Origin of the sequence: Erwinia sp. CGal63, assembly GCF_037026505.1 — a bacterium.
Taxonomy (GTDB): Bacteria; Pseudomonadota; Gammaproteobacteria; order Enterobacterales; family Enterobacteriaceae; genus Erwinia.
The window spans coordinates 1-57,671 of the sequence record NZ_JAKUMN010000002.1 but is presented as its reverse complement, the minus strand read 5'-3'; the positions used below and the strand labels follow the sequence as shown (position 1 = coordinate 57,671).

48 protein-coding genes and 2 rRNA genes (1 of these 50 running past the window's edge) are annotated in these 57,671 nt (G+C 56.8%); 26 read left to right on the top strand and 24 right to left on the bottom strand.

Annotated features, from left to right (window positions below; all coding sequences use genetic code 11):
* Positions 1-2,301, bottom strand: the 5' portion of a protein-coding gene (gene arcB, locus MKZ79_RS08990) for an aerobic respiration two-component sensor histidine kinase ArcB (protein ID WP_336141432.1). It extends 33 nt beyond the left edge of the window; only the first 2,301 of its 2,334 coding nucleotides appear in the window; its start codon is at positions 2,299-2,301; the stop codon falls past the left edge of the window.
* 873 nt (positions 2,302-3,174) lie between these two features.
* Between arcB and MKZ79_RS08985 the strand changes: the two genes are divergently transcribed.
* Positions 3,175-8,700, top strand: coding sequence for a glutamate synthase-related protein (locus MKZ79_RS08985; protein WP_336141431.1), 5,526 nt, complete (start codon positions 3,175-3,177; stop codon positions 8,698-8,700).
* Positions 8,701-8,743: 43 nt separating this feature from the next.
* The gene (locus MKZ79_RS08980; RefSeq protein ID WP_336141430.1) at positions 8,744-10,501 is read left to right on the top strand and encodes a sulfite reductase subunit alpha; all 1,758 of its coding nucleotides are present in this window, start codon (positions 8,744-8,746) and stop codon (positions 10,499-10,501) included.
* 34 nt (positions 10,502-10,535) lie between these two features.
* On the opposite strand, the gene MKZ79_RS08975 is transcribed toward MKZ79_RS08980, so the two are convergent.
* From MKZ79_RS08975 to zapE, 7 genes are all read right to left on the bottom strand, one after another.
* On the bottom strand, positions 10,536-11,186 hold the full coding sequence (locus MKZ79_RS08975) for an acyltransferase (RefSeq protein ID WP_336141429.1): 651 nt from the start codon (positions 11,184-11,186) through the stop codon (positions 10,536-10,538).
* Complete coding sequence (locus MKZ79_RS08970) at positions 11,152-12,069, bottom strand: glycosyltransferase (RefSeq protein WP_336141428.1); 918 nt, start codon at positions 12,067-12,069, stop codon at positions 11,152-11,154. Before MKZ79_RS08970 ends, MKZ79_RS08975 begins: the two co-directional genes overlap by 35 nt.
* 393 nt (positions 12,070-12,462) lie before the next feature.
* The gene (gene sspB / locus MKZ79_RS08965) at positions 12,463-12,957 is read right to left on the bottom strand and encodes a ClpXP protease specificity-enhancing factor (protein ID WP_336141427.1); all 495 of its coding nucleotides are present in this window, start codon (positions 12,955-12,957) and stop codon (positions 12,463-12,465) included.
* Position 12,958: 1 nt separating this feature from the next.
* Complete coding sequence (gene sspA, locus MKZ79_RS08960) at positions 12,959-13,600, bottom strand: stringent starvation protein SspA (protein WP_336141426.1); 642 nt, start codon at positions 13,598-13,600, stop codon at positions 12,959-12,961.
* Positions 13,601-13,898: 298 nt separating this feature from the next.
* Positions 13,899-14,291, bottom strand: coding sequence for a 30S ribosomal protein S9 (gene rpsI / locus MKZ79_RS08955; RefSeq protein WP_125287074.1), 393 nt, complete (start codon positions 14,289-14,291; stop codon positions 13,899-13,901).
* A gap of 15 nt (positions 14,292-14,306) precedes the next feature.
* The gene (rplM, locus tag MKZ79_RS08950; RefSeq protein ID WP_125287073.1) at positions 14,307-14,735 is read right to left on the bottom strand and encodes a 50S ribosomal protein L13; all 429 of its coding nucleotides are present in this window, start codon (positions 14,733-14,735) and stop codon (positions 14,307-14,309) included.
* Between the two features lie 244 nt (positions 14,736-14,979).
* Positions 14,980-16,107, bottom strand: coding sequence for a cell division protein ZapE (zapE, locus tag MKZ79_RS08945; RefSeq protein WP_336141425.1), 1,128 nt, complete (start codon positions 16,105-16,107; stop codon positions 14,980-14,982).
* Between the two features lie 186 nt (positions 16,108-16,293).
* Between zapE and zapG the strand changes: the two genes are divergently transcribed.
* The 3 genes from zapG to degS all read left to right on the top strand — a co-directional run bounded on the left by zapG (position 16,294) and on the right by degS (position 19,359).
* Positions 16,294-16,698 carry a Z-ring associated protein ZapG gene (gene zapG, locus MKZ79_RS08940; protein WP_336142163.1) on the top strand — a complete coding sequence of 135 codons (405 nt, stop codon included), beginning with the start codon at positions 16,294-16,296 and terminating at the stop codon, positions 16,696-16,698.
* A gap of 172 nt (positions 16,699-16,870) precedes the next feature.
* A complete protein-coding gene (degQ, locus tag MKZ79_RS08935) occupies positions 16,871-18,223 on the top strand; it encodes a serine endoprotease DegQ (RefSeq protein ID WP_336141424.1) in 1,353 nt (450 codons plus the stop codon).
* Between the two features lie 77 nt (positions 18,224-18,300).
* Positions 18,301-19,359, top strand: coding sequence for an outer membrane-stress sensor serine endopeptidase DegS (gene degS / locus MKZ79_RS08930; protein WP_336141423.1), 1,059 nt, complete (start codon positions 18,301-18,303; stop codon positions 19,357-19,359).
* 33 nt (positions 19,360-19,392) lie between these two features.
* On the opposite strand, the gene mdh is transcribed toward degS, so the two are convergent.
* Positions 19,393-20,328 carry a malate dehydrogenase gene (gene mdh / locus MKZ79_RS08925; RefSeq protein ID WP_336141422.1) on the bottom strand — a complete coding sequence of 312 codons (936 nt, stop codon included), beginning with the start codon at positions 20,326-20,328 and terminating at the stop codon, positions 19,393-19,395.
* A 405-nt stretch (positions 20,329-20,733) separates the two neighbouring features.
* On the opposite strand from mdh, the gene argR reads away from it, so the two are divergent.
* The 3 genes from argR to yhcN (MKZ79_RS08910) all read left to right on the top strand — a co-directional run bounded on the left by argR (position 20,734) and on the right by yhcN (MKZ79_RS08910) (position 22,250).
* The gene (gene argR / locus MKZ79_RS08920) at positions 20,734-21,204 is read left to right on the top strand and encodes a transcriptional regulator ArgR (protein ID WP_336141421.1); all 471 of its coding nucleotides are present in this window, start codon (positions 20,734-20,736) and stop codon (positions 21,202-21,204) included.
* Positions 21,205-21,614: 410 nt separating this feature from the next.
* A complete protein-coding gene (gene yhcN, locus MKZ79_RS08915) occupies positions 21,615-21,878 on the top strand; it encodes a peroxide/acid stress response protein YhcN (protein ID WP_336141420.1) in 264 nt (87 codons plus the stop codon).
* A 102-nt stretch (positions 21,879-21,980) separates the two neighbouring features.
* Positions 21,981-22,250, top strand: a complete 270-nt coding sequence (gene yhcN / locus MKZ79_RS08910; RefSeq protein WP_336141419.1) for a peroxide/acid stress response protein YhcN — start codon at positions 21,981-21,983, stop codon at positions 22,248-22,250.
* A gap of 70 nt (positions 22,251-22,320) precedes the next feature.
* Here the strand turns inward: yhcN (MKZ79_RS08910) and MKZ79_RS08905 are convergent, their stop codons facing one another.
* From MKZ79_RS08905 to aaeX, 5 genes are all read right to left on the bottom strand, one after another.
* Positions 22,321-22,590: a barstar family protein gene (locus MKZ79_RS08905; protein ID WP_336141418.1), complete on the bottom strand. Its 270-nt coding sequence runs from the start codon at positions 22,588-22,590 to the stop codon at positions 22,321-22,323.
* Between the two features lie 48 nt (positions 22,591-22,638).
* Positions 22,639-24,090 carry an NAD-dependent succinate-semialdehyde dehydrogenase gene (locus MKZ79_RS08900; protein WP_336141417.1) on the bottom strand — a complete coding sequence of 484 codons (1,452 nt, stop codon included), beginning with the start codon at positions 24,088-24,090 and terminating at the stop codon, positions 22,639-22,641.
* Positions 24,091-24,178: 88 nt separating this feature from the next.
* Positions 24,179-26,134: a p-hydroxybenzoic acid efflux pump subunit AaeB gene (aaeB, locus tag MKZ79_RS08895; RefSeq protein ID WP_336141416.1), complete on the bottom strand. Its 1,956-nt coding sequence runs from the start codon at positions 26,132-26,134 to the stop codon at positions 24,179-24,181.
* Positions 26,135-26,139: 5 nt separating this feature from the next.
* Positions 26,140-27,072 (bottom strand): p-hydroxybenzoic acid efflux pump subunit AaeA, encoded by a 933-nt coding sequence (gene aaeA, locus MKZ79_RS08890; RefSeq protein WP_336141415.1) that lies wholly within the window; start codon positions 27,070-27,072, stop codon positions 26,140-26,142.
* A 7-nt stretch (positions 27,073-27,079) separates the two neighbouring features.
* The gene (gene aaeX / locus MKZ79_RS08885; RefSeq protein ID WP_034890367.1) at positions 27,080-27,283 is read right to left on the bottom strand and encodes a p-hydroxybenzoic acid efflux pump operon protein AaeX; all 204 of its coding nucleotides are present in this window, start codon (positions 27,281-27,283) and stop codon (positions 27,080-27,082) included.
* 270 nt (positions 27,284-27,553) lie between these two features.
* On the opposite strand from aaeX, the gene aaeR reads away from it, so the two are divergent.
* Positions 27,554-28,471 (top strand): HTH-type transcriptional activator AaeR, encoded by a 918-nt coding sequence (gene aaeR, locus MKZ79_RS08880; protein ID WP_336141414.1) that lies wholly within the window; start codon positions 27,554-27,556, stop codon positions 28,469-28,471.
* 47 nt (positions 28,472-28,518) lie between these two features.
* On the opposite strand, the gene tldD is transcribed toward aaeR, so the two are convergent.
* The 8 genes from tldD to csrD all read right to left on the bottom strand — a co-directional run bounded on the left by tldD (position 28,519) and on the right by csrD (position 40,853).
* A complete protein-coding gene (gene tldD / locus MKZ79_RS08875; RefSeq protein WP_336141412.1) occupies positions 28,519-29,964 on the bottom strand; it encodes a metalloprotease TldD in 1,446 nt (481 codons plus the stop codon).
* 82 nt (positions 29,965-30,046) lie between these two features.
* The gene (gene yhdP / locus MKZ79_RS08870) at positions 30,047-33,823 is read right to left on the bottom strand and encodes an AsmA2 domain-containing protein YhdP (RefSeq protein ID WP_336141410.1); all 3,777 of its coding nucleotides are present in this window, start codon (positions 33,821-33,823) and stop codon (positions 30,047-30,049) included.
* 94 nt (positions 33,824-33,917) lie between these two features.
* Positions 33,918-35,387 (bottom strand): ribonuclease G, encoded by a 1,470-nt coding sequence (rng, locus tag MKZ79_RS08865; protein WP_336141409.1) that lies wholly within the window; start codon positions 35,385-35,387, stop codon positions 33,918-33,920.
* Complete coding sequence (locus tag MKZ79_RS08860; RefSeq protein WP_336141408.1) at positions 35,377-35,970, bottom strand: Maf family protein; 594 nt, start codon at positions 35,968-35,970, stop codon at positions 35,377-35,379. The genes rng and MKZ79_RS08860 overlap by 11 nt, the downstream gene beginning before the upstream one ends.
* 8 nt (positions 35,971-35,978) lie before the next feature.
* Positions 35,979-36,467, bottom strand: coding sequence for a rod shape-determining protein MreD (gene mreD, locus MKZ79_RS08855; RefSeq protein WP_336141407.1), 489 nt, complete (start codon positions 36,465-36,467; stop codon positions 35,979-35,981).
* Positions 36,464-37,483 carry a rod shape-determining protein MreC gene (mreC, locus tag MKZ79_RS08850; RefSeq protein WP_336141406.1) on the bottom strand — a complete coding sequence of 340 codons (1,020 nt, stop codon included), beginning with the start codon at positions 37,481-37,483 and terminating at the stop codon, positions 36,464-36,466. Before mreC ends, mreD begins: the two co-directional genes overlap by 4 nt.
* A 63-nt stretch (positions 37,484-37,546) precedes the next feature.
* Entirely contained in the window at positions 37,547-38,590 is a 1,044-nt protein-coding gene (gene mreB, locus MKZ79_RS08845) for a rod shape-determining protein MreB (protein ID WP_003855260.1), read from the bottom strand.
* 313 nt (positions 38,591-38,903) lie between these two features.
* A complete protein-coding gene (gene csrD / locus MKZ79_RS08840) occupies positions 38,904-40,853 on the bottom strand; it encodes an RNase E specificity factor CsrD (protein WP_336141404.1) in 1,950 nt (649 codons plus the stop codon).
* A gap of 166 nt (positions 40,854-41,019) precedes the next feature.
* On the opposite strand from csrD, the gene acuI reads away from it, so the two are divergent.
* The 17 genes from acuI to MKZ79_RS08755 all read left to right on the top strand — a co-directional run bounded on the left by acuI (position 41,020) and on the right by MKZ79_RS08755 (position 57,068).
* The gene (acuI, locus tag MKZ79_RS08835) at positions 41,020-41,997 is read left to right on the top strand and encodes an acrylyl-CoA reductase (NADPH) (protein ID WP_336141403.1); all 978 of its coding nucleotides are present in this window, start codon (positions 41,020-41,022) and stop codon (positions 41,995-41,997) included.
* 229 nt (positions 41,998-42,226) lie between these two features.
* Positions 42,227-43,234 carry a protein-methionine-sulfoxide reductase catalytic subunit MsrP gene (gene msrP / locus MKZ79_RS08830; RefSeq protein ID WP_336141402.1) on the top strand — a complete coding sequence of 336 codons (1,008 nt, stop codon included), beginning with the start codon at positions 42,227-42,229 and terminating at the stop codon, positions 43,232-43,234.
* Positions 43,234-43,833, top strand: coding sequence for a protein-methionine-sulfoxide reductase heme-binding subunit MsrQ (msrQ, locus tag MKZ79_RS08825; RefSeq protein WP_336141401.1), 600 nt, complete (start codon positions 43,234-43,236; stop codon positions 43,831-43,833). Before msrP ends, msrQ begins: the two co-directional genes overlap by 1 nt.
* Positions 43,834-44,027: 194 nt before the next feature.
* On the top strand, positions 44,028-44,480 hold the full coding sequence (aroQ, locus tag MKZ79_RS08820; RefSeq protein ID WP_336141400.1) for a type II 3-dehydroquinate dehydratase: 453 nt from the start codon (positions 44,028-44,030) through the stop codon (positions 44,478-44,480).
* A gap of 21 nt (positions 44,481-44,501) precedes the next feature.
* The gene (gene accB / locus MKZ79_RS08815) at positions 44,502-44,981 is read left to right on the top strand and encodes an acetyl-CoA carboxylase biotin carboxyl carrier protein (protein WP_336141399.1); all 480 of its coding nucleotides are present in this window, start codon (positions 44,502-44,504) and stop codon (positions 44,979-44,981) included.
* Between the two features lie 11 nt (positions 44,982-44,992).
* Entirely contained in the window at positions 44,993-46,342 is a 1,350-nt protein-coding gene (accC, locus tag MKZ79_RS08810) for an acetyl-CoA carboxylase biotin carboxylase subunit (protein WP_336141398.1), read from the top strand.
* 71 nt (positions 46,343-46,413) lie between these two features.
* Positions 46,414-46,650, top strand: coding sequence for a YhdT family protein (locus MKZ79_RS08805; RefSeq protein WP_336141397.1), 237 nt, complete (start codon positions 46,414-46,416; stop codon positions 46,648-46,650).
* Positions 46,647-48,089, top strand: coding sequence for a sodium/pantothenate symporter (panF, locus tag MKZ79_RS08800; protein WP_336141396.1), 1,443 nt, complete (start codon positions 46,647-46,649; stop codon positions 48,087-48,089). The genes MKZ79_RS08805 and panF overlap by 4 nt, the downstream gene beginning before the upstream one ends.
* 15 nt (positions 48,090-48,104) lie before the next feature.
* Positions 48,105-48,986, top strand: a complete 882-nt coding sequence (prmA, locus tag MKZ79_RS08795; RefSeq protein WP_336141395.1) for a 50S ribosomal protein L11 methyltransferase — start codon at positions 48,105-48,107, stop codon at positions 48,984-48,986.
* Between the two features lie 111 nt (positions 48,987-49,097).
* Positions 49,098-49,829, top strand: a complete 732-nt coding sequence (locus MKZ79_RS08790; protein WP_336141394.1) for a carbonic anhydrase — start codon at positions 49,098-49,100, stop codon at positions 49,827-49,829.
* A gap of 295 nt (positions 49,830-50,124) precedes the next feature.
* Entirely contained in the window at positions 50,125-51,090 is a 966-nt protein-coding gene (gene dusB, locus MKZ79_RS08785) for a tRNA dihydrouridine synthase DusB (RefSeq protein WP_442897141.1), read from the top strand.
* 24 nt (positions 51,091-51,114) lie between these two features.
* On the top strand, positions 51,115-51,411 hold the full coding sequence (gene fis / locus MKZ79_RS08780; RefSeq protein ID WP_000462905.1) for a DNA-binding transcriptional regulator Fis: 297 nt from the start codon (positions 51,115-51,117) through the stop codon (positions 51,409-51,411).
* Between the two features lie 200 nt (positions 51,412-51,611).
* A complete protein-coding gene (gene lpxP, locus MKZ79_RS08775) occupies positions 51,612-52,532 on the top strand; it encodes a kdo(2)-lipid IV(A) palmitoleoyltransferase (RefSeq protein ID WP_336141393.1) in 921 nt (306 codons plus the stop codon).
* Positions 52,533-52,920: 388 nt separating this feature from the next.
* Positions 52,921-53,940: an amino acid ABC transporter substrate-binding protein gene (locus MKZ79_RS08770; protein ID WP_336141392.1), complete on the top strand. Its 1,020-nt coding sequence runs from the start codon at positions 52,921-52,923 to the stop codon at positions 53,938-53,940.
* A gap of 63 nt (positions 53,941-54,003) precedes the next feature.
* Positions 54,004-55,182 carry an amino acid ABC transporter permease gene (locus MKZ79_RS08765; RefSeq protein WP_336141391.1) on the top strand — a complete coding sequence of 393 codons (1,179 nt, stop codon included), beginning with the start codon at positions 54,004-54,006 and terminating at the stop codon, positions 55,180-55,182.
* 15 nt (positions 55,183-55,197) lie between these two features.
* Positions 55,198-56,298 carry an amino acid ABC transporter permease gene (locus MKZ79_RS08760; RefSeq protein ID WP_336141390.1) on the top strand — a complete coding sequence of 367 codons (1,101 nt, stop codon included), beginning with the start codon at positions 55,198-55,200 and terminating at the stop codon, positions 56,296-56,298.
* 8 nt (positions 56,299-56,306) lie between these two features.
* The gene (locus MKZ79_RS08755) at positions 56,307-57,068 is read left to right on the top strand and encodes an amino acid ABC transporter ATP-binding protein (protein WP_336141389.1); all 762 of its coding nucleotides are present in this window, start codon (positions 56,307-56,309) and stop codon (positions 57,066-57,068) included.
* 190 nt (positions 57,069-57,258) lie between these two features.
* Here MKZ79_RS08755 and rrf read toward each other — a convergent pair.
* Both rrf and MKZ79_RS08745 read right to left on the bottom strand, forming a co-directional pair.
* Positions 57,259-57,374: ribosomal RNA gene (rrf, locus tag MKZ79_RS08750) — 5S ribosomal RNA — on the bottom strand.
* A 107-nt stretch (positions 57,375-57,481) separates the two neighbouring features.
* Positions 57,482-57,671 (bottom strand): 23S ribosomal RNA (locus MKZ79_RS08745); the annotation flags it as partial.

The following is a 57,671-nucleotide window of genomic DNA, read 5'->3' as shown; positions in this document are numbered from 1 at the left end:
CAGTACAGCCACGTCGTTGCGCCACTCCTGTTTCAGTTCGTCTATCCATTCCTGTACGTTGTCCCACCATGCCGGTAGCTCAGGGCTTTGAATCTGCTTCGCCAGCTGCTGTAGATGCAGCAGACCGACCGAACCCGCCGCGCCTTTGATCTTATGCCCCTCTTCCGCGATGCCTTTTTGATCGCGCGCGGTCATATTAAGATCCAACACTTCCAGATAGCCCGGCATCATTTGTTCAAACATTTCCAGGCTCTGGACAATCAGCTGCGGCCCGACCAGATCGATATACTGCTCCAGCATGGCTATATCCAACAGCACGGGCGCATCGGGGTTTGATGCCTGTGTCTCTTCGCACTCCTGCGGCTGATAGTCCCAATACTTCTGGATGATGGCGGTCAGCGCCGGCACCGCCAGCGGTTTGCTCAGCACGTCGTCCATGCCCGCCTCCAGGTACTCTTTTTTGTCCTTGAGCACGTTAGCGGTCAGCGCCACCAGCGGCGGCAATTGCTGATTTTCGTAGCGCTGATGAATTTCCCGCGCCACGTCCAGACCGGTCATATCCGGCAGCTGAATATCCAGCAGCACCAGATCGAACTCCTCGGGATCGAACATCGCCAGCGCTTCCGCGCCCGTCATCGCCACTTCCACGCTGTTGCCCAGCTTCTCCAGCACCGAGCGCGCGACCACCACGTTCAGTTCGATATCCTCTACCAGCAGCACATGCAGCGCCGGCAGCGGCATATCGTCCGCTGGCTGCTCCTCATCGTGCTGCATGGCGACGCGTGGCGCATTGACGGTCAGCGTAAAGCAGGAGCCTTTACCCGGCGCGCTGCTGACGGTGATATCGCCGCCCATGCTCTGCGCCAGCCGACGTGAAACCGCCAGTCCGATGCCGGTGCCGGTGGCCGGTTTGCCGCCGTGCTGATCTTTCACCTGATAATACATGGCGAAAATTTTGTCCTGCTCATCCTGCGGAATGCCCATACCGGAATCTTCCACTTCAAAGCGCAGACAATCCTCGCCCTGATAAGCCACGCGTACGATGATGCTGCCCTGCTGGGTAAACTTCACCGCATTGCCGATCAGATTCCACAGGATCTGACGAAGGCGCGTGCCGTCGGTAATGATTTTATGGGGTAGCGGCGGATGGGCTTCCAGCACGAACTTCAGCCCTTTCGGCTGAGCCAACAGCCCGGAGAGGTTTTCCAGATCGGCGAGGAAGCCGGTAAAGTCGACCGGCTGATTATCAAGCTGCACCTTGCGCCGCTCGATTTTGTCCATCTCGATCACGTCGTTGAAAATGTTGCCCAGCGTGATCGCGGAGACATGAATGGTTTTCAGGTATTTTAGCTGCTCCTGGTTCAGCTCGGTATCCAGCAGGATGCGGCTCAGCCCTACGATGCCGTTAAGCGGCGTACGAAGCTCATGGCTGATAGTAGAGATAAAAGTGGTCTTCTCCCTGCTGGCGTTCTCTAAAGCGTCCTGATAGCGCTTACGCTCCGTTATATCGCGCCCAAAGCCCATCAGGCCGCTGCGTTTGCCTACGCGGTCATAATAGGGCACTTTACGGATCTCAAAGCAGGCCTTGCGGCCATCCGGATATTGCAGCCACTGCTCGTAGGTCAGGGAGACATTGTGGCGAAACACTTTTTCGTCGGTTTCCAGCACTTTGGTCGCGGCATCGCGATCGTAAACGTCGTAAGGCGTAAGGCCGATCAGCTGCTTTTCGCTCTTGCCCGTTAACAGCTCCATCGCACGGTTGCAGCCCGAAAACTGCTGGTCGATATTGCGGTAAAACACCAGGTCGGGCGAAGCATCCAGAAACGAGCGCAGGAAAGAGGATTGCTGCTCCAGCTCAATTTGCGCCTGTTCGCGCCTTGTCATCTCTTCCGTCAGCTTATCCATTACCTGCAGACGCGCTTTTTCCGCCTTGATACGATCGGCAATCTCCTGGTTAAGCTGGGTGATGTTTTCTTTCATCTGCTGATTGAGTTCAAGATCGCGATGGCGCATCTCTTCCAGCTTATCCACCAGCCGCGCCAGCCGCTGTCGCGACTCTTCAAGCTGCTCTACCACCACTGAGAGAAAATAAACGGCCCAGGGCGTAATCAGCAGACCGAAGAAGACCGAACGAACCATATCGATGCTTTCCACATGCCCGCGCAACACCATAGTGACCGCCATCTGCACGATCATCGCCAGCACCACCAGCGCGGAAGCCAACAGCAGAGAAAAGCGCACCAGCCCCAGTTTCACCATCAAATCGACGTAATACTGGGCTAACAGACGAATTTGTTTCATAAAAGATCCCTTCGAGAGCGGTATTGGCAATCATACCGCAAAAGCGTAAAAGATTAACTTTGCCGCTCCCTGGCTGCGCTGCACCGATTCAGTGCGGAAAGGATGGCGGCACGCTGCAGCGGCCGCGCACTCTTGCCGAAGAAATCCTCTTCTTCGAGCCGTGCATAACCTTTCCCTCTGTTTTTGCCTGAAGTGCATCATCCACTTTTGCAATTCATAGCGATAAGCGCCTGCCACCGCGCTTTATAACAAAACTCAATGAATAATCATTCATATTGATCGACAGAAAAATCAAAGTTTGCCTGATTAATTTTACTAATGATGCAGGGGGAATTAATGCAAATAAGCATCACCCCAAAAAACAGTCGCTTTCAATAATCAACATGGTTTTAACAGCATTTTCTACTGGCAATCCGCCCGGCACCAGCATGGTGCAGAGATTTGCGGCCTGCACTACAGTGAGACAGCTCACAATTCGCAGGGTTTATGTGACGAAAGTTCAGGCAGAAAAAACTGTCACAAAAATATAATAATCAATAAGTTAATGGGTATATAAGGTGATAAAACCTCCCTAAGCGCACCATTTGACCTGAGTTCGCTTTCCCGATAAGTTGGAATTTCGCTGGAAGCGTTCCTGACGGGCCAGTGTCTCGGCATATCTATGCAGCAAGAAGACTCCCCAGGCTATCTCCTCTCAGAGACCCGGAAACTCACGAGCAGCCCCCTTCGGCAGGCCTGAAGAGATAATGCCCGGCGCACAGTCGCCCATTTACAAGCAGTCAGGAAAAAGATGATACAGAGCCGGGGAGTCCTCTCCATTGCATTCTGTGCTTGAAACAACCAGGTAATGTCAAAGAAGTCAGGAGGTCTGCCATGTCCAATCCACAAGCGTTTCCCTATGGTCTGTATGATCCATCGAAAGAAAACGACAGCTGCGGCGTCGGTTTCATTACCCGTAAGGACGGCGAGCAGACCCATGAGATTCTTCAGATGGCGCATAGCGCGCTCTGCACCGTGCCGCACCGTGGCGGTATGTCGGCCGAAGGCGTGGGCGACGGCGCGGGCGTCAACGTCGATATCTCACTGCACTTTTTCCGTAAAATTACCGGCGCGCCGCTGCAGGCCGGCCGTTTCGGCGTCGGCAACTTTTTCGTGCCGAAAGACGGCGCGCTGCGCGCCAACGCAGAAGGTCTGGTAGAAGAGACGCTGGCCGCTCACGGGCTGGAAATCATTCTGAAGCGCGATATGCCGCTGGATACCAGCGTACTGCGTCCGGCGGCCCTTCAGTTTCAGCTGCCGATCGTGCAGTGGATTTTCAACGCTCCAGCCGATGTTGCCGACCAGCTTGCCTTTGAAAAGCGCATCTACCGCGCTCTGCTGGATATCGAAGCACGCGCCTTTACCGAAAGCGAATTTGGCGGCCTCTATCCGCTCTCTCTTTCGTCGCGCACGCAGGTTTTCAAAGCCCGCCTGAACTCAAACGAGGTGATCCCTTACTTTAAGGATCTGACCGATCCGGATCATCAGGTTCGCGGGCTGTTTTTCCATACCCGTTTTTCCACCAATACCGATCCGCATACCACTATGGCGCAGCCGTTCCGCCTGATGGCACACAACGGCGAGCTGAATACCGATCGTAAAAACCGTATCGCGGAAGCGGCGCTGGCGCTGGCGCGCGGCAAGAAGATCGTGCGGCCAAAGGGCCAGTCCGACAGCTCGCGTCTGGATCAGAGTATCCACAGCCGCCTGATGGAAGATAATCTCGATTTAATCAACGCCGTGGTGTCAATGATGCCGCCAGCGTGGGAAAACGACGATACCCTGTCGCCGCAGGTACGCGCGATGCTGGAGTACTTCTCGCTGTATGAAGAGAAAAACGACGGCCCGGCCGCGCTGATTTTTGGCAACGGCGAAGTGATCGGCGCGCGTCTGGATCGTCTGGGGCTGCGTCCGCTGCGTTCGGTTGAGACGGCGGACTATATCGGCGCTATGTCGGAAGCTGGCCAGATCGCCTTCCCGCCGGAAAGCGTGCTGCGCCGCGGCCGCATCGAAGCGGGCGGTATGCTCTATTACGATCACAGTGAAAAACGCAGCTATACCACGCTTGAGGCGCTGGAAAAACTGGCGGCAGAAAAAGATTATCCGGCGCTGCTGGCGCAGTCGCGCGTAATGCTGAACGAGCTGCCGGTGGTGCCCGCCGAGAAACAGGGCTCGCCTCTGCGTTACGGCGGCGACCTGAAAACTTACCAGCGCTTCGTGGCTTACTACTATAACCAGGAAAGCTTTAAGTTCATGATGGACCCGATGCTGACGACCGGCGCGGAGAAGATTTCCGCTATGGGCTACGGCAACGCCATCAACGGGCTTTCCGATCATGAAGGCGGCATGGCGCACTATTTCTCACAGCGCTTTGCCCAGGTCACCAACCCGCCGCTGGACTCTATCCGTGAAGCGGACGGCATGACGCTGCGCGTCGCGCTGGGCGCCAAGCCGCATCTGGGCCGCAGCAAAGGCCGCCAGATCATCGTGCCGACGCCGATTCTGACGCATCTGGATATGCTGCAGCTGCGCGAGCAGAACGTAGCGCCCTACGCACGCTTCGATATGCTCTATCGTCCGGTGGTGGGCAGCGACGCGCAGAGCCGCGTCGCCAACGCCGCTGCGCTGGAGCAGGCCATTGACGATCTGGCGCAGCAGGTAGTGGATTTCGCCCGCGAACAGGGCGGCATCGCGGTGCTCACCGACCGTCATATTTCAAGCGAACGCGCCGCTATCCCAATGCTGCTGGTGGTTTCCGCCATTAACCAGCGTCTGGTGCAGGAAGGCTTGCGCCTGGACGTCTCGCTGGTGGTGGAGAGCGGCCAGAGCATCTCTTCGCACCATATCGCCGCCGCGCTGGGCTTTGGCGCTTCCGCTATCTATCCGCTGGGCGTGCAGATGCGCGCCGAAGAGAAGTATGGCGAAGGCGAGGAAGGCAACAAAGCCTTTAAGCGTTACGCTAAAGCGGCAGAAAAAGCGCTGATGAAAACCATGGGTAAAGTGGGCCTCTGCACCGTTGAGAGCTATAGCTGCGGCGAATTCTTCGAGCCGAACTTCCTGGATACGGAAGATCGCGTGCTGAAGAAGTATTTCCCGAATATCAAAACGCCTGTAGGCGGCGCGGGCTTCGCCACCATCGCGCAGATGGCCGTGGACTGGCACCAGAGCGCGCTGAAAATTCAGGGCGAATCAGAGGTGCCGTTGCTGGGCCTGTTTAAAGAGCGTGCCGAAGGCGCAGGCCACTCCTACGGCACCATCGCGGTGCGTACTTTTATCGATATGACGGAGCAGCCGTTGCGCTTCGCCGACAAGCCGCGCGAAGAAGATGAGTTTATTCGCCTGCTGACGCTGGCCAAACTGGATAACGCCTTCAATATCAAAGCGGACTCTTTTGCCGACAGCAGCTTCGAACGCATCCCGGATGCGGTTATCGACAGCTTTACCATCACGCCGGACTACCGCGAGTTCTCCAGCCAGATGCAGGCGGAGCGTAAGCGCCGTCCGGCGGCGCTGCGCGATATTCTGACTTTCCCGGCGGATCTGACCCACGTGGACAGCGAAGCGGAGTTTTCCCGCAAGCTGGGCCGCTATTCGCTAATTAACAACGGTTTCGCCGTGCGTGGCCTGCTGTGCGAAGCTACCGACGGTAGCGCAGGCCGCTTTACGCTGCGCCTGTCCGACACCATCGCAGGACTGAAAACGGAAATCGAACGCCTTTCTGCCCTGCTTGGCGCGCTGAAAGGCCGCTTTGGTGATGAGATTACCAGCGGTGAAGTCACGGCGGACGGCTTGCAAATCGTCGCCAACGGCAAGGCGGCGGACTATCTGTCGCGCATGTTCACTACTTCGCCTTCGCTGCCGTTGAGCGAGGTACAGCCAGCCAGCGAGATTACCCGCACCTTCGCTTCCGGCGCGATGAGCCACGGTGCGCTGGTAGCGCCCGCCCATGAGGCAGTAGCGCACGGCACCAACATGGTCGGCGGCATGAGCAACTGCGGCGAAGGCGGCGAGCACTATTCGCGCCATGGCACCATCCGCGCCTCGCGCATTAAGCAGCTCGCTTCCGGCCGCTTCGGCGTTTGGGCGGCTTATCTGGCCGATCCGATGCTGGAAGAGCTGGAGATAAAAATCGGCCAGGGCGCGAAGCCCGGCGAAGGCGGCCAGCTGCCCGCGGCTAAAGTGACCGTAGAGATAGCGGCGGCGCGTGGCGGCACGCCTGGCGTAGAACTGGTTTCCCCGCCGCCGCACCACGACACCTACTCGATCGAAGATCTGGCCCAGCTGATCCACGACTGTAAAGCGGCGCGCGTACGCGTGATCGTTAAGCTGGTTTCGTCCGAAGGCATCGGCACCATCGCCGTCGGCGTGGCGAAAGCGGGCGCGGACGTGATCAACGTGGCCGGCAATACCGGCGGCACCGGCGCGGCTTCGGTCACCAGCCTGAAATATACCGGCCGCGTGGCGGAAATCGGCATCGCGGAAGTGCATCAGGCGCTGTGCGCCAACGGCCTGCGCGAAAAAGTGCAGCTGCGTAGCTCCGGCGCGCAGCAGACCGGCAGCGATGTAGTGAAATCCGCGCTGCTGGGCAGCGACAGCTTCGAGTTCGGCACCACCGCGCTGATGATGCTGAAATGCGTAATGGCGAAAAACTGCAACGTGAAGTGCCCGGCCGGTCTGACTACCAATGCCGAAGCCTTTGACGGCGATCCGCGCCAGCTGGCACAGTACTTTATCAACGTGGCGCACGAGGTACGCGAGATCCTCGCACGTTTGGGCCTGCGTTCACTGCGCGAGGCGCGCGGCCGCTCCGATCTACTGCACCTGATGGATCATCCGCTGGAAGTGGGCAAGCTGGATCTGCGCGCCATGCTGACCGTAGTGCCGGAAATTAAAATCGCCAGGCCAGTTTATCTGGAAAAAGATTTCGAGCTGGACGATAGCTGGATCGCGCAGGTCGAGCGCGTGCTGGCGACGGAAAGCGTTATCGGACTGGGCGACGGCGTGACGCTGAACAACCGCAACAAAAGCGTCGGCGGACAGCTGGCTATCGATATCGAACGCCTGCTCAACCACAAGCTGAGCAAAGCGGAGCTGGACGCGATGCCTGCCGTACTGGTGGACGATCGGGGCCGCCATTACCTGGCGCCGGAAACGGTGAAAATCACCACTTCCGGCTCGGCGGGCCAGTCCTTTGGCGTTTTCTGCAATGACGGTATGCAGCTGAAGCATCGCGGCACCTGTAACGACGGCGTAGGCAAAGGCCAGTGCGGCGGCGAAATCGCGGTGACGTCGCCAGGCGGCGGTTCGCAGGACGCAGAAGGCAACGTGCTGATCGGCAACTTCGCGCTGTTCGGCGCTACCGGCGGACGCCTGTTTGTGCAGGGTCAGGCGGGCGACCGCTTCGCCGTGCGTAACTCGGGCGCGACGGCGGTAGTGGAAGGCGTAGGCGATTTCTGCTGCGAATATATGACCAATGGCGCAGTGCTGAACCTCGGCACCTTCGGCACCGGTTTCGGCAACGGCATGAGCGGCGGCTTCGCTTATCAGTATGACCCCTACCGCAAGCTGGCCAGCCATGCCGCGGGCGACTCGGTGCTGTTCGGTTCCATCGCCGATAACGATGAGATGGCCAGAACGCACAAGGAAGCGGTGCTGACCCTGCTGCGCTGGCATCTTGAGGCGACCGGTTCGCCGCGCGCCGCCTGGCTGCTGGAGCACTGGGAAAGCGAATGTCAGCATTTTGTCTACGTGATGCCGCGCTCGCTGCTGCTTTATCAGGACGGCAAAGAGATCCTGAAAGCGAAAACGCGCAAGGATCTGCTGGAAGAGCTTTCTACCGCGATGGCGGCTCATCAGGTCGCGAAGTTTAAAGCGGCCTGGCGCAACAAGACCACCATCGCTAACGGCGCGGTGCCCGCTTACGGCGCGACCGACACGCCGGAAATGTTTGTGCTGCTGAACAACTATACGGTGCTCAGCTTCGCGCAGCAGCTGGCGCTCTCACGCCTGCCTAAAGGCACTTCCGTGGACAGCGAGGCGGTGCAAAAAGCGGTGCGCAATCTGCTGATGACGGAAGATTTCTCGCTGGTCAGCAAACTGCAGCGTCACGCGCGCTCGGCGATTGAGAACTACAGCGACGATCAGCTTGCCTGCCTGATCGCGGCGAAACGTATGGCGGACTATAAAGCGGCGCTGACGCAGCGCAACGTTCGCTCAATGGACAGCCTGGCAACCTATGGCTGGATTATTTATCAGGACGCGCGCAACCGCGAAGTGCTGGGAGGACTGCCGGATTTCGAAGAGCTGTTCGCCCGTGCCGCGCTGCCGGAGATCGCTGCTGCCGTCGGAAAACTTTCCTGATGGCCGGCTCATGTTTAGATGACGGATCGAGTACAGAAAACTGATGAAAATTCCTTACATTCCTGAAGACGCGCCGTTTAACGGCGAGCAGAAATACTGGCTGGCGGGTTTTCTCGCCGGACTGCACTCGCGCCTGCTGGTGCTGGATGAGCGCCCCCAGGCCGAGAACGGCACCGGCGCGGCCACCACCACACAGCTGCATATCCTGTTCGGCTCGCAGACCGGCAACGCCGAAGCGCTGGCGCAGAGCGCGGCGAAAGCTGCCCGCGATAGCGGACTGGTGCCGGTAGTGCAGGCGCTAGGCGAAGTGGATATTGAAGTGTTCGCCTCCATGCGCCACGTGCTGGTGATCACCTCGACCTATGGCGAAGGCGAAATGCCGGACAACGCGCAGCTGTTCTGGCAGGCGATCTCCGCCAGCACTGCGCCACGTCTGGAGCAGATGAACTTCGCCGTGCTGGCGATCGGCGACACCGGTTACGACGGCTTCTGCCAGGCCGGTAAATTTATCGATATGCGTCTGGAGCAGCTGGGCGCGAAACGTCTGGTCGATCGTGTCGACTGCGATATCGACTATGAAGAGCCTTCTCAGCAGTGGCTGAACGCCTCTATGCCGCAGTTCGCCGCCAGCGCGGGCAGCAGCGGCAAGGCGCTGGAGAACCGGCCCGAAGCGCCGGTTATTCCCGGCAGCAACAAGCAGAATCCTTACGCCGCGGCACTGGTCACCAACCGACGCCTTTCCGGCCCGGATTCAGAGAAAGATATTCGTCACTATGAGTTCGATCTCACCGACAGCGGCCTGAAATATGAAGCGGGCGACGCGCTGGGCGTTATCCCCGTTAACGATCCAACGCTGGTTAAGCTGCTGCTGACGCAGTTGAAAGCGGACTACGATACGCCGGTTTCCGGCTACGATCGCAGCCTCGGCGATCTGCTGACTTACCAGTTCGAAATATCCGAACCATCGCGCAAGCTGATTGAGTGGGTAGGCCAGAACACCACCAACCAGGAGCTGCGCCACGTGCTGCAGCACGACGACAAAGACGCGATGGGCGTCTGGCTGTGGGGCAAGGATTCGCTGGATCTGCTGCAGCTGGAGCTGGCGCGCACGCTGAGCGTCGCCGAATTTGTTGCGCTGCTGCGTCCTTTGCAGCACCGCGCTTATTCCATCTCCTCCAGTTCAAAAGCGCATCCGAATCAGGTGCATTTGACTATCGCTTCCGTGCGCTATCACAGCGCAGGACGCGCGCGCAACGGCGTCTGTTCGACCTATCTGGCGGAACGCGTAGGCCGCGGTGAGAAACCGGCTATTTTCATTTCGCCCAACAAAGCCTTCCGCGTACCGGCCGACAGCAACGCGCCGCTGATTATGGTTGGCCCGGGCACCGGCATCGCGCCTTTCCGCGCCTTTTTGCAGGAGCGTGAAGCAACCGGCGCGAAGGGTAAAAACTGGCTGTTCTTCGGCGATCAGCGTCTTGAGCACGATTTTATCTACCGCGACGAGCTGCTGGGCTGGCAGGAAAGCGGCCTGCTGAACCGCCTGGATCTGGCTTTCTCGCGCGATCAGGCGAAAAAGATCTATGTGCAGAGCCGAATGATGGAACAGGGCGCGGAACTTTACGCCTGGCTACAGGAAGGCGCTTACTTCTACGTCTGCGGCGACGCTTCGCGCATGGCTAAAGATGTGGATAAGGCGCTGTATGAAGTTATCGCCCAGTTTGGCGGTCTTTCGGCAGAACGCGCGGCGGACTATGTCGATCAGCTGAAGAAAGAGAAGCGCTACCTGCGCGACGTCTATTAATGACGGCTCCGCTGACGCAAGCCAGCGGAGTGTATTACCCCTTTTCCTGTTTCGTGCCCAACGGCGCGTCACAATATCGGATAACCACGGCGGGATTTCCCGCCGCTATCGCATAGTCCGGCACATCCGATCTCACTACGCTTCCCGCGCCAACAACGGCATGTTTACCAATCGTTACGCCCGGAAGAACAATCGCGTTCATGCCAACCCAGCTATGTTCTTTGATCAACACTGGCCTGACGGAAATCCTTGCTGCCTCGTCGTCCGCGCCCCTGTCCAGCAGCGGATGACCGCCGCTGTCCATAATGGTCACGTTAGGGCCGAACACCACGCTGTCCTCAATGGTGACGTTTGCATAAGCCACGATGGCGGTGCCCTGCAATACGCACTGCCTGCCTATCACAATTTTGCCCGCCTCAAAGCCATTGCGTTTTACCACCGTCAGCTTGACGCGGCCGCAGTGAAAAGCCAGCCTGTCCAGCGATTCAAGGAAAGTGCCTTCGCCAATAGTAATACAGCCGGGGAAATCGGTCAGATCGATATATTCATGTTGGTAAGCGACATCTTTCGCCCAGGTCAGGGTAATATCCGGCTCGCCGGAAAAGTTGACGCGTTCGCCGAGCCTGGCGCAGTGTCCGAACGCTGCCTGCTCAGGAGCGATAGAGATATTTTCGTATAAAGGCATCGTTCTCACTCCTGTTTTGATCGGCGCAGCAGCGGATAACTTTATTCAGCGAGAATTTGCTCTCGCCTAAATCGCAGCCGTAAAAAGCGGTTTGCCACAGCTGATATTTTTGATGGATTTTCTTACCGGCGTTTTCCGATTCCTGTTTATGATCGGCGATAAGTTTCTGATGCGGGAAATGAATGGAACAGATCGAAGTATTGACCACAAAGCGGTTATTTTGCAGAAACAGCCGCACGCCCAGGTCGACATCTTCACCGCCCCAGCCGTTAAAGGTTTCATCAAACAGGCCGGCTTCCAGCAGCGCCGTTTTTTCCGCAGAGACATGACAGGTCCAGAAAATATCGAAAGGCGCAGGCCAGGCGGAAATATTATAGCCAAATTCATCATACTGGCTCTGCCGGATATCGCCCGCTCTGTTTTTCTGGAAATAACTTACCGACGCAGCAACATCGTCAGCATTAATAGCATTGCAGAGGTTATCCAGCAGGGCATCCGGCATTTCAAATCCGTAAACATAACCGATGCAAACCACCGGATAGCTGCTGTGACAATGCGTATTGAGATGCCTTTCGAGCGCCTGCTGATGGAGCAACACGCCGGTATCGATTAGCACGATATAGTCGCCGTCCGCCGCCGTAATACCGATATTGCGCGCTTTCCCTGCCCGAAAACCCTGGTCGCGCTGCCAGTAGTAACGGATATTCAGCCTGTTTTGATAACGCTGACAAAGCGCCTCTGAGTCATCGCTGCCGCCGTCGTCCACCACGATAACTTCGAAATGCTCTTTTGCCAGCGTCTGCCGCGTCAGCGCCTGCAGCGTCTTATCGAGCAGCGCTTTGCGATTATAAGTCGGGATCACTACGCTTATCGCTATATCCATGAGCCTGTCCTTGCGATCTTTCCGCCTTGCGGTCAGAATTGATGCCACAATAAAGAGACAAACCTTAATTATTTTTATTTTTTCGTTCAATTAAATTAATGAGCTTTTTCGCTTCTTGCTTAATTTTATTGATCGACATCAACTATTTTCAGCTGGCAGAAAATAAAGCATCAAAACAATTAATAGAGAAAGTTAAAATAAACTGCTGCATTTGTAGAGTAACTAAAACACATCGGGAATTTTTTGGCTAATTAGCGCCATATTTAAAATCGAAGAAATATAATTTCCTACTCTATTTATTAACAGAGATAACAAACCTTCAGCAAAATATGATCTTTACAGGACGAAAAAAAACCGGCTCCACAAGGGAACCGGCTTATTATTCTGCAGCGGTTATTTCACGACGCGTAGCGCCGGACGTCCACCGCGCGGCGGCGGATCGTCGTTGCCGTCGTCATCCTGACCGCTATCGTCAGGACGATCGCCGTCGATAACCGACATCACCGTTTCCGGCTGCTCGTCCTGCTCCGCAGCGGGATTGTATTCGCCCGCCTCTTCATAGGCCGGTTCCGGTTCGAACATCGTTCCCGCACCGTTCTCACGCGCGTAGATCGCCATCACTGCCGCCAGCGGCACCGAAACCTGACGAGGCACGCCGCCGAAACGCGCGTTGAAGGTGACCTCGTCATTGCCCAGCTCGAGATTGCCTACGGCGCGCGGCGCGATATTCAACACGATTTGGCCGTCGCGGGCATACTCAAGCGGCACCATCACGCCGGGAAGATTAATATCCACCACCAGATGAGGCGTCAGCTGATTGTCCAGCAGCCAGTCGTAGAAGGCTCGCAGCAGATAAGGACGACGTGCGGTAAGTTGCGACATTTCCATATCAGCCCCGCGTATGCAGGCGCATTTCGCGTTCCGCTTCCGTCAGGGAAGCCAGGAAGGAATCACGTTCAAATACGCGCGTCATGTAGCCCTTCAGCTCCTTCGAACCGGCACCAATCAGCTCAATGCCCAGCTGCGGCAGACGCCACAGCAGCGGCGCCAGGTAGCAATCCACCAGGCTGAACTCTTCGCTCATAAAGAAAGGCGTGCGGGAGAAAAGCGGCGCGATCGCCAGCAGCTCTTCACGCAGCTGTTTACGTGCGGCCTCTGCTTCCTGCGCCGTGCCGTTTTCCACTTTACGCATCAGGCTGTACCAGTCCTGCTCGACGCGATGCATCATCAGACGGCTTTCGCCGCGTGCGACCGGGTAGACAGGCATCAGCGGCGGATGCGGGAAACGCTCATCCAGATACTCCATGATGATGCGGGATTCATACAGCGTCAGTTCACGATCGACTAACGTAGGAACGGTACGGTACGGATTGAGGTCAATCAGATCCTGCGGCAGGCTATCCATTTCTACCTGCTCGATCTCTACGCTGACACCTTTCTCCGCCAGTACAATACGCACCTGATGGCTAAAAATGTCAGTCGGACCAGAAAACAGCGTCATTACCGAACGTTTGTTGGCAGCGACAGCCATGTAAACCTCCAAGTTTATCCAGAAAATTACTGCGCAAGCCCGCCACGCGGCGACCAGCTGCTAAATTTGCTACCGGCTAACCCGGACAACTCCCCGCCAGCTTAGCCGCCCTGCTCATGGGCACAAAGTGACACTCAGTTTACCAGATTTTAGCCAGCTTGTGGGGCAGGAAAACGGATTTGACGGGAAAATGACAAAGCCCGCGGCGTTTTTACGAGCCAGCCCGAAATTCAGACAAGAAAAAACCCGACGCAAGCGCCGGGTTTTTCGATAATCCATTCTGCCGAAGCAGAATAAATTAACGCTTGGAGAACTGTGGACGACGACGTGCTTTACGCAGGCCGACTTTCTTACGTTCAACCTGACGGGCATCACGGGTAACGAAGCCTGCTTTACGCAGTTCGCCACGCAGTGACTCGTCGTATTCCATCAGCGCGCGGGTGATACCGTGACGGATCGCACCAGCCTGACCAGAAATACCACCACCTTTAACGGTGACGTACAGATCGAATTTACCCACCAGGTCCAGCAGCTCCAGCGGCTGACGAACTACCATGCGGGCAGTTTCGCGACCGAAGTACTGTTCCAGAGAACGCTGGTTGATAACGATGTTACCACTGCCCGGCTTGATAAATACGCGAGCGGTAGAGCTTTTGCGGCGACCAGTGCCGTAGTTTTGATTCTCAGCCATTGCCTGTAATCCCGATTAAATGTCAAGAACTTGCGGTTGCTGTGCCGCATGGTTGTGCTCGTTGCCCGCGTAAACTTTCAGTTTACGGTACATAGCACGACCCAGCGGGCCCTTTGGCAGCATGCCTTTAACCGCGATTTCAATCACACGCTCAGGACGGCGAGCAATCATCTCTTCGAAAGTCGCTTGCTTGATACCACCGATGTGGCCAGTGTGATGATAGTAAATCTTATCGGTACGCTTGTTGCCGGTTACAGCAACTTTGTCAGCGTTCAGCACGATAATGTAATCACCGGTATCAACGTGCGGAGTGTATTCCGCTTTATGCTTACCGCGCAGACGACGAGCCAGTTCAGTCGCTAAACGACCTAAAGTTTTGCCCGTTGCGTCAACAACATACCAGTCACGTTGGACGGATTCTGGTTTAGCTGTAAAAGTTTTCATCTAAAAGCTTACCCAAATTAAGTTACACGTTGGTGAAATCCCAAACGCTTGAATAAACGGTTGAGGCTCACACGACCATCTCGACCAGCAAGCCACCCCCTCGGATAGCGTTACTGGTACACAAAGATCTTTGGGAAAAAAATCCTTGCTGTAACGTGGGGTCGCAAGATTATAGAGAAGTCGCCTGCAAAGCGCGACCCCTTTTTACAATTAAATGCGACCCGACGTCCGGAAATTTAACGCCTCAGGGCAGATGCGGCAGGCGAAGGTACTCTTCGCTCTGCATCTCCTGCAGACGCGATACGCAGCGCTGATATTCAAACTTCAGCCGCGCGCCCTGGTAGATCTCGTACAGCGTTGCTTCTGCCGAGACCACCAGCTTAACATGCCGCTCGTAAAACTCATCTACCAGCGCCAGAAAACGTCGCGCCTGGTCTTCCGTTTTGTAGATCATCACCGGCACGTTATAGAGCAGCACGCTGTGGAAGCGACGCGACAGCTCAATATAATCGTGCTGGCTGCGCCCTTCCCCGCACAGCGTCAGGAAATCCATCGCCACCACGCCGTCCGCTACGCCCAGCGTCGGCATCTGACGACGATTGATCTCCAGCACGGGCTTGTCGTCGCGCGCCTTGCCGGCCAGCGCGACGAACATCCGATCCATCTCTTTGCTGGTCGTCTCATTCAGCGGCATCATCCACAGATGCGCGGAAGTCAGCGTACGCAGGCGATAGTCGATGCCGGCGTCCACGTTCATGATGTCGCAATGTTGCTTAATCATCTCGATCGCGGGCAGAAAGCGCGCGCGCTGCAGGCCATTACGGTAAAGCTCGTCCGGCGGGATGTTGGAGGTGGCGACCAGCGTGATGCCACGGGCGAACAGGGCTTCCATCAGCGTGCCCAGCAGCATGGCGTCGGTAATGTCGGAAACAAAGAACTCGTCGAAACAGAGCAGATCCGTTTCGCTTTTAAAGCGGTCAGCCACGATTTGCAGCGGATCGCTCTGGCCCTGCAAACCGGTCAGCTCCTCGTGCACCCGCAGCATAAAACGGTGGAAGTGCAGCCGCTGTTTGCGTTCGCCAGGAATTGCCTGAAAAAACAGATCCATCAGCCAGGTTTTACCCCGACCCACGCCGCCCCACATGTAAAGGCCGCGCACGGGCGTCTGCGGCTCGCTTTTGCCTTTTCCTGTCAGCTTCTTCAGGCGGCCAAACAGCCCTTTTGCTGAAGGTTCGGCGACGGCGTCGCGCTGCGAGAGCGCCTGCCAGATGCCATTCAGCCGGGTAACGGCTTCGCGCTGGACATCATCGGGACGATACTCGCCATTTTCCAGTGCCTGTTGATAAAGCGCGAGAGGAGACTTCGTTTGCATAGATTCCTGTTCCCTGAAATATTCGGTGACGCCTGCATTAATTGCCGAAAAAAAGGCCGTTCTACACTAAGCGATGCAGCCGCAGGATTCCACTTCCATGAGATTAGCGGTTATAGTGGCTGTATCGGACTGGCACAGAGTCAGATGTCCATACGGAACGATGAAGACGACAACACGGGAGTTATTATGACCTGGGAATATGGGCTGATTGGCCTGGTAGCGGGATTGATTATTGGTGCGCTGGTGATGCGTTTTGGCAACAAAAAGCTGCGTGAGCAGCGCAGCCAGCAGTATGAACTGGAAAAAACCAAAGCGGAGCTGGCTGATTATCGTGAAGAGTTGACCAGCCACTTCGCGCAAAGCGCCGAGCTGCTGGACAATATGGCGCGCGACTACCGCCAGCTTTATCAGCATATGGCGAAAGGCTCGAACAGCCTGCTGCCGAACCTGCCGGGCGAAAAAAATCCATTCGCTTATCAGCTGACCGAATCGGAAGCGGATAACGATCAGGCGCCGGTGCAGATGCCGCGCGATTATCCAGACAGCGCTACCGGCCTGCTGCGCGGCGAGCGTGCGACGCACGAAAAATAGTCAGGCGAAGCCGCGCTGGCGTTACGCGTGAGCATAACGCCTGGCTTCCGGCCTGTCGCTTCAGCCTGGTCTGCGGTGTAAAGGGGCGTTTATCGCCCCTTTTTACTATTCTGAAATTTGTGTCCTGGCTTGTCCCGGATGACTTCCCCCACTTTTTGCGAGTCCTATAGCGATGAAGAAATCATTACTGTTGAGCGCATTAGCCCTGAGTATCAGCGTTGGTTTAGCGCCTGCGGCGCAGGCTACGCTGCCGGCGCAGATTCAGGGAGAGGCGCTGCCCAGCCTGGCGCCGATGCTGGAAAAAGTGCTGCCCGCGGTGGTCAGCGTCCACGTGGCGGGAACGCAGCCGACGCAAACGCAGGAGATCCCCGAGCAGCTGAAGCGTTTTTTCGGCCAGGAAGGCGAGGATAGCGATCAACCTTTTGAAGGGCTCGCCTCCGGCGTGGTGATTAATGCCGAAAAAGGCTACATCCTGACCAACAATCACGTGGTGAACGGCGCGGACAAAATCAGCATTCAGCTGAGCGATGGCCGTGAACTCGACGCGAAGCTAATCGGTCATGACGAGCAGACCGATATCGCGCTGCTTCAGGTCAGCGGCGCTAAAGGCCTGACGCAAATTAAAGTGGCCGATTCCGACCAGCTGAAAGTGGGCGACTTCGCCGTTGCTATCGGCAACCCGTTCGGCCTGGGCCAGACGGCCACTTCCGGCATCGTCTCGGCGCTGGGCCGTAGCGGCCTGAATCTGGAAGGCCTGGAGAACTTTATCCAGACCGATGCGGCGATTAACCGCGGCAACTCCGGCGGCGCGCTGGTCAATCTCAACGGCGAGCTGATTGGCATCAACACCGCTATTCTCTCCTCCGCCGGCGGCAATATCGGCATCGGTTTCGCTATTCCGGGCAATATGGCGATGAATCTGGCGCAACAGCTGATCGAGTTCGGCGAAGTGAAGCGCGGCCAGCTCGGTATCAAGGGCACCGAAATGACGGCGGAGATGGCGAAAGCCTTTAACGTCGACGCTCAGCGCGGCGCTTTCGTTAACGAAGTGCTGCCGGGATCGGCGGCGGCCAAAGCGGGCATTAAAGCGGGCGATATCATCACCACGCTGGATGACAAGGCGGTAGAAAGCTTTGCGGCGCTGCGGGTTAAAATCGGCACGACCGCGCCAGGCAAAGAGGTAAAAGTGGGCCTGCTGCGCGACGGTAAACCGCAAACCCTTACCGTGAAGCTGGATAACAGCACGCAAACGGCCAGCACGGAGCTGCTGAACCCGGCGCTGCAGGGCGCCACCTTGAGCGACGGCGCGGCGAAAGACGGCACCAAAGGCGTGATGGTAGAGAGCGTGGATAAAGGGACGCCAGCCGCGCAGTTCGGCCTGCAGAAAGATGATGTGATTGTCGGCCTGAACCGGACGCGCGTGGAAAATCTGGCCGATCTGCGCAAGCAGCTGGCAGCCAAACCTTCGCTGTTAGCGCTGAACGTCATCCGCAACGGCGAAAGTCTTTATCTACTTTTGCGTTAAAACTGTGGGCGGACACCTGCGCGTCCGCCCGACTCATGTTATCCTGCCCGTCGTCGATTCACTCATCAGTTAAAGCCATGTTTCCTAAACTTTTGCGTTCAGTGCTTCTTGGCCTGGTTGTGGCGGGCCTGCTGCTGCTCGCGCTGCCCGCGCTGCGCATCGGCAACAGCTTCTTTGCTTTAAAAGATGACAGCGCCAGCGAGACGCCGGTCAGCTACAACGCCGCCGTTCGCCGCGCCGCGCCTGCGGTAGTCAACGTCTATAACCGCAGCGCCAACGCTTCGGCGCATAATCTGGAGATCCGTACGCTGGGTTCCGGCGTGATCATGGACAGCCGCGGCTATATTCTGACCAACAAGCACGTGATCAACGATGCCGATCAGATTATCGTCGCCCTGCAGGATGGCCGGATTTTTGAAGCCATGCTGGTAGGCTCGGACAGCCTGACCGATCTGGCGGTGCTGAAGATCACGGCGTCCAGCCTGCCGGTTATTCCGGTAAACCCTAAACGCGTGGCGCATATCGGCGATCTGGTGATGGCGATAGGCAATCCCTACAACATCGGCCAGACCGTCACCCAGGGCATTATCAGCGCTACCGGACGCGTCGGCCTTAGCCCTTCCCGTTATCAGAACTTCCTGCAAACCGACGCCTCTATCAATAAAGGCAACTCTGGCGGCGCGCTGATTAACTCGCTGGGCGAGCTGATGGGTATCAATACGCTTTCTTTTGATAAAAGCAACGACGGCGAAACGCCGGAAGGGATAGGCTTTGCCATTCCTACGCCGCTGGCGGCTAAAATCATGGATAAGCTGATCCGCGACGGGCGCGTTATCCGCGGTTTTATCGGTATTAGCGGACGCGAAATTCCTCAGATGCACGGGCAAAACGGCAGTATCGACCATATCCAGGGCATAGTGGTGACCAATGTGGCGCAGGGCGGCCCGGCGGCTAAAGCGGGATTACAGGTCAACGACGTCATCACCAGCGTGAACCACAAGCCTGCGGTGTCGGCGCTGGAAACCATGGATCAGGTGGCGGAGATAAGGCCGGGAACGGTGATTGAGATGGATATTTTGCGCAACGATCGCAAAATGACGCTGCCGATTACCGTGCTTGAATATCCGGGCAGCTAAAGACAGGGCCAGCATCGGCTGGCCCGGTATGGCTTACTTCACGAACTCTTCGCCCTGGGCGATATCTTTTTTCAGCGTCTCCAGCATGTTTTGCAGCGCCTGCTCTTCAAAGGCGCTCAGGCTGCCGATTGGCTTACGCTCTTCGATGCCATTTTTCCCCAGCAGCAGCGGCTGCGCGAAAAAGCGGGCATGGGCGCCGTCGCCTTCAACGTAGGCGCACTCCACCACATTGCTGTCGCCCTGCAGCGCGCGCACCAGCGACAGGCCGAATTTCGCCGCGGCCTGGCCCATCGACAGCGTAGCGGAGCCGCCGCCGGCTTTGGCTTCGACCACTTCCGTACCCGCATTCTGAATACGTTTGGTCAGGTCGGCCACTTCCTGCTCCGTAAAGCTTACACCCGGAACCTGCGACAGCAGCGGCAGGATAGTAACGCCAGAGTGGCCGCCGATCACCGGCACGTTCAGCGCCGTTGGATCTTTGCCTTTCAGCTCGGCGACAAAGGTGTTGGAGCGGATAATATCCAGCGTGGTCACGCCGAACAGTTTGTTCTTGTCGTAAACGCCCGCTTTTTTCAGCACCTCGGCGGCGATGGCCACCGTGGTATTAACGGGATTGGTGATAATACCGATCAGCGCTTTTGGACAGGTCGCGGCTACCTGCTCAATCAGGTTGCGTACGATGCCGGCATTGACGTTAAACAGGTCAGCGCGATCCATACCGGGTTTACGCGCCACACCCGCGGAGATCAGGACAACATTGGCGTCCTGCAGCGCCGGCGTCGCGTCTTCGCCGCTAAAGCCTTTGATTTTTACTGCCGTAGGAATATGGCTTAGATCCACAGCCACGCCGGGCGTAACAGGAGCAATATCGTACAGTGAGAGTTCTGAACCTGCCGGAAGCTGGGTCTTGAGCAGAAGAGCAAGGGCCTGGCCAATGCCGCCAGCCGCGCCGAGAACTGCAACTTTCATCCTAAACTCCTTATTATTTTGCCAGGGAAGTACCGGGAAATCATTTAGTTAACACCATAACCGAGCCGTGAAGCCTGAGCGACAGCATTTACCCTCTTTTGCACGACCGCGCATCATACAGGATAAAATCGCATTATGCCGGATGAAGCCGCTAAGGCGGCCAGGCAGCATAGCTGGCGTTAAGTCATAACAGTAAATCTTATCTAAAGAACATCAATTTTATAACATTCTGTTCACTTATTGTGCGCGACACCGCGCAATATGGCGAATTTTTCCGGCAGATTTTCTGTCAGCCAGCTGTAAACGAACCTGAAAAAGCGGCCATGTTTGCATAAAAATGCAGAAAATTGCATAATACTCCCCTTACCCCATTGGGCATTCTCTGGCGACTTTTAGTGAAAAACCATGCGTAATCCGGCAAAACAAGAAGATTTGATCAAGGCGTTTAAGGCCTTATTAAAAGAAGAAAAATTCAGCTCGCAGGGCGAAATTGTCACGGCGCTGCAGGAGCAGGGCTTCGATAATATCAACCAGTCCAAAGTGTCGCGTATGTTGACCCGCTTTGGCGCCGTGCGGACGCGCAACGCCAAAATGGAGATGGTTTATTGCCTGCCCGCCGAGCTGGGCGTACCGACCACCAGCAGCCCGCTAAAAAATCTGGTGCTGGATATCGACCACAACGATGCGCTGATCGTGATCCATACCAGCCCGGGCGCGGCGCAGCTGATTGCCAGGATGCTGGATTCGTTGGGCAAACCGGAAGGGATTCTCGGAACGATTGCCGGCGACGACACCATTTTTATTACCCCGGCGCGGCATGTCACTATCAGGGATCTTCGTGATTCCGTTCTGAAATTGTTCGATCAGGAACTGTAAACCGCCGGTTTTTCCGCGCGCAAACGTAGCTTTTCCTCGGCGTCGCCCCTGTCGGCGCCCTATTTTGTCTCACCGCACCCTTTCATAAACAGCATAATCCACTACCCTGACCATTTTGATATTGTCGTTTCATTTTGCAGACTCCTGTCTCGCAGCGTGATCTGCCGCAAATAAGCGCACAAATGGTTAAATTCGCCTATCCCAATGTTTTTACGGATATTTAACACAGCCGGCATAAATTATAAGCGTTTTTTATAACCGAACGTTATTAAAAGGTGGTTAAGTGTTTAAGTATCGCAACAAAACATTATTAGCATGCTATTAATTTTTTACGTTATCAGATCTATAATCCTTTTCGTGATGTGAATCACACTAACGACAAGATAAAAACAATGACGAGGAAAACGACCATGAACGTAAAAATGACCATCGCTGCCGCAAGCTTGCTTTCCGTGCTCTCTTTTGGTGCTTTTGCAGCTGATTCCGTTAATGCGGATCAGGCGCAAAACATGCAATCGATCGGCACCGTTAGCGTCAGCGGCGTCAGCGCTTCACCAATGGATATCAAGGCGCAGCTGAATGAAAAAGCTGACGCTCAGGGCGCTAAAGCCTATCGCGTTGTAGAGGCCTACATGAATGGCAACTATCACGCTACGGCTGAGCTGTATAAATAAGTTAAACGTACGCAACAACGAACTCGTAACCCGACGGTAACCCCAAGAATAATAAACGTTTTTTAGCCCTTTCGGTTATCGCCCTACTCTGGAGCATCTGTTATGAAAACTACATTCGCTATCGCCGCACTAAGCCTGGCTTCCGTTCTCTCCTTCGGCGCCAGCGCCGCTAACCTGGTCACCGATCAGCAGGTCGCCAGTGAAAATCTTCAGTCCGTCGGCACCATCAGCGTCAGCGGCATCGACGGCGCGCCAACGACTATTCGCGAGCAGCTGTCGCAAAAAGCCGATCAGCAGGGGGCTACGGCCTATCGGGTGATTGAGGCCTATAACAACGGCAACTATCACGCGACCGCAGAACTCTATAAGTAATTCCTCGTCGCCGTACCCTAACGGTTTATGACGAACCTTTTGGCCCCGTTCGCCGGGGGCCTTTTTTCGCTCAACGCACGTTAAAACGCAACTCGCCTTCCAGCTCCTCTTCCGCTTCGTCAAACAGCAGGATCAGCGCGCCATAGCGTCGTTTCTGGCCGCTACCAAGATGCACAAAGACGATTTCCAACGGCAGCGGCAGCATCCGCCCTTCGATCACTTCCCACAAGCTGTCCAGGTCAACGATCGGCCGATCGCCCAGCGCAAAGCGATCGCTGAACTGCCGGAAAAAATGCGCCTGATCCACGATCTCGTTAAAATCAAAAATTTCTGTTCTCATAGGCCGCTCCACAGGAAAACGGTGGGCGACGCCTGGCCGCCCGGTGAGTTACAGTCCCCCGATATGCAGGGCTTTGACTTCTAAAAACTCTTCCAGTCCCAGCACCGAGCCCTCGCGGCCCAGCCCGGACTCTTTGACGCCGCCAAAAGGCGCCAGCTCGGTAGAAACCGCGCACTCGTTAATGCCGACCATTCCGCTCTCCAGCGCTGCCGCCACGCGGAAAATACGCTGCACGTCGCGAGTATAGAAGTAGGCGGCCAGACCAAATTCGGTATCATTGGCGCGGCGGATAACCTCCTCTTCACTGTCAAAACGGAAGCAAGCGGCGACCGGGCCGAAGGTTTCTTCTTTGGCCAGCTTCATGGTTTCATTGGCTTCCGCAATCACGGTTGGCTGCCAGAAGTTCCCGCCCAGCTCGTGCCTGTCGCCACCCGCAACGATTTTACCGCCGTTGGCTTTGGCATCTTTAACGTGCTCTTCCACTTTATCCACGGCGGAAGCTTCGATCAGCGGCCCGACGATGACGCCTTCCTCCATGCCGTTCCCCACTTTCAGCTTGCTGACTTCTTCCGCCAGCTGGCTGACAAAGCGATCGTACACGCTGTTATGGATATAGAAGCGGTTAACGCTGACGCAAACCTGGCCCGCGTTGCGGAATTTGTTGGCGATCGCGCCTTTGACCGCCGCGTCGATGTCCGCGTCGTCAAAAACGATATAAGGCGCGTTGCCGCCCAGCTCCATAGAGACTTTTTTCATGGTTTCGGCAGCGTTGCGCATCAGCAGCTTGCCAACTTCCGTCGAGCCGGTGAAGGAGATTTTCCGCACGGCTTTACTGGCCATAATGGCTTCGCTGATCGCTTTGGTTTCACCTGCGACAGCGTTAAGCACGCCGTCCGGCACGCCCGCTTTTTTCGCCAGCGCCACCAGCGCGAAAGCCGACAGCGGCGTGTTGTTGGCGGGCTTGATGATGCCGGTACAGCCTGCGGCCAACGCCGGGCCAAGCTTGCGCGTCAGCATCGCCATCGGGAAGTTCCACGGCGTAATCGCGGCGACCACGCCGACAGGTTCACGGGTAGCGAGAATGCGCGAGCCCGCTTTGGCTGGCGGAATGATTTCGCCATTGGCGCGTTTGGCCTGCTCAGCAAACCATTGAATAAAGCTGGCGGCGTAATCGACCTCGCCTTCCGCCTCTTTCACCGGTTTCCCCTGCTCCGCCGTCATCAATTTGCCCAGCCAGGCTTTGTTCTCGATAATCAGCTGATACCAGCGGTAGAGAATTTCACTGCGCTCTTTAGCGGTTTTCGCCCGCCACGCGGGAAAAGCTTTTTCAGCAGCGGCGATAGCCCGTTCCGTTTCTGTTTTACCGGCGCGCGCCACCTGGGCAATCACCTCGCCGGTTGCCGGATTAAGCACGTCAAAGGTCGCGTCGCTCTGCTGCCACTGGCCGTCGATAAAAAAGCCGGTCTGAAATAAGTCGTTGTCCTGAAGCGAATTACTCATGCTGTTCTCCCATTGGATTGCCGTTGGGATAAGTATAGATGGCGGCCTGCGTGACAGGCCGTGAGAAAGGGTAAGAAGCGGAGATCCGTCAGATTTGCAGCAGCGTGGTTTGATATTTCTTCAGCATAAAGACCAGCCGCTGTACCGGATCCGTCACGTTCAACGGCGCATCATAATGCACCAGCTTCTCCTGATAGATAGCCAGCTCGGCCAGCAGCCGCTCGAAATAGTGGCGGCGCTTAGCGTCGCTGCCCGCTGAAATAACCCGATCCGCCGTGTGGCGCAGCTGCTTGTGAAACGCGGAGAGATCGCTGTTAATCGGAATATCGGCATCGCGCAGGCGTTGATGGCCGATAATCAGCGTCAGGGCGATACGGAATTTATCGATGTCGCCAGGGAAGATATTCAGCAGCATAAACAGCTGCTGGTAGAGCGCCGGAAGATGGTTCTCACGACGACGGGCCTGATTGGTGGTCATCGCCGCCACGGCGGAATACATAAAGCGGTTCAGCAGCGTGCGGCCGGTACGCGCTTTGGAAGTGTCGCGGATCAGCAGAATCACGAGCAGCGCCAGGAAGCAGCCGATGGCCTGACCAAGCGCGTTGTCCAGAAAGGCGCTAACGTTAAAGGTCATCGGGTTATCCAGCGTCAGGATATTGATGGTGCCGACCAGCGCGCCCAGCGTGCCGATCTGGCGGCGCTGGATAAGGATACCGCCGATAAAGGCCATCACGCCCAGGCAGATACAGAGCAGCAGCATACTTTGCTGCGTGGCGGGCATCAGCACCATGTAGTAGAAGGCGCCCAGCGGAATAGCTACCAGCATGCCGTAAAGGAAGTCTTTCGCCATCATCAGCGGATTAGGCATCCGCATCGCCAGCGCGGTAATCACTGCCAGCATCACCATCGCGCCGCTGCCGGAAGTCCAGCCGCTCCAGAGCCAGAACAGCGAACCGACCGCCGTAGCCACAAAGGTGCGAACGCCGTTAATCAACGCGTGACGGGTTTCCGCCGAGCGCATCTTCACTACCGGCTCGCCGTCCAGCACCTCTTCTTCCATACCGCTGATGCTGCTGTTGGTTTTGATGCCTTTCAGCAGCAGCAGATAGCGCGACGCCGCGCCAACCCAGTTGCTGACGGTAACCGGCGTATTTTTACTGCCGCTGGCGGTGATCACGCGACGCATGATTTTCATGCGCTTATGGATATCGGCCACGTTCTCTACCGGCTTTTCAAAAAAGAGGTGGAACTGCGGCGGCACGTATTCCTGACGGCTGTTCTGGATCAGAAAGGTTTCACAGGCCTGGGTGATCAGCGTCAGTGACAGCGTGTTCAGCGCCTTTAATCGCCGCTCGGCTTTCTGCCAGTGGCCCGATTCCATCATCAAATGGGTACGCATACCGTTTAGCGCAGTGGTGCGGCGCACCAGATCGGTCCAGGCCTTATCGACCTCTTCCTTGTCGCCGTGCGCGACGCAGAGCTGCATCAGCTTATACTGGTCGACCAGCAGAGCGTCAATGGCGCGATCGATGTCCTGCTTGATGGAGCGCGGCGAAAAGAGCATGTCCGCCAGAATCGCGCAGACGATGCCGATAATAATTTCGCTACAGCGCTCCACGGCGAACTGCGGTGCCAGCAGCACCGACCCGTTGGCATCCAGGCTGACCACGATAATCAGCGCCGTGTAGCCTGCCAGGCCCAGCGCATAGGAGTTTTCAACGCGAATCAGCGACGAAAGCCAGACGCAAAAACCGGCCCACAGGCAGCAAAGCAGCAGCATCACTACCGGCGCGCGAATGGTGGCGATCATAATCGTCAGCGCGGCCAGGCAGCCGATAAAAGTGCCGATAATACGCAGCATGCCGCGATGGCGCAGCGCGCCGGAGAAGGGATCGCCGCCGGCGGCGAATGCGGTGCCGCCCGCCACGATACAGGCGGTCATCACCGCCCAGCGCGGCGTTTCCAGATTGAAGTGAAAGCCGATCAGCAGCGCCAGCAGAATAGCGAAGGTGAGCTTGATCGGAAACTGCAATTGATACCACATAGCGCTTAGCCGAACTCGCGCAGACGATGCATCAGTTTCATCATCGGCGACATCTCATGCGGCTGGCGATCCTGCGCGCCGGTGACGATCACGGTCGCCGTGGTGCCGGAAGGATAGAGATTGCCCTGCTGCTGATCCAGGTGAATACGCACCGGCACGCGCTGCGCGAGGCGCACCCATTCCAGGTTGGAGTCGATGGTCGCCATGCCTTTGCTGTCGCTGCTGCTGCTGCTGTTGGTGACGCCGGCGGCGACGCTGTCTACGGTGCCGTGCAGCACGCGGTTGCTGCCCAGCGGCGTGATTTCCACGCGATAGCCCGGACGCACGCCTTCCAGCTTGGTTTCTTCCATATAGGCCAGCACATAGAAAGTATGCTGCTGCACCAGCGCTACGGCGGTCGAGCCGCGCGTAATAAATTCGCCGCGGTAGACGTTAAGGTTGGTCACCCAGCCGTCCGCAGGCGCTTTCACCACGGTACGCTCCAGATCCAGCTTCGCGGTGTCGCGGGTGGCGATGGCTTTCGCCAGCTGATGTTCCGAGGTCTGGTAGTCGTTGTTGGCCTGCTCGATGGCTTCGCGCGACATGGCGGAAACGCCCAGCTGGTTACGGCGGCTAGCTTCACGGCGTTTCTCGTTGACCAGCGCCTGATAGTAAGCCACGTCCGCTTCCGCTTCGTTCAGCGCCTGCTGATAGCGCGGCTGATCGACCACAAACAGCACCTGATCTTTCTTCACCAGCTGGTTGTCACGCACGCGCACGTCGGTAATCAGGCCGCTGACGTCCGGCGCGATAGCGACCACGTCCGCCGTGAATTTCGCGTCGCGCGTCCAGGGTGATTCGGTGTAGTAGACCCACACGTGAAAAATGCCGACAACAGCAATCACGACCAGGATAAGGGTAATGGCGAACCGGGAGATTTTTCTTGTTAACGCTTTCACTATGACCTCAGACAAACAATCGGGAAACCAGATAGAACAGGCAGCAGTAGAGTGCTGTATTAAATAAAGCCGGATGCCAGACCAGGTCATAGATTCCAGTCGGCGTCAGCAGGCGACGCACCAGCCAGAACAGCATCAATGACACAATAATTTCAAAGAATATGGGCGGGAAGGAGAGCCCAAATATCACAATAACCGGAAGCACACTCATCTCTTATCCTTGTCGGGTTTACCGGGCGTTCCTTTCGCCACACAAAACTACCGCCCTGTACAGGGAGGCTGCTGCTCTACGGGTGATGATGTCAGACTGACCGCGAGCGGTCTTATCAAAACCGGCGCTCTATGAATAATAGCCTATTCAGGAGCCAGCACTTTGGCGAGTTGAGTTACGGAACCGTAACCCGGCGATGCTATAGTAACGCGGCTGACTATACGTTTTCTACCTAATGTGATCTAAATCACTTTTAAGCCAGAGTTAATAATGGAAAGAATGAAAGGCATGTCCGTGTTCGCGCGCGTGGTAGAACTGGGTTCTTTTACCGCCGCAGCCAGCCATCTGCAGATGAGCGTTTCCGCCGTCAGCCAGATTGTGGCCAAACTGGAAGATGAGCTGCAGGTGAAGCTGCTGAACCGCAGCACGCGTAGCATCGGCCTGACCGAAGCCGGGAAAATCTATTTCCAGGGTTGCCGCCGAATGATGTCCGAAGCGCAGCAGGTACATGAGCAGCTCTACGCTTTTAACAATACGCCTGTCGGCACGCTGCGTATCGGCAGCTCTTCGACGATGGCGCAAAACGTGCTGGCTAATATGACCGCCGATATGCTGAAGGAGTATCCCGGCCTGACGGTGAATCTGGTTACCGGCATTCCTGCGCCCGACCTGATCGCGGACGGGCTGGATCTGGTGATCCGCGTTGGCGCACTGCGCGACTCCAGCCTTTTTTCGCGGCGGCTCGGCTCGATGCCGATGGTGGTCTGCGCGGCCAAAAGCTATCTGGCGCAGCACGGCACACCGGAAAAGCCTTCCGACATCGGCAATTTCTCCTGGCTGGAGTACAGCGTACGGCCCGATAACGACTTTGAGCTGACCTCGCCGGAAGGCATCTCTATCCGTCTTTCGCCGCAGGGACGCTTCGCCACCAACGATTCGCAGACGCTGATCCGCTGGCTGGTAGCGGGCACCGGCATCGCCTATGTGCCTTTGATGTGGATTATCGATGAGATTAACGCTGGCAAGATTGAGATTCTGTTTGCACATTATCAGTCCGATCCGCGTCCGGTTTACGCGGTTTATACGCAGAAAGACAAGCTGCCGCTGAAGGTGCAGGTCTGCATCAACTACCTGACGGACTATTTCCATAAGGTGGCGGACGTTTATCAGGAGTATCGGCAGGAATAAAAAGGGCGCACCGTCACGGCGCGCCCCTGAAGAGAGTCAGAAAGCGATCAGGCGGTGCCGCCAACCGTCAGCTTGTCCAGCTTCAGCGTTGGCTGACCTACGCCAACCGGCAGACTCTGGCCCTCTTTGCCGCAGACGCCGACGCCTTTATCCAGCGCCAGGTCGTTGCCGACCATCGAGATCTGCTGCATCGCTTCAATGCCGGAGCCGATCAGCGTCGCGCCCTTCACCGGTTTGGTCACTTTGCCATTCTCGATCAGATAGGCCTCAGAGGTAGAGAAAACAAATTTACCTGAGGTGATATCCACCTGGCCGCCGCCGAAGTTCGGCGCATAAAGGCCATACTCCACGCTGGCGATGATCTCTTCCGGCGTCGATTTGCCCGCCAGCATATAGGTGTTGGTCATACGCGGCATCGGCAGGTGCGCGTAAGATTCGCGACGACCGTTGCCGGTAGGCGCCACGCCCATCAGACGAGCGTTGAGCTTATCCTGCATATAGCCTTTCAGGATGCCGTTCTCAATCAGCACGTTGTACTGGCCCGGCACGCCTTCATCGTCGATCGCCAGCGAACCGCGCAGGCCTTCAATGGTACCATCATCCACCACGGTACAGAGATCGGAAGCGACTTTTTGTCCAATCTGGCCGCTGAATACCGAGGTACCGCGACGGTTGAAGTCGCCTTCCAGACCGTGACCAACCGCTTCGTGCAGCAGCACGCCAGGCCAGCCCGCGCCCAGCACTACAGGAATGCTGCCCGCCGGCGCCGCTACGGCGCTCAGGTTGACCAGCGCCATGCGTACCGCTTCGCGCGCCCAGGCTTCGGCACGGATTTCGCCGGACTCGTCCGCCAGGAAGAACTCATAGCCGAAACGACCGCCGCCGCCGCTGGAGCCGCGCTCGCGCTTGCCGTCCTGCTCAACCTGCACGCTGATGGAAAGCCGTACCAGCGGACGCACATCGGCAGCCAGCGTGCCGTCTGTGGCTGCCACCAGCACCATCTCGTAGACGCCGCTCAGGCTGGCGCTAACTTCCTGCACGCGCTTATCCGCCGCGCGCGCCGTGGCGTCAACACGATGCAGCAGCGCGATTTTCTCTTCGCGGCTCAGGCTCTGCAGCGGATCGACCGCCGGATAGAGCTGGCGGTTCATTACCGCACCCAGCGTGTGTGCTTTGCCGTTGCCCTGTTCGCGCACGATGCTGCGCGCCGCCGTGGCGCTTTGCGTCAGCGCGTTCAGAGTGATTTGATCGGCATAGGCGAAACCGGTTTTCTCGCCGCTGACGGCGCGCACGCCGACGCCCTGATCGATGTTCCAGGAGCCGTCCTTGATAATCCGGTCTTCCAGCACCCAGGATTCATGGTAGCCGGACTGGAAGTAGAGATCGGCGTAATCCAGCTTGCGTTCCGAGAGCTGACCGAGAAGGGAAAAGAGATCCTGTTGGTTGATATTATTAGCAGTTAGTAACTGTTCACTTACCAGATTCAGACTCATGTATTCTCGCTCTGTTGGGGAGCCAGTCGCCGCTGGCGTCATAATCTCTATAGCCTGAGGCAATTCCCCGGTCACGTCAAATTCACTTCGCGCTCTTTTCCCGCGGTTTGCGCAGGACTTCATCGATCTGCGGCTTGTCCAGCGGGCCGGAAAGGTGATAGCGCAGCACCGAGATTTTATTCCACAGCGGCGCCAGCGCTTTGCTGGCCGCGAATACTGCCGCGCCAACAACCGGGTTGACCGCAAAGGCCGCCGCCACGCCGACGGTGGCCGAGATTTCCGGCGCGACTACGGCTTCCATATCGATCTGTCGCCTGACCAGATCGATTTTGCCTTGCATGGCAATATCCGCTTCCAGTCCGTCCACCAGTAGGTTATCGGTGCGCAGCACGCCTTTTTCAATCCAGGCGGTGCCGTTGATAGAGTCGAACCAGAATCCCTGGCTGAAGGTGTCGGTAAAATCGAGGCGCAGCTTGCGCAGCAGCGCGTCGAAGCTGACCAGCCGCAGCAGCTGGCCGGCGCGGCCGGTGTTGACGTCCGCGATCTGACCGGCGCCCAGATGCGATTTCAGCACGCCGCTCAACGTCTTCGCCGATGGCTGCCACGGTTCCGCCTGCCAGTGCAGGTCATAGTCGATATTGAACGGCGCGTCGCGCAGCGGCGAATTCATGCCAAACCAGTTGGTGGCGTCATCGATTTTCTTGCCGCTGAGCGTGCCTTTTAGCGCCGTTCGCTGTTCGCCAGGCTGATTGACCCATTCGCCTTCTGCCTTTAACCGCGCGCTGCCGATATCCACCAAACCGTTTTTCAGCGTCAGCGTGTCGCTGGTGTGGCTGAGGTTGGCCTGGATGCGGCCAAAGCGCTGGCCGCGCAGCCAGCATTCGTCGCAGGTCAAATTGAGCGCGGGCCAGCCGCTGAAGTCAATGGCGGATTTACCGGAGAACGGCATTGAGCCGCCGCCGGTTGGCCACTGCGGATTGTAATAAAGGTAAGCGATTTGGCCGAGCCACGGCGCATGCTGACGCATTACCAGCTTGCCGTCGATCTCCCGTCCTTTGGCCTGCACCACGTTTTCGCCCGCTACCGTCTGGTTCAGCGTTGCCTCCAGGTCGTGCCAGCGCTGGCCGCCCAGCGTCAAAGAGGGCGTGCGCAGCGTGATGTTGCCCGGCAGATAAGCTTGTCCGCCACTTGCGCCGCCTGCGCCGCCCGCCAGCAGGCCCAGCCAGGCTTCACCGTCCAGCGGCGGCAGGTTGAGCACCATGCCAGAGGCATCCGGCAGCGGCGGCGTCTGCGCCGCGTCGTTTTCCCAGATGCCGCGGTCAATGCGGAGCTGTTTGCCCAGCAGCCAGCGGCTGTTAAAGCGGTGGTCATTGCCAACCGCGCCGTGCAGCGTAAAGGCGGCGAGATCGCCCTGCGCCTCTACGCGTACCGGCATCGCCATATCCCGCGTTTTATCAAGCGGTGCAGGTAAGTTACTGCTTACATTCTTCAGATCGCCGTTCAGCGAGATGTTGTAGTTCGCGCCGCCGCCGTGCGGCAGCGTAATCGCCACGACGCTTTGCCAGCTGGCGCTGCCGCCCAGCTTTTCACGCATTGCCGCCGGCAGCACGTCGATTTTATCCGGCCGCCACTCTCCGTTAAGGTTGACGCCAATAGCGTACTGCTTAGCGCCTTCCTGGGTATTAAAGGTGACGTTAATCGGCTGTCCGAACCAGCTGGCGGTCAGCGGCTCGCTCTGCAAATTGCCGTTGTCGTAGCTGAAGCGCCCGCTCAGCTGTTTGATGGTGCTGTTAAGCGGTTTGATAAACAGCGAGTTATTACGCAGATTAACATCGCCGCTGGCTTTGACCTGCTGGCCATCCAGCGGGATATTTAGATGTAAGCGACCGCTTACATCGCCGCCGATCTGCAGCTCGTCCAGCGCCGCGCCCAGCTCTGGCTTTAGCGGCGTCTGATTAAAGTAGTGCCCTATATCCGCGCCCGACCCGCTGATTTCGCTGTCGATAATCAGCCTTTCTTTCATATAGTCGGGAATGATGGCAGCGATATTTCGGCCCTGTACGTTGCCGAGCTTTGTTTCCTGCGCCTTCATAAACAGGCCATCGTTGATAAAATTCAGGTCGATATCCAGCTTTTGCAGATCCGGCCAGCCGGGCTGAAACTGGTAGGTAGCCTGACGCAAAGGCACCCAGACCTGAAACATGCCGTCGTTATGCTTGAACGGAAAGAGCTGCGGATTGCCGGCGAACAGCAGCGTGGCGTTTTCCACGTGGCCGCCTTTAATGGCGCCGCTCAGGTAATCGGTCAGCGCCGTGCCCATCAGCGGCTCAGGGAAGTAGCGCCAGGCGTCGCCGGCGTTAGTGAGGTTGATACCCGTCAGAATATCCAGCCGCGGCGGCCGATCTTTCGCCTGCGCATAAGTGAAGTCGCCTTTCGCCCACAGCGAGCGCGCCTGCACGTCCAGATCCCGTCCCGCCAGCGTTAAGCCTTCACCGTCGCTGCGCCAGCTTAGCGCGCCGCGCGCCTGCGCAATTTCCAGCGGCGCGCGGAACATAGTGCCGTAAGGCAGCACCGCGTCTTTCACATCGAACTTCAGCTTGCCGTCCGCCACGCCGCCGGTCAGCGAGCCGTCAAAGTGCTGCATCCCCGGCAGCAGTTCCCAGTGCTGCCAGCTTAAATTGCGCCAGCGGGCCTGAAAGCGGGTTTGCTCCGGCTGCTGCAAAGGGATATCAGCGGCCAGCGCCTGGACTTCGCCGCGAGGCTGCAGGGTTCGCCAGTTGGCCAGCAGCCCAGGCGTAACCTGGGAAAAGAGCGGCAGCAGCGCGTCGATGCGCTCCAGCGCCAGATGAGTAGCGCGCACCCGCAGCTCTTCGGAGTCAGCCCGATTTTTTGGCAGCCAGAGCAGCGATACCTGCCCTTTCGGCCAGGCCGTGCCGTCGGTCGCGAGGTTGGTTTGCGGCACCTCCATGCGCCAGCCGTTTGCGAAACGGCTGAGATGGGCGGTCATATTGTCCACCGTCAGCTGATGCGCTCGCCGATCGCCCTGCCACTCCGCGCCGCCTTTTTTCAACAGGATATCGCCGCTGTGGATTTCCCCTTCCTGCAGGCTCATCCAGGCGGCCAGCGAAAAGCGCGCGCTTTTCAGGCTGGTGTTATCCTGCATCCATTGCCCCAGCCAGGGACGCACATCCACATCGTCAGCCTGCATCCAGGCGCGGCCGGTATCCAGATAGCCGTTGGTGTCGCTTAAATCGAGACGAACCTGTACCACGCCATGCTGGCCGGTAAAGCTGGAAAGGCTGACCAGCCCTTCGGCACGATGACGGTTTTTTTCGTTCAGCCACGTCAGTTGGGGAATCGCCAGCCTGGCGCGCTGGCCGGAAAGGGTCAGAAAGCTGATCTGGCTCTGCCGCAGATCGAAATGGTCAAACTGACGCAGAAAGAGGTCGCTGAATTCGCCCGGCTTAAGCTCTACCTTGCTGCTGCCGCCGGAGGTCAATGGCGTGTTGGTGACGAGATCGAGCTGCCAGAAAGTAAGATTGCGGAACTGCGGCCGCAGATGCAGCAGCGACTGCCAGACGTCAAAAGCCAGCGAGACGCGATCGACTTTCAGCGTGCCGCCATCTTTTAAGGCGATATCGAGGGATTTTATCTCCAGCACCGGCCCGAAGTTTTCCCAGCGGCCAGTGAGTGAGGCGGCCTCTATCGGCATACCGACCACGGCGGACAGGCGGTGCAGAATGGGTTCGCGCCAGCTGTTCATATGCGGCATCGCCAGACGCAGACCGCTCACTATCAGCGCAACAATAACGACGATTATTGCGCCGGTCAGTAGCAGAATCCTCGGCAATTGCCTCACACACCTCTCCTTGTCGCCCGCCATCGCGGGCAATGTATATAGTTTTCCCCCGCGGGGCGCGCTGGCTTGTTGCCGTGTGGGACAGCCGAAGACGCTACATCATCACCACGTCGAACTGCTCCTGAGTATAGAGCGGTTCAATCTGGACTTTCACCTGCTTGCCGACGAATATTTCCACTTCCGCCAGCGCGTGCGACTCGTCGGTTTTCAGGGCTTCGCCGACCGCAGGCGAAACGTAAACCAAAAAACGGTCCGAATCGTAGGCGTGATGTACGCGAACAATTTCGCGCATGATTTCATAGCAGACGGTTTCCACCGTTTTCAGCGTGCCGCGTCCTTTGCAGACCGGGCAGTCCTGACACAGCACGTGTTCGATGCTTTCGCGCGTGCGCTTGCGGGTCATCTCCACCAGGCCCAGCTGCGAAAAGCCGTTGATGCCGGTTTTTACCCGATCTTTACTGAGCGCCTGCTCCAGCGAATGCAGCACGCGTCGGCGGTGATCTTCGTTATTCATATCGATAAAGTCGATAATGATAATGCCGCCCAGATTGCGCAGGCGCAGCTGGCGGGCGATGGCCTGGGTCGCTTCGATATTGGTGTTAAAGATGGTTTCGTCAAGATTGCGATGGCCGACAAAAGCGCCGGTATTGATATCAATCGTGGTCATCGCTTCGGTCTGATCGATGATCAGATAGCCGCCGGACTTCAGTTCCACCTTGCGATCCAGCGAGCGCTGGATTTCGTTCTCTACGTCAAACAGATCGAAGATTGGCTGTTTGCCGGTGTAAAGCTCCAGCTTCGCCGTCATCTCCGGAATATATTCGCTGGTAAACTCCACCAGCTGCTCCCAGGTCTGGCGCGAATCGATGCGGATGCGATCCAGCGCCGCGCCGGCGAAATCGCGCAGAATACGCTGCGACAGCGCCACTTCGCCATAGAGGCGACAGCGCGTTTTGTTGCGCTTTTTACGCTCGATAACCTTAGTCCACAGCCGCTTTAAAAAGGCGGCGTCGGAGGCTAACTCCTGCTCGCCCACGCCTTCCGCGGCGGTGCGGATAATATAGCCGCCCAGCTCGTCGCAGTAGGCCGCCACGACCGACTTCAGCCGGTCGCGCTCCGCTTCGCTTTCGATACGCTGCGATACGCCTACGTGCGAAGCGCCGGGCATAAATACCAGATAGCGTGAAGGCAGCGTGATATCGGTGGTCAGGCGAGCGCCTTTGGTGCCCAACGGATCTTTCACCACCTGCACCATCAGATCCTGGCCCTGGCGAACCAGTTCGGAGATATCGCGCACCGAGAAATTTTTACGCTCTTCGCCGGCGACGCATTCCGTATGCGGCATAATATCGGACGCGTGCAGAAAAGCCGCTTTATCCAGCCCGATATCGACAAACGCCGCCTGCATTCCCGGCAGTACGCGGCTTACGCGTCCTTTATAGATGTTGCCGACAATACCTCGGCGCGCTTCGCGCTCAATATGGATTTCCTGCAGGATGCCGCCGTCGATATAGGCAACCCGCGTTTCCGAAGGGGTGATATTTACCAGAAGTTCAGCCGTCATCTTGTTCCCTTACCTCGCGCAGAGCCTGAAACTGGCTCAGCAGCTCAGCCGTTTCCACCAGAGGCAGTCCCACCACCGCGTGGTAGCTTCCGTTGATTTTCCTGACAAAATTGCCGCCCAGCCCCTGAATACCGTAGGCGCCCGCTTTATCCATCGGTTCGCCGCTGGCGATATAGGTCGCGATATCGTCCTTACTCAGCAGTCGGAACGTGACGTCGGTCGTAACCAGACAGGCCAGCTGCTGCTGACGATCGGCCAGCGCGACGGCCGTCATCACCTGATGCGTCTGCCCGGAAAGCTTCGCCAGCATCGCGGCAGCGCCAGCTTCGTCCAGCGGCTTCTCCAGCACTTCGTTGTTCAGCACCACAATGGTGTCGGCGCCCAGTACGGGAAGATCCTGTTCGGCTACCGCTACGCCAGCCAGCGCTTTTTCTATCGCCAGCCGTCTGACGTAGGCTTCCGCCGCCTCGTCAGGCCGTTTCTTTTCTTCAACCTGCGTGCTCAGACGCTCGAAACGCAGCCCCAGCTGCGTCAGCAATTCACGACGACGGGGAGAACCGGAGGCCAGATAAAGGGATAGCATACTCTTCCTTATTGTACGGCGAACTGGCGGCGGATTTTTCTCATCAGCAGGAACAGCCAGGGCCACAGAATACCGTCTATCACGCTGCTCCAGAAGATTTCCGGACGAAACGAGACGTTGATAACTAAAAATTCCGCCCAGAAAACAATGACGTCCATCGCCAGCGACAGCACCATCACCATCAGCGCCTGCTGCCAGAGCGCGAGGTTGCGGAACAGCTGGAATTTGAACGCCACCAGATAAGCGATGATGCTGATGGCCAGCGCGCGAACGCCCAGCGTCGAGCCGGAAATCAGATCCATTATAGATCCCATCACGAAGCCCGTGCCGACATTCACGCGGTGCGGCAGCGCCAGCACCCAATAGATAAGAATGAGCAGCAGCCAGGAAGGCCTGAACATATAGATCTGCTCAGGCCAGGGCATGATTTGCAGCACCAGCGCCACCAGAAACGAGCACCAGATCACCCAGCGCCCGTGGCTGCGATAGCTGCTCAAGGCCGACCTCTGCCGGAGGTCGTCTGGCCGCTGGTCGCCGGCGCCTGCTGAGCAGCGGCGGGCGCCGTGAGCGTATCCGGCGCCGGCGGCCCCATCAGCTCGCTGGCGGCAGGCAGCACCTGCGGCATCATCTGCATCAGACGCTCATTGGCGACGCGATGAACTTCGTCCGGCGCCATCGGCATAGTACCGTTGCGATCCGCGCCCCACAGCAGCAGCAAATAGCGCAGGCGCTGCAGGCCAGCCGTAGGACGAGCCTGAATAACGGTATAGGCGCGCTGCGTGTCCAGCTTCACGGAGGAGACGACGCCGACCGGATAGCCTTCCGGGAAGCGGCCGCCGAGGCCGGAAGTCACCAGCACGTCGCCCGGACGAATATCGGTGTTGCCCGGCAGATGCTCCAGCTGAAGATCTTCCGTACAGCCGTTGCCCGCCGCAATTACCCGAATATCGTTGCGCAGCACCTGAATAGGCAGCGCGTGCGAGGAGTCGCAAATCAGCATCACGCGGCTGGTGATTTTGCCCACGGCCACCACCTGACCAACGACGCCCTTGTCGCTGATTACCGGCTGGCCCTCATAAACGCCGTTTACGCTGCCTTTGTCGATCACCACCTGATCGGTATAGGGATCGGTGCCGGTAGAGATCACCTGGGTGACCATCTTGTGTTCGTCCTGACGCAGCGGCGAGCCCAGCAGCTCGCGCAGGCGCGCGTTCTCCTGTTTAAACTGGCCAAGCATCAGCAGCTCGCTGTTTTTCAGCATCAGCTCGCGGTGCAGGGCTTTGTTTTCCAGCTCGAGCTGCTGGCGGGAAGCCAGCGTTTCAGAAACGCTGTCCAGAATTTGACGTGGCCCGTTGGCCAGAAAATAGAATGGACTGACCGCCGTATCCATGTAGGTACGTATCTGGCTGAAAGCGCCCATACGGCTGTCGGCGATAATGACGCCTATCGCTACCACAACTGCCAGAAACAAGCGTAACTGCAGGGATGGACCCCTGCTGAAGATCGGCTTCATAAACTCGGCGTATTCCTCGACATCATTAACAAGACGCGCGGGCCCGCGCGCCTGCATGGCAAATTATTCTTCGCTGAACAAATCGCCGCCGTGCATGTCGATCATTTCCAACGCTTTACCACCGCCGCGCGCGACGCAGGTCAGCGGATCTTCGGCCACCACTACCGGAATGCCGGTTTCTTCCATCAGCAGGCGATCGAGGTTGCGCAGCAGCGCGCCGCCGCCGGTCAGTACCATGCCGCGTTCGGAGATATCAGAAGCCAGCTCCGGCGGACACTGCTCCAGCGCCACCATCACCGCGCTGACGATGCCGGTCAGCGGCTCCTGCAGGGCTTCGAGGATTTCGTTGGAGTTCAGCGTAAAGCCGCGCGGTACGCCTTCCGCCAGGTTACGGCCGCGCACTTCGATTTCGCGCACTTCGTCGCCCGGATAGGCGGAGCCGATTTCATGCTTGATGCGTTCCGCCGTGGCTTCGCCAATCAGCGAGCCGTAGTTACGACGTACGTAATTAATGATCGCCTCGTCGAAACGGTCGCCGCCGATACGCACGGAAGAGGAGTAAACCACGCCGTTCAGAGAGATTACCGCCACTTCCGTAGTACCGCCGCCGATATCGACAACCATTGAGCCGGTCGCTTCGGAAACCGGCAGGCCTGCGCCGATCGCGGCCGCCATCGGCTCTTCGATCAGGAACACTTCGCGCGCGCCAGCACCCTGTGCGGATTCGCGGATAGCGCGGCGTTCAACCTGAGTCGCGCCGACAGGCACGCACACCAGCACGCGCGGACTTGGGCGCATAAAGCTGTTGCTGTGAACCTGCTTGATAAAGTGCTGCAGCATTTTTTCGGTCACGAAGAAGTCGGCGATCACGCCATCTTTCATCGGACGGATAGCCGCGATATTGCCTGGGGTACGGCCCAGCATCTGCTTGGCGTCATGACCGACAGCCGCAACGCTCTTTGGGGAACCGGCACGATCCTGACGAATGGCGACGACGGAAGGCTCATTCAGAACGATGCCCTGTCCTTTCACATAAATCAGGGTATTGGCGGTACCCAGGTCGATGGACAAGTCGTTGGAAAACATGCCACGGAATTTTTTAAACATACTGAAGGATAATCCTGCTAGCTGGGGGCGGAAAATAAAATCCGCTTACTTTACCAACCACACGAAGCAGCGACAAGGCGCAAAAACGCTCTACTTCGGTGAAAAATCACGCTATCTCTCGCCTGAGCCACAGCCTCGGAAACCCGGCGAACAGCCTACCTGCATTCAGGCGCTTCACCCCTGTTTCAAGACCGTTTTACGGACATAACGTACATGAAATTTTACATATTTAGGCACTGCTTTACCGCCCGTCAAACGTAGCCGGCACCACAGCCGCGCGGCTATTCTACGTGAAATCCGGCTTAACGGCAGACTAAACTCGATATCTTTGCGAATATTTTTTCATATCGCCTGCAAGCGGCTGTGACGAGGCAAAAAAATCGCCCTGACCGCCATTTATCCCTGTTTCAACCAGGGTTTGCCATTCGCTGCGGTTTTTCACTCCCGCAGCAAAAACCAGCGTCGCCGTACCCTTGCAGCTTTCGAGCAGGCTTTGCACAAAAAGTTGGTTCTCCTTGCGGCGATCGATATTGCGCACCAGGCCGGGATGCAGCTTGATCAGCTCCGGCGCCACCGTTTTGATATAGGCCGTGCTGACCAGCGTCAGGCCAGCCTGGGTAATAGCGATTCGACAGCCAAATCCTCTCAGCAAATGAAAGGCGCCGTGCAAGCGGCAGAGATGTTGACCCACATCGGCTTCCGCAAGTTCAAATAAAATACGTTTTCTTTGCGATTTAGTGTATTGCAGCAGCATATCGCACAGCCAAATCTGGAAAGGCCGCTGCAGCAGCGCGTCGATGGTCAGCGGAATCGCCAGCGTCTCCTCTGGCCAGGCGCGGATAAAAGTCAGGATGCGGCTAGTCAATAATCTGTCATAACCTTCGGCCATGCCCAGCTGCTGCACCAACGGCAGATATTCGGCCGCCGCCAGCTCGGTTTTACCGTCGTAGATCCGCGGCATGATTTCACGATGGTGTACTCGTCCGTCACGGTCGACGGCGGGCTTTTGATAGAGGCGCGGGCCGCCGCGGCTGAGCGTATTTTCCAGCAGCGTACGCCATTTGACGCTGCCGCGGCTCAGCTCCGGCGCCGGTTTTTCGCTGACCGACCAGCTGTTGCCGCCCAGCAGCGCGGCGTGACGCGTTGCCAGTTCGACGCTCTCCATCACCTGCTGCGTGGTCTGCCCGCTCTGCCAGGCGCTGATGCCGATATGGATCATATCCTCCCGATCCAGCATACGAGTCGGCGGCAGCGCATCCACGGCGTTGATTAGCTGAGAGGCGATGCCGTCGGCGTCTTTCAGGCTGCTATGCGGCAGCAGCACGGCGAAATCGCTGCGAAAATAGCGGGCGAGCAGCGCGCCGGGATAGCGCATAACGAAGGTGGAAAGCAGATTCACCAGCCCAAAAAGGTAGTCCTGCACCGGCGCGTGTCCCCAGTTATCGCGCAATGTGTCGAGATCCGGCAGGCGGATCATCATTACCATGCCGTGCGCGCCTACCGTTTCACTATCTTCCAGCAGCGTGGCCAGCTGGTTATCGAAAAAAAGCCGGTTGTGCAGGCCGGTCATCGGGTCCTGCGCGGCAAAGGCGCGAATAAGCGTGTCGACGCGATTACGCTGCTCGCTGGCCTCCTGCAGATCGGCCAGCAGCAGATCCAGCGCGCTGCTCGCCCTGGGCGGCCATTCCAGCACCGAGCCCTGGCGAACCGTCTCTCTTTCGCCTCGCAGCACTTTTCCGGCGCGGATCTCCAGTCGCTCCATGCCTTCAAGCTGTCGGTAAAGCCAGCGATGCGAAAGAAACAGGATCAGCAGCAGCAGGCCGATAGTCACCACCAGCAGGCTGAAGATCGAGGCGCCGACAAAAGAGGTCAGCCAGGTTTTTGCGCTATCGATCCAGACAATATGCAGCACGTAGTCATTATGCTTTTGCAGCGGGATCACGCTTTCGCGATAGCGGTTAGGCTCATCTTCCAGCAGCGCATCCTGATGGCGGGAAAGGGTTTTAACCGCCCGGCCCTTTTCGTTGAAGGTCACGCGGATAACCTGTAGCGGCCCCATGACCTGCGGCAGCCAGCGGTCAAGCCGATCTGGAGATTCATGCGCCAGCGCCAGATCGATATCCTGCGCCATCGTCTGCAGCCGGTGCTCGGCACGTAAATCGCTGAGGTAATAAAAGCTCATTACGCCGCCCACCAGCATGACAAGCATGACCAGCGCGCTGACGAAGGTAATCATGGCGGAGAGTTTTGTGGTTAATCGCATCCTTGTGCTCTTTGACTGTCGTTAAAGAGTCGCCGTGGCCGACGAATGGTTTACAGAGGCGTTCCTGGTGCTTTTCTGCGTTGCGGGCAGAATATTGCCGTCTGTCGGGAGTATAGTGGGGTCAGACTTTTATTATAACCTCAGGTTCCATTTTCAGGAGATTCTCATGCAGGCATTGGTTCTGGAGCAGTCCGAAGGCAAAACCCTGGCGATGATAAAGCAGCTTGATGCGGCCGCGCTGCCGCCTGGCGAGGTCACAGTCGACGTTAGCTGGTCAGGACTTAACTATAAAGACGCGCTGGCGATTACCGGCAAGGGCAAGATTATCCGTGAGTTTCCGATGGTGCCGGGCATCGATTTCGCGGGACAGGTTCGCCACAGCGAAGATCCGCGCTTTCACGTCGGGCAGCAGGTGCTGCTGACCGGCTGGGGCGTAGGCGAAAATCACTGGGGCGGCCTGGCGGAACAAGCCAGGGTTAAAGGCAACTGGCTGGTGCCGATGCCGGAAGGGCTGGATGGACGCCGGGCGATGATTATCGGCACGGCCGGTTTTACCGCCATGCTGTGCGTAATGGCGCTGGAAGAAGGCGGCGTCAGACCGGAAAGCGGCGATATACTGGTAACGGGCGCCAGCGGCGGCGTGGGCAGCACGGCGGTTTCCCTGCTCAGCTCGCTGGGCTACCGGGTTACGGCAGTAAGCGGTCGCGAATCCACACACGACTATCTTCGCCAGCTGGGCGCCAGCGAGATCCTGCCGCGCGAGGCGTTTAGCGCAGACGCCCGTCCGCTGGAAAAGCAGCGCTGGGCGGGCGCGGTAGATACCGCAGGCGATAAAGTGCTGGCGGCCGTGCTGGCACAGATGAACTATGGCGGTACGGTAGCCGCCTGTGGCCTGGCCGCAGGCTTCGCGCTGCCGACCACCGTCATGCCTTTTATTCTGCGCAACGTGCGTCTGCAGGGCGTCGATTCCGTGACTACGCCAGCTAATCGTCGTCTGGAAGCCTGGAAAAGGCTGGTGAAAACGCTGCCCGAATCCTTTTACCAGCAGGCGACAACCGAAATCGCTCTGGCGGAAGCAGCGGAGAGCGCGGCAAAGCTGCTGAACAATGAAATAACCGGCAGAACGCTGGTGAAAGTCCGCTAACGCGGCTGGATTCCGCCTGGCGCAACAGGGCCGCCAGGCGGAACAGCGTTAACCTTCGTTGCGTTATCTTTACCTTTCTTCAACATCCACATAACTCATTACACTTCCTCCCGTCTGAACCCCGCAGCGGATCTGATATTTTGTAGCGCAGGCCGCTTTTTTCTTTGCCGAATTCGCCAAAACGTTTTTTTTGGTCATGCTAAAAGTGACCGTCTCTGGAGATCCCGTCATGAAGTCCGTTGATAAACTCACCGAAAACGATGTTACCCCGGAAAGCGTTTTCAACGCTCAGCGCCGTCAGGTAATGAAAGCGCTGGGGATAAGCGCCGCTGCTTTTACCGTTCCTGGAGCCCGAGCCGACGTGCTCTCCTGGCTGCAGGGCAAAGGAAAAGAAACGCCAAAAGCGCCAGCCGGTAAACCGCTTGATTTCAGCAAGCCCGCCCAGTATCAGGCCGATCTGGCGCTGACGCCGGAAGACAAGGTGACGGGTTACAACAATTTCTACGAATTCGGCCTGGATAAGGCGGATCCGGCGGCTAACGCGGGCTCGCTGAAAACCACCGACTGGAAGATAGAGATCGGCGGTGAAGTGGCGAAGCCGATGACGCTGAATATGGACGATATCTTTAAACGTTTCCCGCTGGAACAGCGCATCTACCGTATGCGCTGCGTGGAGGCCTGGTCGATGGTGGTGCCGTGGATCGGCTTTGAGTTGGGCAAGCTGCTGAAAGCGGCGGAACCCACCAGCAACGCACGCTATGTCGCTTTCCAGACCGTTTATGCGCCGGAAGAGATGCCCGGCCAGCGCGACCGTTTTGTCGGCGGCGGCATCGATTATCCCTATGTGGAAGGATTACGGCTGGATGAGGCGATGCATCCGCTGACCCTGTTGACCACCGGCGTTTACGGCAAAACGCTGCCGCCGCAAAACGGCGCGCCGATCCGCCTGACCGTTCCCTGGAAGTACGGCTTTAAAGGCATTAAGTCCATTGTGAAGATTACGCTGGTGAAGGAGCAGCCGCCCACGACGTGGAATTTGCTGGCCGCCAACGAATACGGTTTTTACGGCAACGTTAACCCGCATGTCGATCATCCGCGCTGGTCGCAGGCCACGGAAAGATTTATCGGCTCCGGCGGCATTCTGGACGTCAAACGTCAGCCCACTCTGCTGTTCAACGGCTATGCCGACCAGGTCGCTTCGCTCTATAAAGGTTTAGATCTGCGGGAGAACTTTTAGTGCGCCTTACCGTCAAGCAGATTACCGGGCTGAAAGTGCTGCTGCACCTGGCCGGTTTTTTACCTTTTCTCTGGCTGATTCTGTCCATTAACCAGGGCTGGCTCAGCGCCGATCCGGCGAAAGATATCCAGCATTTTACCGGCAGGATGGCGCTGAAATTTCTGCTGGGCGCGCTGCTGGTGACGCCGCTGGCGCGCTATGGCAAACAGCCGCTGCTGATCCGCGTACGGCGACTGGTCGGTTTATGGTGTTTCGCCTGGGCCACGCTGCATCTGGTCAGCTATTCGCTGCTGGAACTCGGTATTGATAATCTTGGTCTGCTGGGATCGGAGCTGGTTTCACGCCCTTATCTGACGCTGGGTATTATTAGCTGGTTTATTTTGCTGCTGCTGTCGCTGACCTCCTTCCAGAAAGCGCAGCGAAAGCTGGGCAAAAACTGGCAAAGGCTGCATAACACCATCTATCTCGTGCTGATTCTGGCGCCCATCCACTATCTGTGGTCGGTAAAAACGCTTTCGCCACAGCCGTGGATTTACGCGTTTCTTGCCCTGATTCTGCTGTTGTGGCGCTATAAAAAATTCCGCCAGTGGCTGCGATAAAACGTGAGCCTGGCCGCGTCTGGTGGATAATCTTCGCTGATACGACCAGTATTTAGCTGCTAATTGCGGTGAAATCGTTATAATGCCCGGTTTTAAACCTGCGCGCGGGCCAAATTTCACCAGGAAAGGTGACAAATGGCGTTTCGCGTTGTATTTTGTGCGATGCCTCAATTATCGCAGGAGATAGCAGCAAGATGGCTGGCAAGTTTCACATACTGCTTTTGAATGGTCCCAACCTGAATCTTCTTGGCACTCGTGAGCCGGAGAAGTACGGCAGCACTACTCTGGCTGAAATCGTCAGCGGGCTGACCGCGCAGGCCGACGCGCTCAACGTGAAACTGAGTCATCTGCAGTCCAATGCGGAGCACGCGTTAATTGACCGCATTCATGAGGCGAAAGGCGATGTCGATTATATCGTCATCAACCCGGCGGCTTTCACGCATACCAGCGTGGCGCTTCGCGATGCCCTGCTGGCGGTAAGCATTCCGTTTATCGAAGTGCATCTGTCCAACGTGCATGCTCGCGAGCCTTTTCGCCATCACTCTTATCTTTCTGATATTGCTGCCGGCGTAATCTGTGGACTTGGCGTCGACGGTTATTCCTGGGCTTTACAGACGGCGGTTAAACGCCTGTCACAATCTAATTAAACAGAGTACGGAACCACACTAATGGATATTCGTAAGATTAAAAAACTGATCGAACTGGTTGAAGAATCAGGCATTGCTGAACTGGAAATTTCTGAAGGTGAAGAATCCGTTCGCATCAGTCGTTCCCCGGCCAACTCCGGCTACCCGATGATGCAGCAGGCCTGGGCCGCGCCGATGATGCAGCAGCCGCAGCAGCCAGCTCTGGCAAACGCCGTTGCGCCAGCCACCACACCAGCGATGGAAGCGCCTGCGGCTGCCGAGATCAGTGGTCATATCGTACGTTCCCCTATGGTCGGTACTTTCTACCGTACGCCAAGCCCGGACGCGAAAGCCTTTGTCGAAGTCGGCCAGAAAGTTAACGCTGGCGACACCCTGTGCATCGTTGAAGCGATGAAAATGATGAACCAGATCGAAGCCGATAAATCCGGCGTGGTAAAAGCGATCCTGGTCGAAAGCGGTCAGCCAGTAGAATTTGACGAGCCGCTGGTAGTCATCGAATAACGAGGCGAACCATGCTGGAAAAAATTGTAATTGCTAACCGTGGCGAAATCGCGCTGCGTATTCTGCGTGCCTGTAAAGAGCTGGGCATCAAGACCGTGGCCGTGCACTCAAGCGCGGATCGCGATCTGAAACACGTGCTGCTGGCCGATGAGACCGTTTGTATCGGGCCTGCGCCTTCCGTTAAAAGCTACCTGAATATCCCTGCCCTGATCTCCGCTGCGGAGATTACCGGCGCGGTGGCGATTCATCCTGGCTACGGCTTTCTTTCTGAGAACGCCGACTTCGCCGAGCAGGTCGAACGCTCCGGCTTTATCTTTATCGGGCCAAAAGCCGACACGATTCGCCTGATGGGCGACAAAGTTTCCGCCATCACCGCGATGAAGAAAACCGGCGTACCAACCGTACCGGGTTCTGACGGTTCGCTGGGCGACGATATGGAGAAAAACCGCGCTATCGCTCAGCGTATCGGTTATCCGGTTATCGTGAAGGCGTCCGGCGGCGGCGGCGGTCGCGGTATGCGCGTTGTGCGTCACGACAAGGATCTTGAGCAGTCCATCAACATGACGAAAGCGGAAGCCAAAGCGGCTTTCAACAACGACATGGTCTATATGGAAAAATTCCTCGAGAATCCACGCCATATCGAAATCCAGGTGCTGGCTGACGGCCAGGGCAATGCCATCTATCTGGCGGAACGCGACTGCTCCATGCAGCGTCGCCACCAGAAAGTGGTGGAAGAGGCGCCAGCGCCAGGCATCACCGAAGAGCAGCGCCGTTTTATCGGCGATCGCTGCGCCAAAGCCTGTATCGATATCGGCTATCGCGGCGCGGGCACCTTCGAGTTCCTGTTTGAAAACGGCGAGTTCTACTTTATCGAGATGAACACCCGTATTCAGGTTGAGCATCCGGTTACCGAGATGATCACCGGCGTCGACCTGATTAAAGAGCAGTTGCGTATCGCTGCCGGTCAGCCGCTGTCGATTAAACAGGAAGACGTGGTGGTGCGCGGCCATGCGGTCGAGTGCCGTATCAACGCGGAAGATCCAAACACCTTCCTGCCAAGCCCGGGTAAAATCACGCGCTTCCACGCGCCGGGCGGCTTTGGCGTTCGCTGGGAATCGCATATCTACGCTGGCTATACCGTGCCGCCGTACTACGATTCAATGATCGGCAAACTGATCACCTACGGCGAAACGCGCGAAGTGGCTATCGCCCGCATGAAGAATGCGCTGGCGGAGCTGATCATCGACGGCATCAAGACCAACGTTGAGCTGCAGATGAGGATCATGAGCGACGAAAACTTCCAGCAGGGTGGCACCAACATCCACTATCTGGAGAAAAAACTCGGCCTTCAGGAAACCTGATCCGTCTGAGGTAATTAAGGAAGGCCGGTCTGACCGGCCTTTTTCTTTGCCTGTAATAAGGGAGGAAAAAAATGGAAAAACGCTTTTTGCAGGCGCACCGCGAAGCCCGCTGGTCGTTCTGGCTGGCGGTCGCCTATCTTGCCGCCTGGTCGTTCACGGCCTGGTTCGGCGGCGATCGGCCTGGCTTTACCGGTCTGCCCCGCTGGTTTGAACTGGCCTGCCTGCTGGTGCCGCTGCTGTTTATTTTCTTCTGCTGGCTGATGATCAAACGGGTGTTTCGCGATATTTCACTGGAGGAGCCCGAGTGAACGCCGGCATTATTTTACCCCTGATTGCCTATCTGCTGCTGGTGGCGGCCCTTTCCCTGTACGCCATGCGCAAGCGTCGCGAAGGCAATTTCCTGAGCGAATATTTTCTCGGCAGCCGTTCGATGGGCGGTTTCGTGCTGGCCATGACGCTGACCACCACCTATATCAGCGCCAGCTCCTTTATTGGCGGGCCGGGCGCGGCTTATAAATATGGCCTGGGCTGGGTGCTGTTGGCGATGGTGCAGGTACCTGCCGTCTGGCTGTCGCTGGGCGTGCTGGGGAAAAAGTTCGCTATCCTGGCGCGACGCTACAACGCGCTGACCCTTAACGATATGCTCTACGCCCGCTATCGCAGCACGCTGCTGGTCTGGCTGGCCAGCCTGAGCCTGCTGGTCGCCTTTATCGGCGCGATGACCGTACAGTTTATCGGCGGCGCGCGGCTGCTGGAAACCGCGGCAGGTATTCCCTACGACACCGGCCTGCTGATTTTCGGCGGCGCTATCGCGCTCTATACCGCTTTCGGCGGCTTCCGCGCCAGCGTCCTGAACGATGCGTTGCAGGGCGTTGTGATGCTGCTGGGTACCTTTATCCTGCTGTTCGCCGTAATCCATGCCGCTGGCGGTATGCACAGCGCGGTACAGAAGCTGCAGCAGATCGACCCGCAGCTGGTTTTGCCCGGCGGTGTGGATAATATTCTTAGCCCAACCTTTCTGGCCTCGTTTTCGGTGCTGGTCTGTTTTGGCGTGATTGGCCTGCCGCACACCGCCGTACGCTGTATCTCCTATAAGGACAGCAAGGCGATGCATCGCGGCATTCTGCTGGGAACTGTCGTTGTGACCGTGCTGATGTTCGGTATGCATCTGGCTGGCGCGCTCGGTCGGGCGATCCTGCCCGGCCTGACGATCCCCGACCAGGTGATCCCGACGCTGATGATCCACGTGCTGCCGCCGCTGGCCGCCGGGATCTTCCTGGCCGCGCCGATGGCCGCCATTATGTCCACCATCAACGCGCAGCTGCTGCAATCCTCCGCCACGATCGTGAAAGATCTTTTTCTGCGAGTGCGTCCACAGCAGGTAAACAATGAACCGCTGCTGAAAAAGCTATCCGCCACGGTGACGCTGGTGCTGGGCCTGCTGCTGCTGCTGGCGGCCTGGAATCCGCCCGATATGCTGATTTGGCTTAACCTGCTCGCTTTCGGCGGCCTTGAAGCGGTATTCCTGTGGCCGCTGGTGCTGGGGTTATACTGGGAGAAAGCCAATGCCGCCGGCGCGCTCAGCAGCATGATAAGCGGCGCAGGCTGCTATACCCTGCTGGCCAGCTTTTCGCTGCAGCCGGGGGGATTTCATCCGATCGTGCCCGCGCTGCTGCTCAGCCTGATTGCCTTTGCAATCGGCAACCGTTTTGGCCGCGCTGACCGGCCATCGCCTTTATCCGTCTGACTAAAGAGAATCGCAATGCCCTGGATACAAATGAAAATCAACACTACCGGCGCTCAGGCTGAAGAGCTGGGCGACGCGCTGATCGAGAACGGGGCTGTCTCGGTCACGTTTCAGGATACGCATGACAATCCGGTGTTCGAACCGCTGCCTGGCGAAACGCGTCTGTGGGGCGATACCGACGTTATCGGCCTGTTCGACGCTGAAACCGACATGCAGGAGGTGATTGCCGGTCTGGAACAGCATCCGCTGCTCGGCGCCGGCTTCCACCATAAGATCGAGCAGATCGAAGACAAAGACTGGGAGCGTGAGTGGATGGAAAACTTCCATCCGATGCGTTTCGGTCAGCGTCTGTGGATCTGCCCAAGCTGGCGCGACGTGCCGGATCCGGAGGCGGTTAACGTGATGCTCGATCCCGGCCTGGCTTTCGGCACCGGTACCCATCCTACCACCGCGATGTGTCTGAGCTGGCTCGACGGGCTGGATCTGGCAGGTAAAACCGTGATCGATTTCGGCTGCGGCTCCGGCATTCTGGCTATCGCCGCGCTGAAGCTGGGCGCAGCAAAGGCTATCGGCATCGATATCGATCCGCAGGCGATTCAGGCCAGCCGCGATAATGCCGAGCGCAACGGCGTTTCCGAGCGCCTCTCGCTCTATCTGCCGCACGAGCAGCCTGAGAACCTCAGCGCGGATGTGGTGGTCGCCAACATTCTGGCCGGCCCGCTGCGCGAGCTGGCGCCGCTTATCAGCGTGCTGCCCGTTTCCGGCGGCCATTTGGGACTGTCCGGCGTGCTGGCCAGCCAGGCGGAAAGCGTCTGCGAAGCTTATGCCGATAAGTTCGCGCTCGATCCCGTGGCGGAAAAAGAAGAATGGTGCCGCATTACCGGCGTACGTCGCTAAATCGGCTCTCGCCAGCAACGGATTCTGCTGGCGTTTCACCTTAATAGGCCTATTATTAGCAGGCTTATTAATCGTGCCGGCGTTGGCCGGCCTCTTCAAAGGATACTGAGGATGAAAAGATTTGCTCTGCTGCTTGCCTGTCTTACTGCCCTGCCCGTTTGGGCTAAGCCCGCTATTCACTGGGCCTATGAAGGTCAGGGCTCGCCTGAACACTGGGGCGAGCTGGGCGATGAGTTTCAGATCTGTAAGAAAGGCCAGTATCAGTCGCCGATCGATATCAATCAGGTGATTGACGGCAAGCTGCCGCCGCTCGGCATGAACTTCCATACGGATACCCAAACCATCGTCAACAACGGCCATACCGTTCAGGTAACGGTTAAAGACAGCGACGATTTTCGGCTTGATAACGATGTTTTCGTGCTGAAACAGTTCCATTTTCACGCCCCCAGCGAAAATCACCTGTTTGGTAAAGCTTTCCCACTGGAAGCGCATTTTGTTCATGCCAATAAAAAGGGCGAGCTGGCCGTACTGGCGGTCATGTTCGAAGTCGGCGCGGAAAACAGCGCGCTGAAACCGCTGCTTGCTGCGTTGCCGTCAGAAGTAGATCGTGTCGAAGTCATGAAACAGCGCATGGATCTCGCGGCGCTTTTTCCCACGGTAAAACACTACTATCGCTTTAGCGGCTCGTTGACCACGCCGCCCTGCACCGAAGGCGTACGCTGGTTAATTCTCAAGCAACCTGTTACGCTTTCTGCCGCGCAACTGGCGAAGTTTGAACACGCGCTAAAGCATGCCAATAATCGCCCATTACAACCGCTTAATGGTCGCATAATTGTTGAATAACAGTTCAATAATTAACCGGAAGTGAAAACTCGATGGCGGTACTTTTCACGCTTTTTGCCTTAAGTGCCGCAATTTATTGTGTTAACTGCCTCACAAAAAAAGAAAAATATTTGTTCATAATTCCGCCTTTAATGTTCAATGCTTTGTTAAATAAGGATATTTATCTTTTTGTCCACCCGCTCCGGCTGGTGAAGCGGATTTTTCGGGTGGATTGTTCAAAGTTTGGCCTTTCATCTTCTGAAAAAAATGCGTAATATACGCCGCCTTGCGAACACACTATGGTCACTTTTTTTTCATGCGCATAGGAAACCACCAGCTTCGCAATCGCCTGATTGCAGCACCAATGGCCGGAATCACCGACAGGCCTTTCCGGACGCTTTGTTACGCAATGGGCGCTGGTATGACCGTTTCGGAGATGCTGTCGTCGAACCCGGAAGTCTGGGCAAGCGATAAATCCCGACTGCGTATGGTGCACAGTGATGAGCCCGGTATTCGTACCGTGCAGATTGCGGGTTGTGACCCTGAAGAGATGGCCGAGGCCGCGCGCTTCAATGCGTTATCGGGCGCGCAGGTGATCGACATCAACATGGGCTGTCCGGCCAAAAAGGTGAACCGGAAAATGGCGGGCTCTGCTCTGCTGCAGCATCCTGAGCTGGTGAGGTCGATCCTCACGGCGGTGGTTAACGCGGTGGATGTGCCTGTGACATTGAAGATTCGTACCGGCTGGGACGCGGACAACCGTAATTGTGTTGAAATTGCCCAATTGGCTGAACGTTGTGGCATTCAGGCCCTGACCATCCACGGACGCACACGCGCGTGTTTGTTCAACGGCGAAGCTGAATATGACAGCATTCGGACAGTTAAGCAGAATGTCTCTATTCCTGTTATCGCGAACGGAGACATTACTGACCCGCATAAAGCCAGAGCCGTGCTTGACTATACGGGGGCTGATGCCCTGATGATAGGACGCGCGGCTCAGGGAAGACCGTGGATCTTCCGGGAAATCCAGCATTATCTGGACACTGGGGAGCTGCTGGCGCCGATGCCACTGGCTGAAGTAAAGCGCTTGCTTATCGGACACCTACGGGAGCTGCACGACTTTTATGGTCATCGCAAAGGATACCGTATTGCCCGGAAGCACGTCTCCTGGTATCTCCAGGAGCATGCCCCAAACGACCAGTTTCGGCGCACATTCAACGCCATTGAGGATGCCAGCGAACAGCTGGAGGCGTTGGAGGCATACTTCGAAAAACTTGCATAATAGAAATAAAGAGCTGACAGAACTATGTTCGAACAACGCGTAAATTCTGACGTACTGACCGTTTCAACCGTTAACTCCCAGGATCAGGTAACCCAAAAGCCTCTGCGTGACTCGGTCAAACAGGCACTGAAGAACTATTTTGCTCAACTGAATGGTCAGGATGTCAATGACCTGTATGAGCTGGTACTGGCTGAAGTGGAACAGCCTCTGTTGGACATGGTGATGCAATACACCCGTGGCAACCAGACCCGCGCAGCCCTGATGATGGGCATCAACCGCGGTACACTGCGCAAGAAACTGAAAAAATACGGCATGAACTAAGTTTCGGTTCATTGTGATGGAGGCGCTATCTGTTGTTAGCGCCTTTTTTAATGGCTGCCGTTCAGGCAGATTTGTCTTGATTGTGTAAATAACAGTCATTTAGCTCAACTTCCTGCCGATTGCGCTGTCCTAGTTCCTGTATCGCTACGGATTAACTTCTTTATGCGCTACATCTTCCATGCACGCATAAAGAGAGAGATATGAAGGCATCCCCACGTTTTACCCGCAGTCTGCTGCATCCTCGCTACTGGATAACCTGGGCCGGGCTGGCGCTGCTGTTTTTACTGGTTCAGCTTCCTTTCCCGCTTTTGCAAAAGCTGGGAACCTGGATGGGCCGTACCTCAATGCGCTTTCTTAAGCGCCGCATCCGTATTACCCGTCGCAACCTTGAACTTTGCTTTCCCGATATGCCGCAAGAGCAGATCGAGCAGCGCGTCGTGCGCAATTTCGAATCTCTGGGCATGGGATTGCTGGAGACAGGCATGGCCTGGTTCTGGTCCGATCGCCGGGTAAAGCGCTGGTTCACCGTTAACGGTCTGCATAACCTGCAGGCGGCGCAAAAAGAGGGACGCGGCGCGCTGATTATCGGCGTGCACTTTATGTCGCTGGAGCTGGGCGGCAGAGCAATGGGTCTGTGTCAGCCGATGATGGCCATGTACCGTCCGCACAACAACAAGCTGATGGAATGGGTGCAGACGAAAGGCCGTATGCGTTCGAATAAAGCGATGATCAACCGCCGTGATTTACGCGGTATGGTGCAGGCGCTGAAACAGGGTGAAGCCGTCTGGTTTGCGCCCGATCAGGATTACGGCCCTAAAGGCAGCGTGTTTGCGCCGCTGTTCGCCGTGTCGCAGGCTGCAACAACCAGCGGTACCTGGATGCTGGCGCGTATGGCCAGACCGGCCATGATTACCGTTGTGCTGATCCGCAATGACGATGGCAGCGGTTACGAACTGGTAATCCAGCCTGAGCTGAAAGATTATCCGATTGCGGATGAACAGCAGGCCGCCGCCTATATGAACCGGGTGATTGAAACCGAAATTATGCGCGCGCCCGATCAGTATATGTGGCTGCACCGCCGCTTTAAAACTCGTCCGGACGGCGCACAGCCGCTGTACTGATAGAGGCAACGGGCAACGCCCGGCATACTTCACTATCTCGCCAGCCCAACACGGGCTGGTTTTTTTTATCTGATGTTCAGCCTGCTACTTTCCATTCCCTTTCACCTTCGCAACAATAATTGCGCTCTTGCTCACGCCTCTTATCTTTTCAGAAACATTTTGCACTATTTGTGACCAGTCGCGCGGCTTTTGCCTCTGTTTGGTGCGCAATATTAGGCAAACTTTCAACACGCTTCCAATTATTAGCAAACCTTTCAATGAAATTCAGGATGCTGCAGACCTGGCATTCCCTTTGCAGTGTCGTGGATGGCTTTCGCCACAGACAGGAAAAGTGCATCGCAGCGTGCACTAAAACATAACAAAACGCTTACGCCACACAGGATGCTTTATGAAAAAAATGATGCTTTCCACTTTAGTGGCCGCTGCAGCGCTGTTTGCAGCGGCGGCTCACGCCGGCACCACGCTCGACGCGATCAAAAAGAAAGGGTTTGTGCAGTGCGGGATCAGCGACGGCCTGCCCGGCTTCTCGTTCGCGGACGCCAGCGGCAAATTCAGCGGTATTGATGTGGATGTCTGCCGCGCGGCCGCTGCGGCCGTGTTCGGCGACGCCTCGAAAGTAAAATATACGCCGCTGACAGCTAAAGAGCGTTTTACCGCTCTGCAATCCGGCGAAGTGGATATTCTTTCGCGCAATACGACCTGGACCTCTTCGCGCGATGGCGGCATGGGCTTTATCTTTGCCGGGGTTAACTATTATGACGGCATCGGCTTTTTAACCCATCAGAAAGCCGGGCTGAAAAGCGCCAAAGAGCTGGATGGCGCCACCGTCTGTATTCAGGCGGGCACCGATACCGAGCTGAACGTCGCTGACTACTTCAAAGCTAATAAGATGCAGTATACGCCGGTGACTTTTGACCGTTCCGATGAATCGGCGAAAGCGCTGGATACCGGACGCTGCGACACGCTGGCTTCCGATCAGTCGCAGCTCTACGCGCTGCGCATCAAGCTGGGCAAGCCGGATGACTTTATCGTGCTGCCAGAGGTGATTTCCAAAGAACCTTTAGGGCCGGTAGTGCGTCGCGGTGACGATGACTGGTACACCATCGTGAAATGGTCGCTGTTCGCCATGCTGAACGCGGAAGAGATGGGCATCACATCGAAGAATGTCGATCAGATGGCCGCCAAACCTTCTACGCCAGATATGGCACATCTGCTGGGCTCAGAAGGCGATTTCGGCAAAGATCTGAAGCTGGATAACAAGTGGGCTTTCAACATTATCAAACAGGTCGGCAACTATCAGGAAGTGTTTGACCGCAACGTCGGCAAAGACAGCCAGCTGAAAATCGCTCGTGGTCAGAACGCGCTGTGGAATAAAGGCGGCATTCAGTACGCTCCGCCGGTACGCTAACTCCCCCGCTGCAACAGGGCGCCGTCCGGCGCCTTCGTCAGAATCCGTGACTGAGGTTTCCACATGTCTCAACGCCCGTCCGTCAAAAGGGATATGTCCTTTAGCAATCCTGCGGTGCGCGCCTGGCTTTACCAGATTATCGCCGTAGTGCTGGTAGTGGCCGTAGCTGGCTATCTACTCCATAACACGCTGATTAACCTTGCCAGCCGCGGCATTACTTCCGGCTTCGGCTTTTTAGAGCGCAGCGCGGGCTTCGGCATCGTTCAGCATCTTATCGACTATAGTGAAGGCGATACCTATGCCCGCGTTTTCCTGGTTGGGCTGACTAATACGCTGCTGGTTTCCGCGCTCTGTATCCTGTTTGCTTCCCTGCTCGGGTTCTTTATCGGCCTGGCGCGCCTTTCCGATAACTGGCTGCTGCGCAAGCTTTCCGCAACCTATATCGAAATCTTCCGCAATATTCCGCCGCTGCTGCAAATTTTCTTCTGGTACTTTGCCGTGCTGCGCAATCTGCCGGGGCCGCGTCAGGCGCTCAGCGCTTTCGATATGGCTTTTGTCAGTAACCGGGGACTCTATATTCCCTGGCCGGGGTACGCGCCGGGAACCTGGCCTTTCGTGATCGCTCTGCTGCTGGCCGTTGCGGGCAGCGTAGCTCTTTTTCGCTACAACCGCAGCTACCAGCTGAAGACAGGACAGCTAAGGCGCAGCTGGCCATTAATGCTGGCAATGGTAATTATTTTCCCTTTGCTCGCCCATCTGGCTTTTGGCGCCGCCATGCACTGGGATGTGCCGACGCTGCGCGGCTTTAATTTTCGCGGCGGTTTTGCGCTGATTCCTGAACTGGCGGCGCTGACGCTGGCGCTCTCTGTTTACACCTCTTCTTTTATTGCTGAGGTGATTCGCGCCGGGATTCAGTCCGTGCCGCATGGACAGAGTGAGGCGGCCCGCTCGCTTGGGCTGCCTAATCCGGTCACGCTGCGCCAGGTCATTATTCCTCAGGCGATGCGGGTAATTATTCCGCCGCTGACCAGCCAGTATCTGAATATTGTTAAAAACTCCTCGCTGGCGGCGGCAATCGGCTATCCGGATATGGTTTCGCTGTTTGCCGGCACCGTATTGAACCAGACCGGCCAGGCGATCGAGACTATCGCAATCACTATGGGCGTCTACCTGATTATCAGCCTGCTGATTTCGCTGTTGATGAATATCTATAACCGCAAAATACGGCTGATTGAGCGTTAAGAGAACGGGATCATTATGACTATAGCTACGCATGAAACGCAGCCTGTTTCGGCAAGTTCTTTTACGCGCGCCGTGAGATGGGCCAGAAAAAATTTGTTCTCAAGCTGGGGGAATTCGCTGCTGACGCTGTTCTGTCTGTGGGCTATCTGGAGCCTTGTTCCGCCAGCGCTAAACTGGCTGATTTTTCAGGCCAACTGGATTGGCGAAACACGGGCGGACTGCACTAAAGAAGGCGCCTGCTGGGTATTTATCCATGCCCGTTTCGGGCAGTTTATGTATGGCCTTTATCCGCACGAACTGCGCTGGCGTATCAACCTGGCGCTGATTGTGGGTCTGCTTACTATCCTGCCGATGTTTTTAAAAGCGCTGCCGCGTCGCGGCACCTATATCGTCGCCTGGGCCATCGTCTATCCGGCGATCGTCTGGATCCTGCTTTACGGCGGTTTTTTTGGCCTCGAACGCGTGGAAACCCGCCAATGGGGCGGCCTGACGCTAACGCTAATCATCGCTTCCGTTGGGATCGCTGGCGCGCTGCCGCTGGGGATTCTGTTAGCGCTTGGGCGTCGCTCAACCATGCCGGTGGTACGTACGCTGTCGATTATTTTTATCGAGTTCTGGCGCGGCGTTCCGCTGATTACGGTGCTGTTTATGTCTTCGGTGATGCTGCCGCTGTTTATGGCGGAAGGCAGCAGCATCGACAAGCTTATTCGTGCGCTGGTCGGCGTTATTCTGTTTCAGTCAGCCTACGTGGCGGAAGTGGTGCGTGGCGGATTACAGGCATTGCCTAAGGGTCAGTATGAGGCTGCAGAATCGCTGGCGCTGGGCTACTGGAAAACCCAGGGTCTGGTGATCCTGCCGCAGGCTTTAAAGCTGGTGATCCCTGGACTGGTGAACACCATTATCGCGCTATTTAAGGATACCAGCCTGGTTATCATCATCGGGCTGTTCGATCTCTTCAGCAGCGTTCAGCAGGCTACGGTCGATCCCGCCTGGCTTGGCATGTCGACTGAAGGATACGTTTTTGCCGCTCTGGTTTACTGGATTTTCTGTTTCAGCATGTCGCGCTACAGCCAGTATCTGGAAAAGCGTTTTCACACCGGGCGCACGCCGCACTGAGGCTTACTATGACCAAACCTTTAATTCAATCGGATCAAGCGATGATGATTACCCTGGAAAACGTCAATAAATGGTATGGGCAGTTTCATGTGCTGAAGAACATCAACCTGCAGGTTAAACCCCGCGAACGTATAGTGCTGTGCGGCCCTTCCGGTTCAGGCAAATCCACTACTATCCGTTGTATCAACCATCTGGAAGAGCATCAGCAGGGACGTATCGTCGTTGATGGTATTCATCTTAATGACGACTTGCGTAATATTGAACGCGTCAGAACGGAAGTAGGCATGGTGTTCCAACACTTTAATCTTTTTCCACATCTGAGCGTCCTGCAAAATTGCACGCTGGCGCCAATCTGGGTGCGCAAAACACCGAAAAAAGAGGCGGAAGCGCTGGCGATGCATTATCTGGAGCGCGTGCGTATCGCCGAACATGCGCATAAGTTCCCGGGGCAGCTTTCCGGTGGACAGCAGCAGCGAGTGGCCATCGCCCGTTCATTGTGTATGAAACCCAAGATTATGTTGTTTGACGAACCGACCTCCGCGTTGGATCCTGAAATGGTTAAAGAAGTGCTGGATACCATGATAGGGCTGGCCGAAGATGGTATGACGATGCTTTGTGTTACACACGAAATGGGCTTCGCCCGTACCGTAGCCGACCGGGTGATCTTTATGGATCGGGGCGAAATCGTGGAGCAGGCGCCGCCGCAGGAGTTTTTCTCCGCGCCGAAATCAGAACGTACGCGCGCTTTTCTTTCGCAGGTTATTCATTAACCCTGTCTCGATGGTAACTGGCCCAGCTTTATCGTTGGGCTTTTTGTTATCGTTAAAATTGCCTGTGCGGAACAGGTAATATCGCCGCTTTTTCAGGCCGATTGAGGATTTTTCAGGGATTAAGGCTGGCTTTTCCAAAGCCCAAACGCAAAAAACCCCGACCGTAAGGTCGGGGTTATCGCGATTTGATGCCTGGCAGTTCCCTACTCTCGCATGGGGAGGCCCCACACTACCATCGGCGCTACGGCGTTTCACTTCTGAGTTCGGCATGGGGTCAGGTGGGACCACCGCGCTACGGCCGCCAGGCAAATTCTGTTTCGTGACCGTTATGCTGCCATAACCGTCACGCTTATCCGTCACAAGCTGAATATTGTTGCGTCTCTCGAACGCTGCCAGAACGCTTCTGGCGTTGTAAGGTTAAGCCTCACGGGTCATTAGTACCGGTTAGCTCAACGCATCGCTGCGCTTACACACCCGGCCTATCAACGTCGTCGTCTTCAACGTCCCTTCAGGGGTCTTAAAGACCCAGGGAGAACTCATCTCGAGGCAAGTTTCGCGCTTAGATGCTTTCAGCGCTTATCTTTTCCGCACTTAGCTACCGGG

Excerpts from the sequence above, each read along its gene's own strand:
- MKZ79_RS08985 (WP_336141431.1), top strand. The coding sequence starts at position 3,175 with ATGTCCAATCCACAAGCGTTTCCCTATGGTCTGTATGATCCATCGAAA.
- MKZ79_RS08980 (WP_336141430.1), top strand. The coding sequence starts at position 8,744 with ATGAAAATTCCTTACATTCCTGAAGACGCGCCGTTTAACGGCGAGCAG.
- MKZ79_RS08975 (WP_336141429.1), bottom strand. The coding sequence starts at position 11,186 with ATGCCTTTATACGAAAATATCTCTATCGCTCCTGAGCAGGCAGCGTTC.
- MKZ79_RS08970 (WP_336141428.1), bottom strand. The coding sequence starts at position 12,069 with ATGGATATAGCGATAAGCGTAGTGATCCCGACTTATAATCGCAAAGCG.
- sspB (WP_336141427.1), bottom strand. The coding sequence starts at position 12,957 with ATGGAAATGTCGCAACTTACCGCACGTCGTCCTTATCTGCTGCGAGCC.
- sspA (WP_336141426.1), bottom strand. The coding sequence starts at position 13,600 with ATGGCTGTCGCTGCCAACAAACGTTCGGTAATGACGCTGTTTTCTGGT.
- rpsI (WP_125287074.1), bottom strand. The coding sequence starts at position 14,291 with ATGGCTGAGAATCAAAACTACGGCACTGGTCGCCGCAAAAGCTCTACC.
- rplM (WP_125287073.1), bottom strand. The coding sequence starts at position 14,735 with ATGAAAACTTTTACAGCTAAACCAGAATCCGTCCAACGTGACTGGTAT.
- zapE (WP_336141425.1), bottom strand. The coding sequence starts at position 16,107 with ATGCAAACGAAGTCTCCTCTCGCGCTTTATCAACAGGCACTGGAAAAT.
- zapG (WP_336142163.1), top strand. The coding sequence starts at position 16,294 with ATGACCTGGGAATATGGGCTGATTGGCCTGGTAGCGGGATTGATTATT.
- degQ (WP_336141424.1), top strand. The coding sequence starts at position 16,871 with ATGAAGAAATCATTACTGTTGAGCGCATTAGCCCTGAGTATCAGCGTT.
- degS (WP_336141423.1), top strand. The coding sequence starts at position 18,301 with ATGTTTCCTAAACTTTTGCGTTCAGTGCTTCTTGGCCTGGTTGTGGCG.
- mdh (WP_336141422.1), bottom strand. The coding sequence starts at position 20,328 with ATGAAAGTTGCAGTTCTCGGCGCGGCTGGCGGCATTGGCCAGGCCCTT.
- argR (WP_336141421.1), top strand. The coding sequence starts at position 20,734 with ATGCGTAATCCGGCAAAACAAGAAGATTTGATCAAGGCGTTTAAGGCC.
- yhcN (WP_336141420.1), top strand. The coding sequence starts at position 21,615 with ATGAACGTAAAAATGACCATCGCTGCCGCAAGCTTGCTTTCCGTGCTC.
- yhcN (WP_336141419.1), top strand. The coding sequence starts at position 21,981 with ATGAAAACTACATTCGCTATCGCCGCACTAAGCCTGGCTTCCGTTCTC.
- MKZ79_RS08905 (WP_336141418.1), bottom strand. The coding sequence starts at position 22,590 with ATGAGAACAGAAATTTTTGATTTTAACGAGATCGTGGATCAGGCGCAT.
- MKZ79_RS08900 (WP_336141417.1), bottom strand. The coding sequence starts at position 24,090 with ATGAGTAATTCGCTTCAGGACAACGACTTATTTCAGACCGGCTTTTTT.
- aaeB (WP_336141416.1), bottom strand. The coding sequence starts at position 26,134 with ATGTGGTATCAATTGCAGTTTCCGATCAAGCTCACCTTCGCTATTCTG.
- aaeX (WP_034890367.1), bottom strand. The coding sequence starts at position 27,283 with ATGAGTGTGCTTCCGGTTATTGTGATATTTGGGCTCTCCTTCCCGCCC.
- aaeR (WP_336141414.1), top strand. The coding sequence starts at position 27,554 with ATGGAAAGAATGAAAGGCATGTCCGTGTTCGCGCGCGTGGTAGAACTG.
- tldD (WP_336141412.1), bottom strand. The coding sequence starts at position 29,964 with ATGAGTCTGAATCTGGTAAGTGAACAGTTACTAACTGCTAATAATATC.
- rng (WP_336141409.1), bottom strand. The coding sequence starts at position 35,387 with ATGACGGCTGAACTTCTGGTAAATATCACCCCTTCGGAAACGCGGGTT.
- MKZ79_RS08860 (WP_336141408.1), bottom strand. The coding sequence starts at position 35,970 with ATGCTATCCCTTTATCTGGCCTCCGGTTCTCCCCGTCGTCGTGAATTG.
- mreC (WP_336141406.1), bottom strand. The coding sequence starts at position 37,483 with ATGAAGCCGATCTTCAGCAGGGGTCCATCCCTGCAGTTACGCTTGTTT.
- mreB (WP_003855260.1), bottom strand. The coding sequence starts at position 38,590 with ATGTTTAAAAAATTCCGTGGCATGTTTTCCAACGACTTGTCCATCGAC.
- csrD (WP_336141404.1), bottom strand. The coding sequence starts at position 40,853 with ATGCGATTAACCACAAAACTCTCCGCCATGATTACCTTCGTCAGCGCG.
- acuI (WP_336141403.1), top strand. The coding sequence starts at position 41,020 with ATGCAGGCATTGGTTCTGGAGCAGTCCGAAGGCAAAACCCTGGCGATG.
- msrP (WP_336141402.1), top strand. The coding sequence starts at position 42,227 with ATGAAGTCCGTTGATAAACTCACCGAAAACGATGTTACCCCGGAAAGC.
- aroQ (WP_336141400.1), top strand. The coding sequence starts at position 44,028 with ATGGCTGGCAAGTTTCACATACTGCTTTTGAATGGTCCCAACCTGAAT.
- accB (WP_336141399.1), top strand. The coding sequence starts at position 44,502 with ATGGATATTCGTAAGATTAAAAAACTGATCGAACTGGTTGAAGAATCA.
- accC (WP_336141398.1), top strand. The coding sequence starts at position 44,993 with ATGCTGGAAAAAATTGTAATTGCTAACCGTGGCGAAATCGCGCTGCGT.
- MKZ79_RS08805 (WP_336141397.1), top strand. The coding sequence starts at position 46,414 with ATGGAAAAACGCTTTTTGCAGGCGCACCGCGAAGCCCGCTGGTCGTTC.
- prmA (WP_336141395.1), top strand. The coding sequence starts at position 48,105 with ATGCCCTGGATACAAATGAAAATCAACACTACCGGCGCTCAGGCTGAA.
- MKZ79_RS08790 (WP_336141394.1), top strand. The coding sequence starts at position 49,098 with ATGAAAAGATTTGCTCTGCTGCTTGCCTGTCTTACTGCCCTGCCCGTT.
- dusB (WP_442897141.1), top strand. The coding sequence starts at position 50,125 with ATGCGCATAGGAAACCACCAGCTTCGCAATCGCCTGATTGCAGCACCA.
- fis (WP_000462905.1), top strand. The coding sequence starts at position 51,115 with ATGTTCGAACAACGCGTAAATTCTGACGTACTGACCGTTTCAACCGTT.
- lpxP (WP_336141393.1), top strand. The coding sequence starts at position 51,612 with ATGAAGGCATCCCCACGTTTTACCCGCAGTCTGCTGCATCCTCGCTAC.
- MKZ79_RS08770 (WP_336141392.1), top strand. The coding sequence starts at position 52,921 with ATGAAAAAAATGATGCTTTCCACTTTAGTGGCCGCTGCAGCGCTGTTT.
- MKZ79_RS08765 (WP_336141391.1), top strand. The coding sequence starts at position 54,004 with ATGTCTCAACGCCCGTCCGTCAAAAGGGATATGTCCTTTAGCAATCCT.
- MKZ79_RS08760 (WP_336141390.1), top strand. The coding sequence starts at position 55,198 with ATGACTATAGCTACGCATGAAACGCAGCCTGTTTCGGCAAGTTCTTTT.
- MKZ79_RS08755 (WP_336141389.1), top strand. The coding sequence starts at position 56,307 with ATGACCAAACCTTTAATTCAATCGGATCAAGCGATGATGATTACCCTG.